This window comes from Corynebacterium sp. c7Ub_26 (assembly GCF_053760365.1).
This window is the reverse complement of record NZ_JBSNBL010000004.1, coordinates 1-57671: the sequence shown is the minus strand read 5'-3', so window position 1 is coordinate 57671 and position 57671 is coordinate 1. Positions and strand designations below refer to the sequence as shown.

49 protein-coding genes and 3 riboswitches (1 of these 52 running past the window's edge) are annotated in these 57671 nt (G+C 58.8%); of the genes, 31 read left to right on the top strand and 18 right to left on the bottom strand.

Annotation, left to right across the window (positions count from 1 at the left end; genetic code table 11):
• On the bottom strand, positions 1-194 hold the start of the coding sequence (locus tag ACWORE_RS07675; RefSeq protein WP_455303420.1) for an acyltransferase family protein. Its footprint begins 1927 nt before the window's first position; only the first 194 of its 2121 coding nucleotides appear in the window; its start codon is at positions 192-194; its stop codon lies beyond the left edge, outside the window.
• Positions 195-595: 401 nt separating this feature from the next.
• On the opposite strand from ACWORE_RS07675, the gene glmM reads away from it, so the two are divergent.
• From glmM to ACWORE_RS07650, 5 genes are all read left to right on the top strand, one after another.
• The gene (gene glmM / locus ACWORE_RS07670; protein WP_455303419.1) at positions 596-1939 is read left to right on the top strand and encodes a phosphoglucosamine mutase; all 1344 of its coding nucleotides are present in this window, start codon (positions 596-598) and stop codon (positions 1937-1939) included.
• A gap of 149 nt (positions 1940-2088) precedes the next feature.
• On the top strand, positions 2089-2415 hold the full coding sequence (locus tag ACWORE_RS07665; RefSeq protein WP_296137891.1) for a hypothetical protein: 327 nt from the start codon (positions 2089-2091) through the stop codon (positions 2413-2415).
• A complete protein-coding gene (locus ACWORE_RS07660; protein WP_455303417.1) occupies positions 2412-3503 on the top strand; it encodes a hypothetical protein in 1092 nt (363 codons plus the stop codon). The genes ACWORE_RS07665 and ACWORE_RS07660 overlap by 4 nt, the downstream gene beginning before the upstream one ends.
• 29 nt (positions 3504-3532) lie before the next feature.
• Positions 3533-3679, top strand: coding sequence for a hypothetical protein (locus ACWORE_RS07655; RefSeq protein ID WP_455303415.1), 147 nt, complete (start codon positions 3533-3535; stop codon positions 3677-3679).
• On the top strand, positions 3673-4056 hold the full coding sequence (locus ACWORE_RS07650; RefSeq protein WP_455303413.1) for a hypothetical protein: 384 nt from the start codon (positions 3673-3675) through the stop codon (positions 4054-4056). The genes ACWORE_RS07655 and ACWORE_RS07650 overlap by 7 nt, the downstream gene beginning before the upstream one ends.
• Positions 4057-4138: 82 nt before the next feature.
• On the opposite strand, the gene ACWORE_RS07645 is transcribed toward ACWORE_RS07650, so the two are convergent.
• On the bottom strand, positions 4139-5086 hold the full coding sequence (locus ACWORE_RS07645) for a dienelactone hydrolase family protein (protein WP_455303411.1): 948 nt from the start codon (positions 5084-5086) through the stop codon (positions 4139-4141).
• A 110-nt stretch (positions 5087-5196) separates the two neighbouring features.
• Here ACWORE_RS07645 and glmS point away from each other — a divergent pair, with 110 nt between their 5' ends.
• From glmS to groL, 8 genes are all read left to right on the top strand, one after another.
• A complete protein-coding gene (glmS, locus tag ACWORE_RS07640) occupies positions 5197-7062 on the top strand; it encodes a glutamine--fructose-6-phosphate transaminase (isomerizing) (protein ID WP_455303410.1) in 1866 nt (621 codons plus the stop codon).
• A gap of 118 nt (positions 7063-7180) precedes the next feature.
• Positions 7181-9082, top strand: a complete 1902-nt coding sequence (locus ACWORE_RS07635) for a bifunctional ADP-dependent NAD(P)H-hydrate dehydratase/NAD(P)H-hydrate epimerase (protein ID WP_455303409.1) — start codon at positions 7181-7183, stop codon at positions 9080-9082.
• Positions 9083-9168: 86 nt separating this feature from the next.
• The gene (alr, locus tag ACWORE_RS07630) at positions 9169-11004 is read left to right on the top strand and encodes an alanine racemase (protein ID WP_455303407.1); all 1836 of its coding nucleotides are present in this window, start codon (positions 9169-9171) and stop codon (positions 11002-11004) included.
• A 10-nt stretch (positions 11005-11014) separates the two neighbouring features.
• Positions 11015-11884, top strand: a complete 870-nt coding sequence (gene tsaB / locus ACWORE_RS07625; protein WP_455303405.1) for a tRNA (adenosine(37)-N6)-threonylcarbamoyltransferase complex dimerization subunit type 1 TsaB — start codon at positions 11015-11017, stop codon at positions 11882-11884.
• Between the two features lie 43 nt (positions 11885-11927).
• Positions 11928-12461, top strand: coding sequence for a GNAT family N-acetyltransferase (locus tag ACWORE_RS07620; RefSeq protein WP_455303565.1), 534 nt, complete (start codon positions 11928-11930; stop codon positions 12459-12461).
• A 64-nt stretch (positions 12462-12525) separates the two neighbouring features.
• A complete protein-coding gene (gene tsaD, locus ACWORE_RS07615; protein ID WP_455303404.1) occupies positions 12526-13608 on the top strand; it encodes a tRNA (adenosine(37)-N6)-threonylcarbamoyltransferase complex transferase subunit TsaD in 1083 nt (360 codons plus the stop codon).
• Between the two features lie 260 nt (positions 13609-13868).
• The gene (gene groES, locus ACWORE_RS07610; protein ID WP_406605057.1) at positions 13869-14168 is read left to right on the top strand and encodes a co-chaperone GroES; all 300 of its coding nucleotides are present in this window, start codon (positions 13869-13871) and stop codon (positions 14166-14168) included.
• Between the two features lie 26 nt (positions 14169-14194).
• On the top strand, positions 14195-15811 hold the full coding sequence (gene groL / locus ACWORE_RS07605; protein WP_455303402.1) for a chaperonin GroEL: 1617 nt from the start codon (positions 14195-14197) through the stop codon (positions 15809-15811).
• A 508-nt stretch (positions 15812-16319) separates the two neighbouring features.
• Here groL and ACWORE_RS07600 read toward each other — a convergent pair.
• Complete coding sequence (locus tag ACWORE_RS07600) at positions 16320-17243, bottom strand: hypothetical protein (protein WP_455303400.1); 924 nt, start codon at positions 17241-17243, stop codon at positions 16320-16322.
• A 313-nt stretch (positions 17244-17556) separates the two neighbouring features.
• Here ACWORE_RS07600 and ACWORE_RS07595 point away from each other — a divergent pair, with 313 nt between their 5' ends.
• From ACWORE_RS07595 to ACWORE_RS07580, 4 genes are all read left to right on the top strand, one after another.
• Positions 17557-18858: an adenylosuccinate synthase gene (locus ACWORE_RS07595; RefSeq protein ID WP_406605054.1), complete on the top strand. Its 1302-nt coding sequence runs from the start codon at positions 17557-17559 to the stop codon at positions 18856-18858.
• A gap of 638 nt (positions 18859-19496) precedes the next feature.
• Positions 19497-20453 carry a thiamine pyrophosphate-dependent dehydrogenase E1 component subunit alpha gene (locus tag ACWORE_RS07590; RefSeq protein ID WP_455303398.1) on the top strand — a complete coding sequence of 319 codons (957 nt, stop codon included), beginning with the start codon at positions 19497-19499 and terminating at the stop codon, positions 20451-20453.
• 39 nt (positions 20454-20492) lie between these two features.
• The gene (locus ACWORE_RS07585) at positions 20493-21515 is read left to right on the top strand and encodes an alpha-ketoacid dehydrogenase subunit beta (protein WP_455303396.1); all 1023 of its coding nucleotides are present in this window, start codon (positions 20493-20495) and stop codon (positions 21513-21515) included.
• 10 nt (positions 21516-21525) lie between these two features.
• Positions 21526-22833: a dihydrolipoamide acetyltransferase family protein gene (locus tag ACWORE_RS07580; RefSeq protein ID WP_455303395.1), complete on the top strand. Its 1308-nt coding sequence runs from the start codon at positions 21526-21528 to the stop codon at positions 22831-22833.
• Between the two features lie 45 nt (positions 22834-22878).
• Here the strand turns inward: ACWORE_RS07580 and ACWORE_RS07575 are convergent, their stop codons facing one another.
• Complete coding sequence (locus ACWORE_RS07575) at positions 22879-23739, bottom strand: lipoyl protein ligase domain-containing protein (RefSeq protein ID WP_455303394.1); 861 nt, start codon at positions 23737-23739, stop codon at positions 22879-22881.
• 61 nt (positions 23740-23800) lie between these two features.
• Positions 23801-24103 (bottom strand): DUF6506 family protein, encoded by a 303-nt coding sequence (locus ACWORE_RS07570; RefSeq protein ID WP_296137925.1) that lies wholly within the window; start codon positions 24101-24103, stop codon positions 23801-23803.
• Positions 24104-24240: 137 nt separating this feature from the next.
• On the opposite strand from ACWORE_RS07570, the gene ACWORE_RS07565 reads away from it, so the two are divergent.
• The gene (locus ACWORE_RS07565) at positions 24241-25227 is read left to right on the top strand and encodes a nucleoside hydrolase (protein ID WP_406605049.1); all 987 of its coding nucleotides are present in this window, start codon (positions 24241-24243) and stop codon (positions 25225-25227) included.
• A 90-nt stretch (positions 25228-25317) separates the two neighbouring features.
• Here ACWORE_RS07565 and metE read toward each other — a convergent pair whose 3' ends face one another.
• Positions 25318-27747: a 5-methyltetrahydropteroyltriglutamate--homocysteine S-methyltransferase gene (metE, locus tag ACWORE_RS07560; protein ID WP_455303393.1), complete on the bottom strand. Its 2430-nt coding sequence runs from the start codon at positions 27745-27747 to the stop codon at positions 25318-25320.
• Positions 27748-27783: 36 nt separating this feature from the next.
• Positions 27784-28059, bottom strand: a riboswitch (cobalamin riboswitch).
• A gap of 90 nt (positions 28060-28149) precedes the next feature.
• Between metE and ACWORE_RS07555 the strand changes: the two genes are divergently transcribed.
• The 5 genes from ACWORE_RS07555 to purT all read left to right on the top strand — a co-directional run bounded on the left by ACWORE_RS07555 (position 28150) and on the right by purT (position 35309).
• Complete coding sequence (locus tag ACWORE_RS07555; RefSeq protein WP_455303391.1) at positions 28150-30660, top strand: ATP-binding cassette domain-containing protein; 2511 nt, start codon at positions 28150-28152, stop codon at positions 30658-30660.
• A gap of 443 nt (positions 30661-31103) precedes the next feature.
• The gene (locus tag ACWORE_RS07550; protein WP_406606120.1) at positions 31104-31793 is read left to right on the top strand and encodes an ECF transporter S component; all 690 of its coding nucleotides are present in this window, start codon (positions 31104-31106) and stop codon (positions 31791-31793) included.
• A 339-nt stretch (positions 31794-32132) separates the two neighbouring features.
• Entirely contained in the window at positions 32133-32795 is a 663-nt protein-coding gene (locus ACWORE_RS07545; protein WP_455303390.1) for an energy-coupling factor transporter transmembrane component T family protein, read from the top strand.
• 22 nt (positions 32796-32817) lie between these two features.
• Complete coding sequence (locus ACWORE_RS07540) at positions 32818-34044, top strand: ATP-binding cassette domain-containing protein (protein WP_455303388.1); 1227 nt, start codon at positions 32818-32820, stop codon at positions 34042-34044.
• Between the two features lie 5 nt (positions 34045-34049).
• Positions 34050-35309, top strand: a complete 1260-nt coding sequence (gene purT, locus ACWORE_RS07535; protein ID WP_406605044.1) for a formate-dependent phosphoribosylglycinamide formyltransferase — start codon at positions 34050-34052, stop codon at positions 35307-35309.
• Between the two features lie 93 nt (positions 35310-35402).
• On the opposite strand, the gene ACWORE_RS07530 is transcribed toward purT, so the two are convergent.
• On the bottom strand, positions 35403-36197 hold the full coding sequence (locus ACWORE_RS07530; RefSeq protein ID WP_406605043.1) for a 3-oxoacyl-ACP reductase: 795 nt from the start codon (positions 36195-36197) through the stop codon (positions 35403-35405).
• Between the two features lie 360 nt (positions 36198-36557).
• Positions 36558-37082, bottom strand: a complete 525-nt coding sequence (locus ACWORE_RS07525; protein ID WP_455303386.1) for a hypothetical protein — start codon at positions 37080-37082, stop codon at positions 36558-36560.
• Between the two features lie 320 nt (positions 37083-37402).
• Positions 37403-37512: riboswitch (TPP riboswitch) on the top strand.
• On the opposite strand from ACWORE_RS07525, the gene thiO reads away from it, so the two are divergent.
• The 7 genes from thiO to ACWORE_RS07490 all read left to right on the top strand — a co-directional run bounded on the left by thiO (position 37504) and on the right by ACWORE_RS07490 (position 45587).
• The gene (gene thiO / locus ACWORE_RS07520; RefSeq protein ID WP_455303385.1) at positions 37504-38769 is read left to right on the top strand and encodes a glycine oxidase ThiO; all 1266 of its coding nucleotides are present in this window, start codon (positions 37504-37506) and stop codon (positions 38767-38769) included. It overlaps the preceding riboswitch by 9 nt.
• A 110-nt stretch (positions 38770-38879) precedes the next feature.
• Positions 38880-39179, top strand: a complete 300-nt coding sequence (thiS, locus tag ACWORE_RS07515) for a sulfur carrier protein ThiS (RefSeq protein WP_455303383.1) — start codon at positions 38880-38882, stop codon at positions 39177-39179.
• 3 nt (positions 39180-39182) lie between these two features.
• Entirely contained in the window at positions 39183-40082 is a 900-nt protein-coding gene (locus ACWORE_RS07510; RefSeq protein WP_455303382.1) for a thiazole synthase, read from the top strand.
• A complete protein-coding gene (locus ACWORE_RS07505; RefSeq protein ID WP_406605039.1) occupies positions 40069-41373 on the top strand; it encodes a ThiF family adenylyltransferase in 1305 nt (434 codons plus the stop codon). Before ACWORE_RS07510 ends, ACWORE_RS07505 begins: the two co-directional genes overlap by 14 nt.
• A gap of 194 nt (positions 41374-41567) precedes the next feature.
• On the top strand, positions 41568-42974 hold the full coding sequence (locus ACWORE_RS07500) for an alpha-amylase family protein (protein ID WP_455303380.1): 1407 nt from the start codon (positions 41568-41570) through the stop codon (positions 42972-42974).
• Positions 42975-43194: 220 nt separating this feature from the next.
• Positions 43195-43896, top strand: a complete 702-nt coding sequence (locus ACWORE_RS07495; RefSeq protein ID WP_406605037.1) for an ATP-binding cassette domain-containing protein — start codon at positions 43195-43197, stop codon at positions 43894-43896.
• 509 nt (positions 43897-44405) lie between these two features.
• The gene (locus tag ACWORE_RS07490) at positions 44406-45587 is read left to right on the top strand and encodes a hypothetical protein (RefSeq protein WP_455303379.1); all 1182 of its coding nucleotides are present in this window, start codon (positions 44406-44408) and stop codon (positions 45585-45587) included.
• A 72-nt stretch (positions 45588-45659) separates the two neighbouring features.
• Here the strand turns inward: ACWORE_RS07490 and ACWORE_RS07485 are convergent, their stop codons facing one another.
• From ACWORE_RS07485 to ACWORE_RS07455, 7 genes are all read right to left on the bottom strand, one after another.
• Positions 45660-46325 carry a thiamine phosphate synthase gene (locus tag ACWORE_RS07485; RefSeq protein WP_448234810.1) on the bottom strand — a complete coding sequence of 222 codons (666 nt, stop codon included), beginning with the start codon at positions 46323-46325 and terminating at the stop codon, positions 45660-45662.
• 116 nt (positions 46326-46441) lie between these two features.
• Positions 46442-48304 carry a phosphomethylpyrimidine synthase ThiC gene (gene thiC, locus ACWORE_RS07480; protein WP_455303377.1) on the bottom strand — a complete coding sequence of 621 codons (1863 nt, stop codon included), beginning with the start codon at positions 48302-48304 and terminating at the stop codon, positions 46442-46444.
• Positions 48303-48411, bottom strand: a riboswitch (TPP riboswitch). (Overlaps the previous gene by 2 nt.)
• A gap of 86 nt (positions 48412-48497) precedes the next feature.
• A complete protein-coding gene (locus ACWORE_RS07475) occupies positions 48498-49127 on the bottom strand; it encodes a response regulator transcription factor (RefSeq protein ID WP_455303375.1) in 630 nt (209 codons plus the stop codon).
• Complete coding sequence (locus tag ACWORE_RS07470; RefSeq protein ID WP_406605033.1) at positions 49124-50359, bottom strand: sensor histidine kinase; 1236 nt, start codon at positions 50357-50359, stop codon at positions 49124-49126. Before ACWORE_RS07470 ends, ACWORE_RS07475 begins: the two co-directional genes overlap by 4 nt.
• Positions 50360-50458: 99 nt before the next feature.
• Positions 50459-51325, bottom strand: coding sequence for a hypothetical protein (locus tag ACWORE_RS07465; protein ID WP_406605032.1), 867 nt, complete (start codon positions 51323-51325; stop codon positions 50459-50461).
• A 38-nt stretch (positions 51326-51363) separates the two neighbouring features.
• A complete protein-coding gene (locus tag ACWORE_RS07460; RefSeq protein WP_455303373.1) occupies positions 51364-52371 on the bottom strand; it encodes an ABC transporter ATP-binding protein in 1008 nt (335 codons plus the stop codon).
• Between the two features lie 66 nt (positions 52372-52437).
• Complete coding sequence (locus ACWORE_RS07455) at positions 52438-54084, bottom strand: SDR family oxidoreductase (RefSeq protein WP_455303371.1); 1647 nt, start codon at positions 54082-54084, stop codon at positions 52438-52440.
• A 133-nt stretch (positions 54085-54217) separates the two neighbouring features.
• Between ACWORE_RS07455 and thiD the strand changes: the two genes are divergently transcribed.
• Entirely contained in the window at positions 54218-55288 is a 1071-nt protein-coding gene (gene thiD, locus ACWORE_RS07450) for a bifunctional hydroxymethylpyrimidine kinase/phosphomethylpyrimidine kinase (RefSeq protein ID WP_296137970.1), read from the top strand.
• Positions 55289-55462: 174 nt separating this feature from the next.
• Here the strand turns inward: thiD and ACWORE_RS07445 are convergent, their stop codons facing one another.
• The 3 genes from ACWORE_RS07445 to ACWORE_RS07435 all read right to left on the bottom strand — a co-directional run bounded on the left by ACWORE_RS07445 (position 55463) and on the right by ACWORE_RS07435 (position 57581).
• Positions 55463-55957: a mycothiol transferase gene (locus ACWORE_RS07445; RefSeq protein WP_455303370.1), complete on the bottom strand. Its 495-nt coding sequence runs from the start codon at positions 55955-55957 to the stop codon at positions 55463-55465.
• A gap of 140 nt (positions 55958-56097) precedes the next feature.
• On the bottom strand, positions 56098-56574 hold the full coding sequence (locus ACWORE_RS07440; protein ID WP_296137974.1) for a GNAT family N-acetyltransferase: 477 nt from the start codon (positions 56572-56574) through the stop codon (positions 56098-56100).
• Positions 56574-57581, bottom strand: a complete 1008-nt coding sequence (locus tag ACWORE_RS07435) for a lactate/malate family dehydrogenase (RefSeq protein ID WP_012732309.1) — start codon at positions 57579-57581, stop codon at positions 56574-56576. The genes ACWORE_RS07440 and ACWORE_RS07435 overlap by 1 nt, the downstream gene beginning before the upstream one ends.
• Between the last annotated feature and the right edge of the window lie 90 nt (positions 57582-57671).

Sequence of the window (57671 nt, the reverse complement as noted above, 5' to 3'; positions counted from 1 at the left end):
CCATCACGGTCCCATTGCCTGACCAGGATCGACGTGATCAAATACCCCGACAGGGTGAAAAAGACGCCGACACCGAGTAGCCCTCCGTCGGAATACGGAACCGACAGGTGGTAGAGCAGAACAGCGATGACAGCGATGGCGCGGAGGCCGTCTAAACCAGGGAGATAGGTGGATTTTCCTACGGGGCGTGGCATACAACTTCCCGGTACGTCGATAAGTGAACAACAGGAGCAAAGGCAGATCCGCAACAGTACAGCGGCGCCGATGACATAGCGTATATCGTGGCGCGCGATAACGGGGAACTAGCTACATATCTAGTCACGGATATCGGGTCACCGGCTACATATTGGTAGTGGATCGACACCAAATCGGAATTGGGGGCCACTTATCCACAGTTTGCGGACGCACACGCAGTTATCCACAGCCTGTTTTGCACAGTGCGGTGTTATGGGGCCTGTCCTATTAGACTGTTGGCGCAGTTATAAAGCATCCCGGGCGTAAGCGCTCCAACTCGGGCTGCCGGATGGCGGTAGCTAGGCTTGTGAAGCGCACATACCGAAACGCCAATGCTGGACAGTGGGAAAGGGTAGACCAGATGGGACGACGTTACTTCGGCACTGATGGTGTTCGTGGTCTTGCAAATAAGACGTTAACTGCGCCGTTGGCAATGAAGTTGGGGTCCGCTGCGGCGAAGGTGCTGACCGCCAACCGGAAGGGTGGCCGTCGGCCTGTCGCTGTTGTGGGGCGTGACCCGCGTGTGTCGGGGGAGATGTTGTCTGCCGCGTTGTCGGCAGGGATGGCAAGCCAGGGTGTCGACGTCCTGCGCGTGGGCGTCATTCCAACCCCTGCTGTGGCGTTTCTGACCGATGATTATGGCGCTGACATGGGCGTTGTTATTTCCGCAAGCCATAACCCCATGCCGGATAACGGGATCAAGTTCTTCGCGGCTGGTGGTCTCAAACTTGACGACGCGGTCGAGGCGGAGATTGAAGCGACCATGTTGGAATTGTCCGAGACTGGTCCGACGGGGGCGGGGATTGGTCGTATTGTCGAGGAATCCCCCGACGCCTTGGAGCGCTATTTGTTCCACCTCGCGAGGGCTGTGCCGACGCCGTTGGATGGAATTCGTGTTGTGGTGGATTGCGCTAATGGTGCTGCGTCGACGGCTGCACCCATGGCGTATCAGGCTGCCGGTGCCGATGTTGTCCCGATTTTTAATAAACCCAACGCGTTCAATATCAATGAGAATTGCGGATCGACGCATATCGATGTTCTGCACCGCGCTGTGTTGGAACACCACGCTGACCTGGGCCTAGCACACGACGGCGATGCCGACCGTTGTTTGGCCGTTGATTCCGAAGGCAATGTTGTCGACGGCGACCAGATCATGGCGATCCTCGCGATCGCGATGAAAGAAGGCGGGGAGCTGAAGAAGTCGACACTCGTCGCAACGGTGATGTCGAATCTTGGCCTCAAACTTGCGATGAAAGAGCAGGGCATCGAGGTCCGGACGACGAAGGTCGGCGACCGCTATGTGCTCGCGGACCTGAATGCCGGTGATTACAGCCTGGGCGGCGAACAGTCCGGGCACATCGTCATCCCCGAGCACGGGACGACGGGGGACGGGACGCTCACCGGTCTGAGCGTGATGGCACGGATGGCTCAGACTGGGAAGACGCTGTCCGAATTGGCGTCGGTGATGAGGGTTCTCCCGCAGACGTTGATCAATGTGCCGGTCACCGACAAAGCGGCCATTACCAATGACGAGGCTGTTCGGACGGCGATCACTGAGGCCGAAGAGGAACTGGGCGAATCGGGGCGCGTGCTTTTGCGTCCGTCCGGCACGGAGGAACTTTTCCGCGTGATGGTGGAAGCTGGCGACGGTGCCACGGCGCGGAAAATCGCTGGTCGGTTGGCTGCCGTCGTCGCAAGTGTGTAGCTAGTGCATACGCTGCGACCGTGTGATCTATAGCACTATGTGCGGATGATGTGAGGGGTGGGCGATGTCGCAGCAGTCTGGCATAATTTTGCGGTGGGGATCATGGCATCAGCCATGAAATAATCGCTACGAATTTCAGGGGGGATGTAATGGGGGAGCTTGTTGTCTCTGCACCAGAGGCGTCCGCGCGCTCGTCGGTGTATGCGAGCGCGGGGCAGGATGTCGAATCAGTGATCGTTGGCTCGCCAGTGCCATTTATGCCCGTGCATACCGGTTTTTCGTGGGTGCAGGAGGGGCTGGCTATTGCGGGGGAGCTGGACCAACTCCGAGAGTTGTCCCGTCGGGCGTGTGAAGTTGCCGCTGCTCAGGGGCTATCGGCGGACAGTGTTGTCTCCCAGATTGTCGGGGCCGATGATGCCAGTACCGCCGCGTTCGCGAACCTGGAGCCCTCGGTGGCGTCGGTGGTGGTGCGATGAGCACCCTATCCCAGCAAATCGATTGTGCGGCAGAGTATTCGGCAGCAAGCCATGCTCTCATGTTGGGAGCCGCTTTTTCCGGAGTGTTGTATCACCCGGTGGTGTCTGGGAACCAATTAAAAATTGATGTCATGCGCGCGTCGGGCGTCGAGTGGGATCCTTTGCGGGAGAGCGCCGACACATTACGGCGCATGATCCCGTATTTCATGGCGGTGCGCAGCAGTGGTGGACGGGCATCTGATTCACTTGTCGACGTCGCCGAAGGATTGATTAGCGAGGCGGTGGACAAGGTCGGCGAGTGGCTCATTTCTCTTGCCGACGGCCACTCGGCCACAGCCGAATCCAGTGACGCGTGTGCGGATGCGCTGCAATCGGTGATGGAAGATACCGATTCGGCAATGGAGGACGTTGTCGATTTATTTACGACGGTGGTGGAGACGGGATTGCCCTTGATCTTGCCTTTGCCTTCGCCGGCGAAAAAGATCGCTATGCATGCGCTGACGCAGGTGGGGAACGCAGCGGGTTTGCTCCTTTTGAACCAGGTGAAGGCGCGTGATCGTGCGATCGGTGAAGCGTTGGGAACATTATCGACACATTGCTCGGAGCAGGTCAGCGTGTGTGGTGCATGCCCGGTCGAGCCGCCGAAACCTCTGCAGCACTGTGATGGTGTGACATCACGGGGTGGGGATGCGCTGCCGAGTGTTGTGCCGAGGAATGAATCGTCACCACTAGTAAGTGTTTGTCCTTCACCGTCGACGCCGGTCTCGCCGGGGACATCGACGCCACCATCCTCGTGTGAGCTGTCCACCGGGCGGGTGGAACCTTCGGACCGGTTGCACCCCGCGACTCAGGGGGAGCCTTCGATCGAGCGAGATTCCTCGGTTCCGTCGCAGCAGCCGTCCGCGAACCAGTCGCAGGCTGAGTCTGCGCAAAAAGTGACTCCGAAGCTGTCGGACGCTTCGTCGTCGGGACGAACATGTACGCAGATGGCCAGTGGTCTCACCATTGAAAGCACTCAAGGGACGGCTGACTGGAATCAAAAACCCCGGAGAGTTCTTTCCCTTCGGGTGGGGAGTCTGGCCGACTAGAAGGAACTAGAGGGCCTTCTTCTATTCGCATGGACGTCTCGGTGCAGCAGCCACTGGAGGCTGCCGCGGAAGAAGAAACGCACGTCGATCAGCCAGAGGAACCGGCGCCGGGCACTACAGCAGACGACACAACATCACACTTAGGCATCACCGTAGAGAAAGCAGGGGCATGGTGAGTAATACCGAGAATTACCGTGCGGCGTATCAGGCCATCGTGGACGCCCATCGGGCAGAAATGGATAAAAACCTCGCGGAGTTTCACCGTCAATACGGTGAACGGGTAAAGAAACTCGAGGAAATTATTCAGCAGGCCCAGAAGGCGGAAGGGGCCAGCAGCGCCATCAGCAAAGAAACCACGTTTGCGACCACGCGCAAAGGCCGGCATCAGGCTCCTGATGGCCACTCAACTTTCACGTTCGGGCGTACCACGACAACCAATGAAGATAGTGCTGACAACTCCCGTGGCTCGCAGACAGCCAACTCCCGTGGCTCTCATACGCAACGAACACAAGGCACTTCTCGCGGTGGGGGCATTCGGGCAATACGTAGCTGACGCACCCCTCGGCCGACATCGCCCGTGGCTGGCACAGCGTGTGGCCGCCCTGGCCGCCATCGCCCAGCCCCGCGCGCCTCAACTACAGCGCGTCGCGGAGCCGTTCCATCACATCGGCGTTCTCGGGGAGCTCTTTCGCAATGTCATCGCGATCCCAGAACTCAGTGCCCTTGAGGTCCTCATCAGACAGGACGCCGCTGTACTTCTTGTCGCCCTCCGCCGTCGCGCGAACAAAAGCGACAATCAGTCCGCGAAGTGCCGCACGCTGCGAAAAGCCGGGCGACCCCAGCCCCAGCACCATATTCTTCACAACCTTTTCCGACATCACCGACTGCGACGCCTTATTCACGCGTCGGTAATAGGAATCGCCCTTCCACTTTGCAGCAATGCGGAGGGACTCGTCGCCAACAAGAACAGAATCCTGGCCAGGGGCCAAAATAAGGCCGGGAACCTCAATATTGGAAGCAGCGTCCGACGCCCGTGGAGACGTGCTGCGCGGGAAAACTGCAGCTACACCGGTCAAACCCTTCGGGCCCGGGGTAGCGGACGCGGTCACCGATCCGGACCCCACCGAGACCGAACGTGCGGACACCTCGGAATCCGAGGACGACGAGGAACCCCACTCACCGGCAGCGGCAAGAACAGCAGCACTCGTGCCGAAACCATGCCCCGCCAGCACAAGTTTCTCCGGATGAACGGTGATAGAACCCTGGCCCATCTGGACGCCCGAGATCACAGACATGCAGGTCATCAGGTCATTGGCGAAGGCACCGGGGTTCGGCTTGAAACCAGTTTCGGAATCCGGCGCAGCGACGGCAATACCCCAACTCGCCAAATGGCGAAGAGTGCCGTGATAAGCAGAAATATCGGTCATCCAGTCATGACCGAAGACGACACCGGGGACGTTATTCCCGTCGGCGGGGAGATAAACCTTGCCGGGAATCCCGACATAATCGAGGTCTCCCACTAAAACCCGGTGTGGGCCACGTTTATCAAGATGAGCTACGAGCGATGAAAGTTTGTCAGCCACAAGAAAACAGTAACCGACGGGCGGGGTAAACGTCGAGATGACACCACATATCGACCGGAATGGGGTGGATGAAGCAGCCCGTATCGACAAAAATTAGTATCATCGTGCCCATGTGTGGAATTGTCGGTTACGTTGGCCGTAAACAGGCCCTCAACATCGCCCTTGCGGCTCTTGAGCGGATGGAATACCGGGGGTATGACTCCGCGGGGATCGCTGTCCTCGACGGCCGGGGCGCCATCAACATAGAGAAAAAAGCAGGAAAGCTGGATAACCTGCGCAACGCTATCGACCACATCGGTACGGATCACCTCACCGGCACCACAGAAATTGGGCACACCCGCTGGGCAACGCACGGCCAGCCCAACGATGTTAATGCTCACCCGCACCTGTCCTACGACGGCAAAGTCGCCATCGTCCACAACGGCATCATTGAAAACTTCGCCGCCCTCAGGGAAGAAGTTGAAAACACGGGTATTGAACTGAAGTCCGAAACCGACTCGGAAGTTGCAGCCCACCTGGTTGCTTTGGAATACAACCAAGGCCAGAACAAGGGGGATTTTGACGCCTCTGTCCTGGCAGTATTGCGTCGGCTAGAAGGGGCTTTCAGCCTATTATTCACACACGCTGACTACCCGGATCGCATTATTGCTGCCCGACGGTCGTCGCCGTTGATTATTGGCATCGGCCAGGACGAAATGTTCTTGGGTTCCGACGTTGCCGCGTTCATTGAGTACACGAACAAGGCGGTGGAGATCGGGCAGGACACTGCGGTGACCATCACGAAAGATGGCTACACCCTCACGGACTTTTTTGGTAACCAGCAAGAAGGCAAGCCCTTCACCATTGACTGGGATCTGGCGGCCGCTGAAAAGGGCGGCTATGACTCCTTCATGGAGAAGGAGATCAATGAGCAGCCTTCCGCTATCCGCGACACACTCGCGGGACACTTGCAAGATGGGCGGATTGTTCTCGACGAGCAGCGGTTGTCCGAGGATGAGCTCCGTGAAGTGCAGAAAGTGTTCGTTGTTGCTTGTGGGTCTGCGTACCACTCCGGGCTGCTGGCGAAATATGCCATTGAGCACTGGGTTCGCATCCCCGTCGAGATCGAGGTAGCTAGCGAGTTCCGTTACCGCGACCCCGTGCTTGATTCCCGGACGCTGGTGGTTGCGGTATCCCAGTCGGGTGAAACCGCGGACACCTTAGAGGCCGTCCGTCACGCGAAAATGCAGAACGCCCGCGTGCTGGCTGTGTGTAACACGAACGGTGCGCAGATCCCGCGCGAAGCCGACGCCGTGTTATACACCCACGCCGGACCCGAGATCGGTGTGGCGTCGACAAAGGCCTTCTTGGCGCAAATCGCGGCGAACTACATTGTGGGCTTGGCCCTGGCACAGGCTCGTGGCACGAAGTACCCCGACGAGGTCACCGCCATCTACCAGGAGCTCGAACAGATTCCGGAGAAAATTCAGCAGGTCCTGGACCAGGAAGAACACATCACGAACATTGCCCGAGAGATGGGCGCGATACGGACGATGCTGTTCCTTGGCCGGCACGTTGGCTTCCCCGTGTCTCTGGAGGGGGCGTTGAAGCTCAAGGAGCTGGCATATATTCATGCCGAAGGGTTCCCGGCTGGTGAGTTGAAGCACGGGCCGATCGCCTTGATCGAAGACGATCTCCCGGTGACAGTGGTGGTGCCGAGCCCGCGTGGCAGGGACGTGCTGCACTCGAAGATCGTGTCCAACATTCAGGAAATCCGCGCGCGCGGTGCAAAAACCATCGTTATTGCGGAGGAAGGCGATGACGCCGTGAAGCCTTTCGCGAACTACCTGATCGAGATCCCGCAGACATCAACACTCCTGCAGCCCCTGTTGTCGACGGTTCCTCTGCAGTTCTTGGCGGCTCAGATCGCCCGCGAGTGTGGGAACGAGGACATCGACAAGCCACGCAACTTGGCGAAGTCGGTGACCGTCGAATAAGCACGTGAGCACGGTATTCGGAGTACGGTGGACGATGTTGACGATTGATTGATTCGCCATTGGTCCACCGGCTTTGTAGGCCGTATGAAGGCTGCGCAAGCCGTCTAAGGAGTGCATCGTGTTCCACCCCCTTCTCCCCGTCGAAGCAATTCGAGCTGCGGAGGAGGGGGTGATTGCGTCCAATTCGTTCCCCGATGAAACGATGCAGAAAGCGGCCACGGCAGTGGCAGATACCGTGCAGTGGCTCTCGACTGTGCCGGGAGTGCCCGGCAATGATCGGGTAACGGGTCCAGATGATAAAGGTGCGCATGGCCTGTCCGGGCTGCCCCAGGAGAAAGCGCTTACTCCGGCGGTGATTATTGTCGCAGATAGCGGCGGTAATGGGGGCGACGCGCTCTACGCCGGAGCTGTGCTTGTTCAGCGAGGGTGGCACGCGGTGGCCGTGTGCGTGGGATCCTCCGTTCATGAGCGGGCGCGCCGGGCGTTTGAGAAGTCGGGCGGGGTTGTCGTCGGAAAGAGCGAGGAGGCTGCGGAGTCCGACCTCAGTCCTGAGGAGTTAGCGCAGTACCGCGCCCGCTTTTCGTCGTGTTTTCTTATTGATGGTGTGATGGGGATTGGTGGTCATGGGCCTCTCCGTGACGAGCCGGCCAAGTGGATCGCCGCGGCCGCGGACGCGGAGATTCCGGTGGTGGCAGTGGATATTCCGTCCGGGATCGATGCGGATACCGGGATTGCCCACACCCCACATGTGGTGGCTGCAGCGACCGTGACTTTTGGTGCTTTTCGACGTGCCCACGCCATGAATTCCGATTGCGGGGTTGTTCTTCAGGCGGGTTGTGGGTTGCGCGATGCCTGCCGCAGCGAGTGTGAGAAGCGCGAGGCGGATGGCGAGCTGGTTGCCTCTGGCGTGAGGGCGGTGACGCCGCCGGATATTCGGCAGATCGCTGTGCCGGATGGGATGGTGACGTTAGCGCCTGATGTGGCGAAGGTTCGCGGGAAGGACGCTCGCGGAGAAGCACCCGGAGTGGCGCCGTCGGCGGTGTGGCCGGCGATGACGTTGGAACCAGGGGCGCATGATGACAAGTACACCGGTGGGGTAGTGGGCGTTCGGGCCGGATCCCCCGAGTACCCGGGCGCTGCTGTGTTGTGCACGACGGCCGCGGTTCGCGCCACGAGCGCCATGGTTCGGTTTGCTGGCAAGAGCCGCGATGCGGTCGTTGCTGCCCATCCCGAGATCGTGGCCGCTGACGATATCGCCTCGTCAGGGCGGATTCAGGCGTGGGTCGTTGGCCCCGGCGGTGGCGTCGAGAGAAATTACGATGACCTCCACGGTCTTCTGTGTGGCTCAGAGACTTCAGGGGCATGCCCCATTCTTATCGATGCCGACGGGTTGACGGCTCTGTGCCAATCGGACGGAAGCGAATCGGGGTCCGAAGCGTTCCCACTGATCAGCGCGGTAAAAAACTACGATGGTGCCGTTATTTTGACTCCGCACCAGGGTGAGTTTCGACGTGTCGTGAAGGCTGTTTTGGCGGAGCTGTCGGTAGACCTTTCCTCTGAGGAACGCGAGGCCTTGACGGACGTTCTTACCCCAGACAGCGACTATCCGCGAATCCCCGCGGTGTCGGCGGTCGCGAGGGCGTTGCACTGTGTGGTGCTGCTTAAAGGGCGATCCACGGTGGTCGCGGCTCCGGCGGACTCATCGTCTAACACTCCGGCGGATGCGTCGTCGCAGGTAAAAGTGTGTGTTGTCGATGCCGGGTGTTCGTGGGCAGCGACGCCAGGCTCCGGCGATGTCTTGTCGGGTCTCGCTGGGGCTTTGGTTGCAGAGAGCGTTGGCCACGCCGGTCCCGATGCCGAGTTGCCGTTGTCCGCCGTCATGGAGACTGTCGTTCGTGCCGCGGTCATTCATGCGTCGGCGGCTGATATCGCAGCAGAGACCGAAGATGGATATGCGCCGACGTCGGCGTCGGTCATTGCGGAGGCAATTCCGCGTGCACGCGCGCGCCTTCAGATGTAGGCCGCTCAATCCCCGTTGTCGCTGGTTATAGACTGTTTTGAGAATCTCCGTCGGCCGTGTCCTAGGCGGGTGGCACAATGATGTCTATGCCCATCCAGTCTTCATCCCACGCTGTATCTGGTGACCATTTATCCGCGGACGGTAGCGACGCGGCCCTGCCCGGCCTTTTGACCATGACCATCGACCGCGACGCGTTGGCACACAATGCGCAGGTCGTGGCGCGAAACGCGCAACTGGCGAATCCGGCTCACCCGGCGGAGTTGATGGCTGTGGTGAAGGCGAATGGGTACAACCACGGGGCGGTGGAAGCTGCGAGGGTGTTCTTGGCTAATGGTGCCACTCAGCTGGGTGTCGCGACGATTACCGAGGCGGTGGAGCTTCGCCAGGCCGGGACTTCAGCACCCATTCTGGCCTGGATCTGGAACGCCGACGACCGCGTCTCTGTCGCAACAGCCCTGGATTATGGGATTGACCTGGGCGTTCCGACGCTGGCGCACATCAGAGCCCTTGTCGACGAAGCGACCGAGCGCAAGCGATCCCAAGAGGACTGGGAATTTGCCCCTCCCCGCGTGACAGTGATGGTGGATTCGGGCCTGAGCCGTTCGGGGATCTCTCCTGACCAATGGGATAAGGCGTTGAAGGAACTGAGCGCAGCAAGTAGTGATTCCATCATCGACGTCACCGGCGCATTTACCCACCTGGCCAGCGCGGATGCCGCGGATAACCCGTCGAATAATCGCCAAAAGGCTCAGTTTGATGCCGCGATTGAAGAGCTGCAGGCGGCCGGAATTCCCGTTCGCATTAACCACATGTGTAATTCACCAGCCTCGGTGAACAGGCCGGACATGTTTTACCAGATGGTGCGGCCGGGTGTTGCGCTGTATGGGATGGATCCGTTGGAGGAACCAGCGGATCGTTCTTCGTCCACGGGTTCTTCGTTGGTCTCGCAATTGAAGCCGGCTATGACTTTATCTGCGCCGATCGTCGCCAAGCGGTTGGTCAAGGCTGGGGAATCGGTGAGTTATGGCGGGACGTGGACAGCGGACGTCGATACGGTGACGGGCGTTGTTCCCGCTGGTTATGCGGACGGAATTCCACGGGCGCTGTCCGGCCGTATGGAAGTCGCGATCAACGGCCGTCGGTATCCGCAAATCGGACGCGTGTGCATGGACCAGATTGTTGTGGCCTTGGGCCCGGCGGGCTCAGAGCAGGCCAGCGCAGTTCACCAGGGCGATGAGGCAATTATTTTTGGTCCACCCGGCGAGTGCATCGGGTCAGATGGCAAGCCTGCCTCATTGCCGACGGCCACGGAATTGGCCAAAACCCTCGGCACCATTCATTACGAGATCCTGACCAGCCCGCATACCCGCGTCCATCGACGGTATGTTGGCCGCGGTCTTGTCGACGGCCGGGTTCGTGTCCGCAATGCGGAGGCGACGCAAACCCTGGCTGAATCGATTGCTCACGCTTTGCGGCCGGGCGACGTCGTCGTGTTGGACGGGCCACTTGGTGCGGGGAAAACCACGTTTACGCAGGGGCTAGCCAGAGGTTTGCATGTATCAGGCCGTGTAACGTCGCCGACGTTTACCATCGCCCGCGAACATCCCGGCCCGGTGCCGCTCATCCACGTTGATGCGTATCGCTTGCTGGGCGATACCACGACGGATCCGATCGGCGCCCTCGATTCGCTGGATTTGGATACGCGCATTCCCGATAGCATCGTCGTTGCGGAATGGGCCGCGGACATGGCCGATGCGTTGGAGCAGGATTATCTGTTGATCCGCCTTGAGCGCGCGACGGGTGGCAGCGAAAAGTCCGCTGGCAACGACGCATCCGCTGGCGACACGCCCGCTCCCGCAGATCCCGTCGATTTCGATGAGGACGAACCACGAGTCATTTCGTGGACGTGGGTCCAGCGGTAATCTATCCATCATGCTCGTGCTGGTTATTGATACTGCGACACCGTATGTCACCGCTGGGCTTGTCGACGTCACCACGCGGGACACGATCCGCGCGCGGTCTAACAGGAGTGTTCGGGATTCCCGCGCGCACAATGAGGTGTTGACGCCCTTCATTATGGAGTGCTGCGACGAAGTTGGGGTTACTCCGAGCGACCTCGACGCGGTTGTTGTGGGTGTAGGGCCCGGGCCCTACACGGGTTTGCGTGTCGGCATGGCCACTGCTGCGGCGTTCGGGGACGCGTTAGATATCCCCGTCATCGGTGTGTGCTCGCTGGATGGTCTGGCGTGGAATGCCATCGCGGATGCCCCACGGCATGAGGGTGAGACGATTATCGTTGCGACGGATGCCCGCCGTCGAGAGGTTTATTGGGCTACGTACCGCATCTCCGACGGACACCCCGTGCGCGTCACGGAACCCGAGGTCACGCGCCCAACGGATGTCGATGTGTCCGAAGCTGCGGACGTTCCTGCACCGCAGCCGAGTCTCGCGGTGGTGTCCGATTCCGTGGCCGACACTCTCCTGTCCAGCGTGACCAGCGTTAACCAGTCGGTGGACGCGCAACCGGACATCGTGAACTTCGTTCGCGCAGCCCTTGACCACCCCATGAACCTCGGCCGCGCGAAGAACGTCGACGATTCTGCCGACTCCACCCAGGATGAGAGCGACCACAACGTGCTCTTCCCGCGACAGTCAGATCTCCAACCCCTCCGCCCTCTTTATTTACGACGGCCCGACGCCGTGCCACCGAAAGCAAAGCCGGTGAGCCCCGCCATCAGCGAGGAAGCGATTACTCGCGCGCGTCAGCTCCGTGAACAGATGACGGCAGACCGCGATGAGTGACGGCCAGCACGCTAGTGCTCCGCTCGATAATCTCCCTGACGGAATGACTCTCGTCCAGCTAGACGCCACCGCCGCCGCTGCCTGTGCGGAACTAGAAGCAGGAATTTTCCCGGACGACTCGCCATGGCCCTACGAAGGGTTCCTCGCGGAGCTCCGCGATCCGAGGTCGGTGTACATTGGCCTTGTCACGTCAGCAGCTTCCCGCGCCGGGCACAGCGATGGAAAAGAGGAAGGCTCGCGTCGTAAAACTCAAGGATCGCCTGACGCGATGACCCTCGTCGGCTATGCCGGACTAGGAGTCCTGGGCCCAGACGATGACCCAGAGTTTGAAGTCCGAACCATCGGGCTAGATCCCGCATGGCGTGGCCACGGCCTGGGACGAGTGCTGTTAGAGACAATCCTCTATGTTGCCGATAACGCGCCCGGCCCGGTGTTCCTCGAAGTGCGCACCGACAATAAGCCAGCCATCGGGTTGTACGAGTCAGAAGGCTTCACAGTGTTAGGTACTCGAAAGAACTATTACCAGCCGTCGGGCGCAGATGCGTTCACCATGAAAAGAGAACCCAGACCGGACTAGCCCCACACAAGCCCTCCCACCACGTGTTTTCAGTCATCCCGGCCAGGTGTCTACTCTTGTCACCATGCGCGCAATCGTGATGGGTGTGGAGAGTTCATGTGACGAAACCGCCGTGGGCATTGTCGAAGTCACCACGCACGACGACGCCGACCCCACCGTGACCGTCCTGGCCAACCGCGTCGCCAGTTCGATGGAACAGCACGCCCGGTTCGGTGGCGTCGTCCCGGAGGTCGCCTCCCGCGCCCACTTGGAGGCCATGGGGCCGGTCATGCGGGCAGCCCTCGCCGACCTGAAAACCGCGCGTCCCGACGTCGACAAGCCAGATTATGTGGCCGCGACGGTTGGTCCAGGTTTGGCCGGTGCGCTCCTCGTCGGTTCATCGGCGGCGAAGGCGTACGCCGCTGCCTGGGGTGTTCCGTTCTATGGGGTGAACCACCTGGCCGGGCACATCGCGGTGGGGGCGCTGGCCGACGCGGATCTGGACCTCGACCACGCCATCGCGCTCCTCGTATCCGGCGGTCACACTCAGATTCTGAAGGTCAACGGTCTGGGCAAACCCATGCAGGAATTGGGATCAACCTTGGACGACGCTGCCGGTGAGGCCTATGACAAAGTGTCGCGACTCCTGGGGTTGGGGTACCCGGGTGGCCCGATTATCGACAAGCTGGCTGCCGAGGGAAACCCGAAGGCCATTCGTTTCCCGCGCGGGGTGATGCGCCCGCAGGATCTCCGCGGCCCGCACCGGTACGATTTTTCGTTCTCTGGCCTAAAGACCTCCGTCGCCCGTTATATTGAGGCCGCCGAGCGGAACCACCAGACGGTCTCGTTGCCCGATGTGTGCGCATCGTTCCAAGCAGCAGTGGCGGACGTGCTGACCAAGAAGGCGTTATTGGCTTGTACCGATACAGAAGCGACGACGCTCCTGCTCGGCGGTGGAGTCGCGGCGAACTCTGGTTTGCGTCGCCTTGCCACCGCGCGGTGCCAGAGCGCGGGTATAAACCTATGTGTCCCAGAGATGAAGTTGTGCACGGACAACGGCCTCATGATTGCGGCGGCCGCAGCCTATTCCATAGCACGCGGAGTGGCACCCTCGGGGCTCGGCGCTGCCACAAATCCAGGTCTTGACGTCGTTATTCCCGTTGTATAAGTAGTCGTATGAGCACCTGCATGAGCATGCATTAATGCTCGTCTGAGCGCCCCCAAAAGTCCTCGCATAAGCGCTCGTACATAGGCCTGCACGAGCGTGTTTGGATATTTAGCACTCCCGATGGTTGAGAGCTGGCACTCACACGGGTAGAGTGCCAATCAGGTTGTGAATCACAGTTGTTCACCCGCGACGACGGCTGTGGAAAAACCTGTCAAGAGCACAATTTTCCATTCACTTTCCATTCACTGGAGGAAGTAATCGTGGCTAAGGTCAACATCAAGCCTCTTGAGGATAAGCTCCTCGTTCAGATCGTCGAAGCTGAGACCACCACCGCATCCGGACTGGTCATTCCGGATACTGCTAAAGAAAAGCCGCAGGAAGCTACCGTCGTCGCTGTTGGGCCCGGCCGTACCGATGAAAACGGCGACCGCGTGCCCATGGACGTTGCCGAGGGCGACGTTGTCATCTTCTCCAAGTACGGCGGAACTGAGATTAAGTATGCTGGCGAGGAATACTTGATTCTCTCGCAGCGCGATGTTCTCGCTGTCGTCGAAAAGTAATCGTTCAGGAGAGGTAGAGGCACAGTATGTCGAAGCTTATTGCATTCGACGAGGAAGCCCGACGTGGCCTGCAATCAGGCGTTGACACTCTTGCCGACGCCGTCAAAGTCACCCTTGGCCCTCGTGGTCGTAATGTGGTACTTGACAAGGCCTTCGGTAGCCCCCTCGTCACGAACGACGGTGTGACCATCGCCCGCGATATCGACGTTGAGGATCCTTTCGAGAACCTCGGCGCCCAGCTGGTGAAGTCCGTCGCCGTCAAAACTAACGATATCGCCGGTGATGGCACCACAACAGCAACGTTGCTGGCTCAGGCTCTTGTCGACGCCGGCCTGCGCAACGTCGCCGCTGGCGCCAACCCGCTCGCGCTCAACGTTGGTATCAAGGCCGCTGCGGAGAAAGCCGTTGAGCTGCTCCGCGCCCGCGCTACTGAGGTATCCAGCACCGACGAGATCGCCAACGTCGGTACGGTGTCCTCCCGTGACGCTGAAATCGGCGCGATGGTTGCGTCGGCTATGGAAAAGGTCGGCAAGGACGGCGTTGTGTCCGTTGAGGAATCGCAGTCGCTCAACGATGAGTTGGCTGTCACTGAAGGTGTGTCCTTCGATAAGGGTTACTTGTCGCCGTACTTCGTCACCGACACGGAGACCGGGGAAGCTGTTCTGAACGACGCCCTGGTTCTGCTGGTTCGTGAGAAGATCTCGTCACTGCCGGAATTCCTCCCCGTGTTGGAGAAAATCGCCAAGTCCGGCAAGCAGGTCTTGATCGTTGCTGAGGATGTTGAGGGCGAACCGCTCTCGATGCTGGTTGTGAACTCGATCCGCAAGAGCCTGAACGTGTGCGCCGTGAAGTCGCCATACTTCGGCGACCGCCGCAAGGCTTTCATGGATGACCTTGCTGTGGTCACCGGTGCAACTGTCATCGATAAGGAAGTTGGGCTCAGCCTGAGCGAGGCCGACGAGTCCTACTTCGGCTCCGCACGTCGCATCACCGTGACCAAGGATGAGACCATCATTGTCGATGGTGGCGGCACCAAGGAAGATCTTCAGTCCCGACGTGACCTGCTCCGTCGCCAGATTGATGAGACGGATTCGACGTGGGATCGCGAGAAGTTGGAAGAGCGCTTGGCTAAGCTCTCCGGCGGTGTGGCCGTGGTGAAGGCCGGCGGTGCTACGGAGACTGAGGTTTCGGAGCGCAAGCTGCGCATCGAGGACGCGATCAACTCGGCCCGTGCTGCTGCGCAAGAAGGCGTTGTTGCTGGTGGCGGCTCCGTGTTGGTTCAGATTTCTCGGGAGCTCGAGGAGTTTGCCGATCAGTTCGAGGGCGACGAGAAAGTCGGCGTGAAGGCCATGGCTGACGCGTTGACCAAGCCCGCGTTCTGGATTGCTCACAACGCTGGTCTTGATGGCGCTGTTGTGGTTAACCGGATCAAGGATCTGCCGAACGGTGAAGGCCTCAATGCTGACACCTTGGAGTACGGCAACCTGATCGAGCAGGGGATTATTGACCCTGTGAAGGTCACCCACTCCGCTGTGGATAATGCGACATCGGTGGCTCGGATGGTTCTGACCACCGAGACCGCTGTGGTGGATAAGCCAGAGGAAGAAAAGCCTGAGGCAGAAGGTCATCACCACCACCACTAAAGGTGGCGACGAGCATGCGTGAGGTCGGTGCCGAGCGTGTGGGCCGGGCGTGGTCGCTAGGTGCGTGCGCGCGGAAACGCGATCGCGTGAAGTACCAATCTCTGCGTGCTAAATAAGAGCTAAAACGACGGGGCTCACTCTTAACGGAGTGGGCCCGTTTTGTTATTCGTAATTAAGGGTTTTACGCCAAAGTGTGTCCGCGTGCCGGAAAACTGTGGGGGTGTATCAGGGCCAGTTCAAACTGCGGGGGAATATGGGCGAAAAATGGCCGAAAATTGACCATATACCCCCGCACTTTTATTTTTGGGCGCATATCCTCTCGCACTTTTGGGCTCCAGGTGTAGTTTCCCCGCAGGTCTCCGTCTACTGGATCCTTGTTCCGTGCCGCGGTGCTTCGGTATGGGACCACGCGGATATATGTCCGCCGGGCATATATTTTTCGTCTTTGCCTAGATCACGGACCAGAAATCACCGGACTCGGATACACTTTCTGTCGTATTCCCCGTTATTAAGGGCGAACAACCTGCATATCGCGCAGGTGCCGGTAGAACGTCACACGAGTCAGCGCTCGTGGGTGAGCGACACCATCGCGATACACCATAAATGGCTCCCCACCAGCTTGAACGGCGCGTCCAGTCAGCACTGAGCTATCAACAGCACCGGCTTCAGGACCACGGTGGAAGAACCGCCCCAAAAACCCAAGTCGCCCATGGGGCGAGTCGGATCGTGTGGATTTCGTTCGGTCACCGCTGTAGGCTGACGGCCCAGTCATGGCAACGGCAGCAATTCCCGGCGCATCCAGGGTGGATACCAACCGTGTGCCATAAAAATCGCTCCCCTCAGGAGCTCCGACGGTGGTGTCGTCGATAATGATTTCGCCGACAAACGGCGAGCCATCCGTTGAACAAACTTCGGCGGCGCCCAGAGTTACCCTGCCGGAATCATCGCGGATAAGGGGCACTGGACGAACCGATCCCGACAAAGCTATTGACCAGGGTTTATCGGCCACACCCCAGCTTGTCGCAATCACCGACTTCGCTTCGACGCTCGATTCGCCCGGTGAAGCATAGGCTTTCGATAAAACGCCACCCCCGGCCAGAACAGGGACGTAAGCGAGCTCCATCCACGTCGCGTCGATACGCATTAATCGCGTGGCCACAGCATCAAGGTCGGCATCAGTACCGACGACGACCAGTCGAACGGCGTCGATGGGGGTGCGGGGATCCGGCCCGGGTGCCCCAAGATGGTCAACATCGGGCTGAGCGGCGATTTCGTCGAGACCCGGCGTCGGATCGTGCGGAAGGTAGCGTGCCACCAGCTCGTCGATAAAGTGCAGATCCTTACGACCCGGGCAGGTGGGAACGGTGTGCACCGGCAGGGGGAGGTCCTGGGGAAGCGGTGCGTCACCGCAACGGATGATGTGAATGGGCATGGGGTACGGTGATCCTTCGACAATGAACGCTGCAAAAACCGTTGGTGGCGGGATGTCGTCGAACCCAAAACACAAAGAGTCCGGCAAGTCTATGCCACTCACCAGCGGTGTACGGTGTCACGACCCATCGTAGCTGCGCGGGTTTTCACCGTCGGTGCGCGGGGTTTTGCCTATTTACCTAGCTGTTTGGCCCTTCTGCACGCGCGCGCACTCTTACCCGTTACACTTGACGTGGTTTGTGCCCCGATTGGCACTCCGACGTTAGGCTTGTGGTCCCGGCTCGTCGGCAATCCAGGGGACCGTGGGAGTTTTCGTGACTGCTGCTGCGATCGTTGTCGTGGGTGCTCAGTGGGGCGATGAAGGCAAAGGTAAAGCTACCGACATTTTGGGCGGCAAAGTTGATTATGTCGTCAAGCCCAATGGCGGTAACAACGCTGGTCACACGGTTGTTGTGTGTGGCGAGAAGTACGAACTCAAGCTGCTCCCCGCGGGAGTGCTGTCCCCGAACGCCACTCCGGTGCTGGGTAATGGCGTGGTAATCAATCTGGAGGCACTGTTCTCTGAGATTGACGGCCTCGAGGCTCGCGGTGCCGACGCGTCGCGGCTGCGTATTTCGGCAAACGCGCACCTCGTTGCCCCTTATCACCAGACTCTTGACCGCGTCGGTGAGCGGTTCTTGGGTAAGCGAGCCATCGGCACGACGGGCCGTGGTATCGGACCTACTTACTCCGACAAGGTTGCCCGCGTGGGGATTCGCGCGCAGGATGTTCTCGATCCGTCGATCCTCCGTCAAAAGATCGAGTCTGCCTTGGACTTTAAAAACCAGGTGCTGGTGAAGATCTACAACCGGAAAGCGATTGATCCGGACGAGGTCTTCGATTACTTCATGTCGTACGCCGACCGCCTGAAGCCGATGCTGATCGACACGGCGACGGTGCTGAACAAGGGCCTTGATGAGGGCAAATCTGTCCTCATGGAGGGTGGCCAGGCCACGATGCTCGACGTTGACCACGGCACCTATCCGTTCGTGACCAGCTCGAATCCGACGGCCGGTGGTGCATCGGTGGGGTCTGGCATCGGCCCCGCACGGATCACGTCGGTTCTGGGTATTTCGAAGGCCTACACGACGCGCGTCGGTGCGGGTCCCTTCCCCACGGAACTTTTCGACAAATGGGGCGACTACCTGCGCGATACGGGCCACGAGTTCGGCGTGAACACGGGCCGCCCGCGTCGGTGCGGGTGGTATGACTCGGTCGTCGCGCGGTATGCAGCTCGCGTCAACGGCTTCACCGATCTGTTCATCACCAAGTTGGATGTCCTGGGCGGCATTGGTGAGATCCCGATCTGCGTTGGTTACGACGTCGATGGCGTGCGCCACGATGAGATGCCCCTGACACAATCCGACTTCCACCACGCCGTCCCGATCTACGAGACCATGCCCGCGTGGGAAGAGGACATCAGCGGTGCGCGGTCAGTCTCCGATTTGCCGCAGAAGGCCCAGGATTACTTGGAGCGGCTGGAAGAGTTGTCTGGTTGCCGAATCTCCTACATCGGTGTTGGCCCCGGTCGCGACGAAACCATCGTTATTAACGACGTTCTCAACCCCGAGAATTAAAGCGGGGAATGCTCTGAGCTGTGGCGCGGTGATGTGCTGCGTGGAGTGATAGGCGCTCGTGGAACATGATGTTCTGCGGGCGTTTTTTCTTATGCACGGAGTAGGCGTGTTTTCGTGCTCTAGTTTTCCTGCTCGCCGGGTCCGGCGCGTGGCGTATGTGCGGGGGATAGTGACGTACGCGAACCGGCTCATAATTATGAGACAGCCCACAAAACACACCTTTTAGGGGTTGATAAACGACCAAAACGTGCGTTTATCAGAAGTAAAGCCAATCTTTTTTCTGCGCGTGGAGTCCGAACCTCACTAGTCTCGCACGTAGAGATAGATCATATTCCCCCTATGAATGTGATCGAAAGCATAGAGGAAGTTCGTCATGTGGAGCGATGGAAGCTGCCTGCTTCACGACGTCATCACGTGGTGATCCATGTGGCAGTGGCTAGTGCTACGACGCGGTGTCCTGACCCGTCCAGATAGGACATCACGGAGCAGGGCCAATGCATAGCAGCGTCGTCACACGTCGGCACGAAAGATCGGCGACAAGCACGACCTCCCCGCACACGACCGTCGTGACAAGTCAATATCGAGCGATACGTGGCCTGGCATGAGGAATCATGCCAGCCGGCCAAGAGGAGGGCGTTATGAAAAGATCGACCGCAGAGTGGATCTATAACAAGATGAACGACATCCGCAACTTTGAGGATCGAGTTCACGGACTTTTCGCAAAAGGGGAAATCCCTGGCTTCGTTCACCTTTATGCAGGTGAGGAAGCTGTTGCGGTGGGTGTGTGCGCACACCTGACGGAGGAAGATTCCATCACCTCGACGCACCGTGGACACGGGCACTGCGTCGCCAAGGGGTGTGACCTGAACCGCATGATGGCCGAGATCTTCGGCCGCAAAGATGGCCTATGCGGCGGCAAAGGCGGATCGATGCACATCGCCGACATCGACACCGGCATGCTCGGCGCGAACGGCATGGTCGGTGGTGGGTTCGCGCTCGCCACCGGCGCGGCCCTACGGAACCAATATTTGGGTACCGACGCGGTCGCCGTGTGCTTCTTCGGTGACGGGGCATCGAACGAAGGCGTGTTCCACGAGGCCTTGAATATGGCCGGAATTTGGAAACTCCCGGTGGTCTTCGTCTGTGAAAACAACATGTTTGGCGAGGCCACCCCGCAGAATTACGCCTGCGCCAGCGAAACGATCGCCCAGCGGGCGGCCGCCTACGACATGCCCGGCAAAGTCATCGACGGCAAGAACGTCATCGAGGTCTACGACGAGGTCGGCGACGCTATCAAGCGTGCCCGCAAGGGAGAAGGCCCCAGCCTCATCGAATGCCGCACCTACCGCAAGTACGGCCACTTTGAAGGCGATGAGCAAGCGTATAAAGCCACGGAAGGTGCTGAGAAGGAGTTCGCCGATCTGGATCCGATCCCGCGCTTCCGTGACGACGCGATTGAGAAGGGGTGGCTCTGCAAGAAAAAGGCCGACGAGATTGAAAAGGCCAGCGAAAAGCGTATCGACGATGCGATCGAATTCGCAGAGAAGAGCCCCATTCCTGACCCTGAAGACCTGTTAAGCAACGTCTTCGCCTAACTCACTAGAGCCGATTAACTAAGAGAGGAGTACATAGTCATGGCACGTGAAATTAGCTTCATGAAGGCCATTAATGAAGCGCTCGCCCAGGCAATGCGCGCAGACGATCGTGTGATGCTGTTAGGCGAAGACCTTGCAGGTGGTCACGGTGTAGAACATTTGAATGGTGATGGTGCGTGGGGTGGCGTGATGGGCGTCACCAAAGGGCTCATCGAGGAGTTCGGCGAAAAGCGCGTCAAGGACACGCCTATCTCAGAGATGGGATATATGGGCATCGCGGTCGGCGCGGCGGCCACAGGGCTTCGCCCCGTCCCCGAGCTCATGTTCAATGACTTCCTAGGTTTCTGCTTCGACACGCTGCTCGGGCAGGCGTCGAAAATGCGGTACATGTTCGGCGGTAAAGCGAAGTTGCCGCTGACGGTCCGCACGATGCATGGTGCGGGCGCCTCCGCCGCGGCCCAGCACTCGGGTTCGTACTACGGCCTGCTGGGCGCTATCCCCGGTATCAAGGTCGTTGTCCCGTCGACGCCGTACAACGCCAAAGGGCTGCTGTCGAGTATCGAGGAAGACAACGTTGTGGTGTTTTCCGAGGACAAGACGCTATATGCGCAGAAAGGCGAGGTTCCGGAGGACTACTACACGATCCCGCTGGGCAAGGCCGACGTTGTTCGCGAAGGCGAGGACCTCACCATCGTCACCATCGGGAAGATGTTGTACCAGGGCATCGAGGTCGCCGACCAGCTGGCGTCGTCGGGAATAAGTGTTGAGCTTATCGACCTGCTGACGGTGGCCCCGTGGGATCAAGAAACTGTGCTGGAATCCGTCCGGAAGACCGGGCGGTTGATTGTCGTCGATGAGGCGAACCCGCATAACAACACGGCAACTGACATCGCCGCGGTCGTGTCCGACGAGGCCTACGACTATTTGGACGGCCCCGTCAAGAGGGTGACCGCGCCCAATACTCCGGTGCCGTTTGCCTCCAATTTGGAACAGCTCTATATCCCCGATGCTGCGCGCATCATGGAGGAAGCCGACGAGCTGATCTTCGACCTCAAGAAGTAAGGAAACGATCATGGCAACAGAAGTATTGATGCCTAAGCTCGGCCTTACCATGACGGAAGGCCTAGTTGACGAGTGGTATAAAAACGAAGGTGACGCCGTCAAGAAGGGCGAAGCTCTGTGCTCGATTAGCTCGGAGAAGCTGTCCGGAGATGTTGAAGCCGACGACGACGGTACGCTGCTGAAAATCGTCGTGGCTGCAGGGGATTCGACGGCGGTGAAAACGCCGATTGCCTATGTGGGCGACGCTGGTGAAACTATTTCTGCAGCTGCGACGGGCCCTGCCGGTGCGGATGATGCCCCGTGTGCTTCGTCGGGTGCTGGTAACGCTGGTGCTGGCGGTGCTGGTGGTGCCGCTGAATCCGCCGATGAGAATGACGCCGAGGCTGGTGCTCGGCGTGCGAACCGCGACACGAGTGGCGATGGCAAGCGCATCTTTATCTCTAAAGTCGCAGAGAAAATGGCCAAGAAGCATGGCATCGACTACTCGAAAGTCAAGGGCACGGGTGGTCACGGGCGGATCACGAAGCGTGACATGAAGGCCTATATCGAGGCTCGCCCGTCGGGCGATGCGGATTCGCAGGAGGCGTCGGATGGGGCGGCGTCGGCAAGTGGTGTAGTGGCCGCGCCGGTGACGGCTGGTGAAGGCCTGACCGGTATGCGCAAGATCATCGCGCAGAACATGATGCATAGTTTGCATTCCACAGCGCAGTTGACATTGCACCGGAAGGTCAACGTGACGGACCTGCTGGCCACGGTGTCTGAGATCAAGGGCAACATCGGCCCTGGTGATGAGGCCAAGGCGCTCAGCATGAATGTGCTGCTGATCAAGGCGGTGGCTATCGCCTTGCAAAAGCATCCTTTGCTGAATGCGCATTACGACGGCCACGAGTATGAGCAGTGCGACGACATCAACATCGGTGTAGCTGTGGCCCTGGACGATGGTTTGGCCGTGCCGACGGTTCCGAACGTCGTTGGCCAATCGTTATCGCAGTTGAAGACCGTGTTCCACGATCGTGTTGATCGCGCGCGGAACGGCGATATCGACACCCTCGCCCCCGGAACGTTCACCATTACGAACCTCGGGACCGACGGGATCGAGTATTTCACCCCGGTGCTTAACGTGCCGGAGGTCGCGATCCTGGGGGTGGGCGCGCAGAGCACGCGCCTGACCTTAAACGGTGAGGGCGAGATTGAGGAAGTAGTCGAGCTACCGTTGAGTTTGACTATCGATCATCAAACTGTCGACGGTCGTACGGGTGCGGAGTTCCTCAGCACCTTGGCCGACGTGGTGGCGGAGCCGTATCGGGTTCTGCTGTAAACGTCGGGTTAAGCGTCGCGTTATGGCTGGCCCTTTATCGAGTGTCTAGGAAGGGCCAGCCATGAGGCGTGGACTGTAACGCTTGCCGACGATGCTGGTGGCGCTGCTGTCCGTGATTATTCCGTGGCGAATATCAGCGCTAATGGCGCCATTGCGGTAGCTGAAATGCGGTGTCCGGCCGTAATTCCATTCCCAGCTGCGTTGCGTGTCAAGGTGGGGGCGTAGTTGGTACGCGTAATCGTCGGCATGGGCGGTTCGGTACATGACAACGCCCTCGCGCTTCATGTGTGCGGCAAAGTGCTCGTGAACCGTTGTCTGCACAGCGTCGATAGCCACATTTGGCAGATTGGTGACGGGGGAGGGGACCGACGGGATTCCATTGACGTGCACATGCGGGTCATGGGCTCGGAGGGCTTCGTGAAGCATGGCGAGGTCAGCGTCGACAAGAATTGTTCCGTGGAGCAGACCGTGGGTGAGAGTTTCACGGATAGCGGAGCCCGTGATTTTAAAGGCGCTGCCGTTGCTCTGGAGGAAGATTGATCGACGGGGGTCGGCATACACGTCGCAGCCAAGTGACTGTAGGGCGTCGCGCACGATCGTGATGGGGAGGTCCCGCGAGAAGTACGGTTTGGATGCCATGAACGTGAAGTTCAGGTTTCCTAGGTCGTGGTAGACGGTTCCGCCGCCACTGATCCGACGGAATAGCGGGATGTGGTGGCTGTGGAGAAACTCGGTATTTGCTTCGTACCAGGGATTTTGTGCTCGTCCGATCATGACGGCGGGGCTATTGCGCCACATGAGGACGGCCGCTTCTTTCTGCCCCAGCGAGTCGAACAGATAGCGTTCGAAGGCCAGGTTATGGAGCGGGTCGTGGCTGGTGAGGCGCCATAGCGTCGTCGTGAACATGATGGTGCGATCACATCGGCGGGATTGGGGGTATCGCTGGACTTGGAGTGGTGCTTCGAGCTTAGTAAAGCTCGTCTCCGCTCTTGTGTCCGAGGCCGGGGTGGTGGTCGAATCGCACAACCCCGACGGCTACCGTGTCGGGAACGGCTTTCTTGACACGTGCGACGCCTTCGATGCCGAACCCGCCGCATAATTCGATAGCGACGTATCCTTCGTCGGCGAGTTTCGATGCCACGTCTTCAGCTTGGGCGTAGTCGTTGACCGCCACCGTGAGGAGTTCGACGCCTGGAGTTGTGACGGTCGACCGGTTGGTGGCGGGGTCGGCGCCGGTGTCGACGAACATGAATGCAGCTTTGAGAGCCATGGTGGTACTCCGTAGGTGTAGAGGCTGGGCTGATATACAGGCTGGGATTTCTCGAACCTGGCCACATTCTATCGCTCTATGGCGTGCGTATTCTCTCTAAAAAGTGTGTTGAGTGTTAAACGACTAAAGGGGTTGTTATGCGCAGACTTGTAGCGGATGTTGATACGGGTATTGACGATATGCTCGCGCTGATTTATCTCGCAGCACGGCACCACGCTGGGGAAATCGAGTTAGCCGGAGTGACCACCGTCGCGGGTAACACGACCGTCGATAACGTCGCCGTGAACACGCGTTGGGTGCTTGACCTGTGCGGATGCTCTGACATTCCCGTTGGGGTGGGGCCCGCTGCGCCGGTCTCGATCCCGTTGACCACCACTCCCGAAACTCATGGCGATTACGGTCTCGGATACGCTCGTCCGCCGCGTGAGGTTGGTGATCGGTTGTCGGTGGATGATGGTGAATCCACCGACCATAGGTCGACCACTTCCCGTACGTTGACGACGACTGACGTGTGGGAAGCTGCTCTTCAGCACGGTCCGGCGGATCTCGTCGCGACGGGCCCGCTGACGTCGGTAGCGATGAATCCTGAGCTGGTGTCGCGGTTCGATTCGCTGACGATCATGGGCGGTGCCGTCGATTATCGAGGAAATACGACGCCCACGGCGGAGTGGAATTTTTGGGTCGACCCCGACGCAGTGGCGATGACGCTGGACGAAACTCGGCAGCGTGGTTGGGATGTCACCCTGTGTCACCTGGGTGTGACGGAAACGATCATGGTCACGCCGGATGACATCGCGTGGTGGGATTTGCCGGGCGAGGTGGGCACGCTTGTGAAGGATGCGCTGCGTTTTTACTTCGAGTTCCACGACAAGGAGGGGATTGGTTATTGTGCCCAGGTCCATGACCTGCTTGCCGTCATGGTGGCCCTCGACGCGGTCAATTACGGAACTGCTGACAAAGCGCTAGCCGCCGTGCCCGATGACCGGGGTGCGATAACGACGGTGGCGCCGGCTGATGGGAAGCGGGGTGAGTCCGCCATGATCCACGTTCTCGATTCCGTCGATCCCGACGAAGTGAGAGCCGAAACACAGCGCGTGTTCGCCACTCTCACTCCATCGCGATAGCGGGTCCCGACAGCAGATCCCGAGAACCGGCCCGCCGGGCTATACCCTCACAGCGCCTCCACAGTACACTCGTAGCCACATAATGGCAGCTCAGCCACGCAATTCCGCCCGAACGCTCCGGGTGGCCTCAACCATGTTGCGCAGTGATGCGGTCGTCTCGGGCCACGCCCGCGTCTTCAGGCCACAGTCGGGATTAACCCATAGAGGCTCGACATCGACGGCATCGATAGCGTCGCGAATAAGTGTCGTGATTTCGTCGACCGACGGCACGCGGGGCGAGTGAATATCCCACACACCAGGGCCAATGCCGAGGGAGAACCCGGCGTCGCGGAGAGCTTTGAGTACCTTCATGCCGTTGCGGGCCGATTCGATGGTGGTGACGTCGGCATCCAAGTCGATGATCGTATCGATGAGCTCATTGAACTGTGAGTAACACATATGAGTATGGATGTGGATATCCGGGCCAGCATTCGACGTTGCCAATCGGAAGGCCTGCGTCGCCCACGTCGTATAGGCATCGTGGTCAGCTTTGCGTAGGGGGAGGAGTTCGCGAATGGCAGGTTCGTCGACCTGAATAATGCGCGCGCCGGCCTGAATAAGATCATCTATCTCATCGCGCAGCGCGAGCGCCACCTGGTCGGCAGTGACGGACATGGGTTGATCTTCACGAACGAATGACCACGCAAGCATCGTGACCGGCCCCGTGAGCATCCCCTTCACCGGTTTGTTGGTAGCGTCCTGGGCAACGCGGAACCAGTGCGTCGTCAATGGTGACGGCCGGGACACGTCGCCGGTCACAATGGGTGGGCGCACGCACCGCGACCCGTAGGACTGAACCCAGCCATTCGTGGTGGAGCAGTACCCGTCCAGTTGTTCAGAGAAGTACTGCACCATGTCATTCCGCTCAGGCTCGCCGTGAACGAGGACATCGAGGCCGAGATCTTCCTGGGCCTTGATGGTGGACCGCACTTCGTCTTCCATCCGCGCGGTGTATTCGTCCTGCGTGATGGTGCCGTCGCATTTGTCTTTCCGCGCGCGACGGATCGCCGACGTTTGGGGGAAGGATCCGATCGTCGTGGTGGGAAGGATGGGTAGCGACGGGCCTGTTCTGTCGCTGTACGGAACGCGGTGTCGATCGTCGTCGGTGATCGAGCTCAGCCGCCGTTGGACATCGTCATTAGTAGGCAGGCCCTCGGATAACGCTTGGCTCGATGCGGCAATGTAGTGCTCGTCGTCCGGGGTGCTTGCCGACGCTAGGGCGCGGTGGAGTACGGCAAGTTCTTGTATTTTCTCCTCGCCGAAAGCTAACCGATTGCGGACATCGACGGGCAGTCCAGGTTCGGAGCTGCTTTCTTGCGCGTCGGTGCCGTCGGCGTTGCGCCCGAGGCGATACGGGACATGGAGGAGGGAGCACGACGTCGAGGCCACCACCGGCCCGCGCTCGGCTAGTTCTTTGAGCGTGCGCAACGCTTGTTCGATATCGGTGCGCCAGACGTTGCGGCCATTGACAATTCCCGCGACGAGTGTTTCCTCGCCTGTCCATGCATCGAGCCAGGACGGGACGGCGTCATCTTGTGCCGCGTCCCCGCGGGCGTTGCTACTGCTGGTGGCGCTCCGCGTGGGGGTTTGTTGGCTCGGTATGAGGTCGACGGCGATGCCGTTGACGCCAGTGCCCTTCAGCGCAGCGAGGGCATGATCGCCGGGGCCGAAGTAGGTGGCGGCGAGCAGTTTGACGTCGGCTTTTCCGGCTGCCTCGGCGAGCTTCGTGTAGGCGGACCGGACGCGATCGGCATCGGCGTCGGTGACGTCGCACGTCAATTGCGGCTCGTCCAGCTGCACCCATTCCACCCCGGTGGCACCCAAGCGCGTGATGAATTCCACATAGGCATCGATCAGCGGTTGCCACAGGCCGTCGAGGTCATCGTCGGCTGCGTGGTCAGCCAAGGTCAGATAGGTGAACGGGCCGACTAACACGGGTCGCACGTTGGCGGTCTTCAGCAGCTCGGTGACGTCGGCAAGAAAATCGTCGATAGTCAGATCAAACTTCGTGTCGACGCTGAGCTCAGGAACGATGTAGTGGTAGTTGGTGTCGTACCACTTGGTCATTGCCGACGGGGGAAGATCCGACGTCCCGCGGGCGGTGGCGAAGCGACGATCAACATCGCGCGGTAGTCGATCGGGTATCGACATCGTTGGCTCACGGTCGGGGATTGTGTGGTCGGGGATTGTGTTGAATCGTGCGGGGAGGACGCCGAGGTAGGCGCTCATGTCCAGCACGGCGTCGTAGTAGCTGCGTCCCAAGGTGGGAACGGATGCCATGCCGGCTGAGGCGAGGTTCTGTGTGTATTTCGTAGTGAGTTCCCAGGCAGTGCGGGCCAGGTGGGAAGCATGTTCTTGGGCTGACCGCTCGTGGGCTGCATCCTCTCCACCCGCTGATCCCGATTTCCAGTATTTTTCGCAAGCGCGTTTGAGTTCGCGGCGTGGACCGATGCGTGGCACGCCAAGTGTTGTGAATGTCATTCCTGATCCTCGTCAGTGGTGGACACACGGGCCCGGCGGGCTCCGCGACGATAAGCAGGTATTCGGACTCGTGAGCACTCCGCTGGCGCCTGATTGGGTGCGCTGTTCCTGATGGCCGTGAGGGTGTGGTCATCCGGGGCGGAACCTGATTGACACTGCTTCCCAGTTCTCTCCGGGGCGGGGAGGTCACCAGTGCATCATCGTGTCGTTTGGTTTTCTCACATACCGCTGCGGGACAGTTCCGGATTCTCACCGGATTCCCTGGGTTTTCTGCTCCACGAGAGGGCCAATGCCATTCGCGGGGCAGAAGAACTTATCGCGTTATCTATCGTAAACGGTGGGATGACGTGGCGTACGCAGTGGCGCGGATCACTCGCGGCATTAGGAAACCTTTTTAGACCTATGGGTGCAACTACAGTGAAGAGGGTGGCTACTCAGAACACGTCGACACGAACTGCAGCCCCTTCAGCCGGCGCTCATTCAAACAGTGCTCAGCAATTGCACGATGTCATTCGCGTCGTCGGGGCGTCGGAAAACAATTTGCGCCATGTCACCGTCGATATCCCGAAACGGAAGCTCACCGTTTTTACCGGTGTGTCGGGGTCGGGCAAGAGTTCGCTGGTGTTCGGCACGATCGCCGCGGAGGCGCAGCGCAGCATTAACGAGACGTATAACGCGTTTGTGCAGGGGTTTATGCAAGCTCCCAGCAGGCCCGACGTTGATCGTATTGAGGGGATCACGGCGGCCATCAGTGTGGATCAGTCGTCGTTGGGTGGTGGTCCGCGGTCCACCGTCGGCACTGTTACCGATGCTTTGGCTTATTTACGGTTGTTATTTAGCCGTGTTGCCGAACCTCATATTGGTGGGCTTAAGGCATATTCATTTAATCAGCCGACGGTGACGGGCGGCGGCGCAATCAAGAAAGCGGGGCAGAAAAAAGGTAAGGCCAAACGGTTCACTGTGATCGGCGGGCAATGCGTGACCTGCGAAGGCATGGGAACTGTCACTGATTTAAAGTTGACCGAGCTTTTCGACGACGCGCTTTCCCTTAATGATGGCGCTTTAACCATTCCTGGTTACAAAGCTGGGGGATGGTCAGTTCGGCAAATTGTGGAATCAGGGTTCGTCAATGGGGACAAACCCATCAAGGATTTCACGGATAAAGAGATGCAAGATTTTCTTTATCGTGAGCCGGAACGCATCAAAATCAATAACGTCAACAGAACATACGAAGGCTTAGTTCCACACCTTAAGAATTCGATGCTGTCGAAAGATCGCGAATCTATGCAGCCGCATATTCGCGAGGTTGTCGACCGCGCGGTGACATACAAGCCATGCCCCGATTGCCACGGCACCCGGCTCAATGAGGGGGCTCGAACGTCGACAATCGATGGAGTCTCTATTGCCGACGCCGCAGGAATGCAGATCAACGAGCTGGCCGAGTGGGTGGCGTCGCTCGACAAGCCCCAGGTGAAGCCGGTTATTGAGAACCTGCTGGCGATGCTGGATACATTCGTCGATAGTGGTTTGGGGTATTTGTCGCTCGACCGCCCCGCGGGGACGCTATCCGGTGGTGAAGCGCAACGGACCAAGATGGTGCGGCACGTGAATTCGGCGCTCACGGATGCTACCTATATTTTCGACGAGCCCACCGCCGGCCTGCACCCGCACGATATCGAGCGCATGAATGCCCTGCTCCTGCGCCTATGGGACAAGGGAAACACGGTGCTCGTCGTGGAGCATAAGCCGGAAACCATTGCGATCGCGGATCATGTGATTGATATGGGGCCGGGCGCGGGCAAGGACGGTGGGATGGTGTGCTTCGAGGGCACTGTGGAGCAGCTGCGTGAGAGCTCGACCGCGACGGGCATCCACCTGCACGATTCCATTCGTGTGAAGGATACTGTCCGGCAGCGGACCGGCGAGATCACCATCGACCATGCTTCGTTGAATAATCTCGACGACGTTACGGTGTCGATTCCGCTGGGGGAGCTTGTGGCTGTGACTGGCGTGGCCGGCTCCGGGAAGAGTTCACTGATGATCGAGCTGCGGCGTCGAAGCGCTGAGGACGGTGGTTCCCGCGAGCGCGCTTCTCGTGAAACCAGTGCCCGCGGCGGAGGTTCCGACGGCAACACCACCACCCTCGACCAGCGCCTCGTCTACGTTCATCAGTCGCCGATCAAGGGCGGCCGTCGCTCCAACCCCGCCACGTACACCGGCATGCTGGACCCCATCCGCAAATCATTCGCAAAGGCAAATAACGTCACCCCGTCGCTGTTCAGCGCCAACTCTGAAGGCGCGTGCCCGTCGTGTCACGGCCTGGGAATCATCGACATCGACCTCGGAATGATGGGGCGCACCAGCTCTACCTGCGAAGACTGCGCCGGCCGGGGCTTCTCGGCGGAGGTCCTGGACTACACGTTGGGCGGCTCCACCATCGCCGACGTCATGGCGATGACCGTTGACCAGGCCCTCCCGTTCTGTCGAGAAGCGAAGGTTCGGAGCGCGGTTGCGATCCTTCGTCGGCTATCCGACGTCGGCTTGGGCTATCTGACTATTGGCCAACCATTGTCGACGCTATCCGGTGGCGAACTCCAACGCCTCAAGTTATTAGTACACATGGCCGACGACGGCGGAGTCTACGTTCTGGACGAGCCGACGAATGGGCTGCATATGCAGGACGTCGATAAGTTGTTAGCGCTGCTGGATAAGTTGGTGGATTCGGGTAAGAGCGTTGTGGTTGTGGAGCATCATCAGGCAGTGATGGCGCACGCGGATTGGCTCATTGACCTGGGGCCGGGCGCGGGTGACGAGGGTGGCCAGGTCGTGTTTGAGGGCACGCCGCGGGAGTTGGTCGAGCAGAAGGAGCCCGGATTGACGGGGCGGTATTTACGGGAGGCTGTGTGGGCGTGACGTTGGAGCGTTCGTGGTGTGCTCCGCCGCATACTTCTTGCGTGCGCCCCGAATTCCTACTGCACACCCGTCGGCAATAGATAAGCCCCGAGGTCAACACGGGTTTCCGGGGCTGGGGTTCGAATGGGTTAAAGTATTGACAGCTCGAGGTGACATAGAGCGTTGTACCAGCAGCCGCGCGGAAACGCGTGGAAAGCTGCCGAAAACGTGCTTGGCAAAGCGAAGCACGTCTACCTGCACAGTTGCGCCGCGTTTGACGTGCCGCACGTGCATAATCAGTCCGAGAATGTGCCGGATACGGAGAACCTATGAGCACCAACGGCCCCGTCGAGCCCACTACGTCACCAGACCACACTGGCCACAAACAAGGTACAGCGTCGAACACCCTCAAGCGACGCGTCTTCAACTCCGCGAATGTGTGCACCGCCATCGCGATTCTCATCATGGCGGCGACGTGGTTGACGCTGGTCCTGATGCAGCCCGACGATCCCTGGGAGTCGCTTGCCGATGGTAAGGGGTCGATCATCGCGCTGGCCGGTTTCGGTGTGAGTGCGCTGATCGCGCTGATTGGGATTGTGCCCAAGCTGCCGTCGCGATCGCTGGCCCTGCTACCTGCGGCGTTGGTCATTAACATCGTGGTCGGGCAGGTAATCGGCACGATGCCATTGCCGGCCCCTCTATATCTGGACTCCATTGGGACGGTTCTGATCGCTGCCCTTGCTGGTCCGCAGGCCGGTATGGCGACGGGTGTGCTGTCGGCTCTGATCTGGGGCACCTTCAACCCGACCGTCGTCCCCTTTGCGGCGGATTACGCCATGATTGGCTTGCTCGCGGGCCTGGTGCCGTGGACGAAGCGCTGGGTTCCCCCGATTGCCGGCGTGTTCGTTGGTTTGCTGTCCGCGTTGATGGCGGCGCCGGTGGCGTCGTTCATTTTCGGCGGGACGGCTGGTACGGGCACGGGTCTCTTGGTGACGGCGTACCGCGGGCTCGGATTCAGCCCCATGACGGCCGTTTATTTGCAGTCGCTGACCTCGGATCCGATCGATAAGGTGATCGTGTTTACGCTGGTAGCGGCGATTATTGCGGCCCTTCCGCTTCGAACAATCCGCTCATTTTCGACGAAAAAGTCGTAGGGGTTGGTGAGAAACCCTGGCTCCGCGTTTCGTTGGAAAGTCCTTGGTGAAAGCCGCGCGAGGCAGTGAGCCAAGGTCACAGCGGCCCGTCTCATATTCGTGCCCGAATTTTGCGGGGGCATATCGACCTCTCCCACCAAAACTGCGGGGGAATATGGGTCTTTTTCGGCCGTTTTTGACCATGTTCCCCCGCACTTTTCCTGGCCTCCCATATACCCCCGCAGTTTTGTGGTCCCGGGATAGCGTTGCGGTCTAGCCTCGTAATTGCCGACGCCGTTGGTCCCGATTTCCTCACGCCCAACCGGCTAGAGCCCCAGGACCGCCTACAGCCCCCACCCCATGCCGCAACACCCTAAGGAGCCCGACATCCACCCGTACACCCCGCTCGTGACCGCCGCCTGCCTGATGGTGAGCGTCACGGTGCTCAACGCGCCGTGGGCATCGGCTATCGGGGTAGGTGTCGCCGTGGTGGCGTCGCTAATGATTAGGAACAAGGCAGCGACCCTAGCCGCCGTCACCATCATCATCCCAGCGTGTGTGTCATTTTCGCTGATGTACGGCCTTTTTGGTTCATGGTCGACGGCTGCCGCGCTGAGCCTTCGTTTCGCTGCGGTGGTGGGCTGCGGCGTGATGTTTGGTTCGCTAGTCAACCCGGATGCGCTCATGCGCGCCCTGCAAACGTGGCTGCCGGCGCCAATTGTGTATGTGGTGGGCTCGGTCGTCCGGTTGATCCCGCTGGCGACGTCGCGAATGAGGACCATCCAGCAGATTCAGCGATCGAGGGGCGTGAAGCCGCAACGGAGGAAGCTGGTCATTCCGCTGGTTGTGGGGCTGGTGACGGATGCGGCGCAGCGGTCCCGGCCGTTGTCGCGAACGGGGATTGCCCAGCCGGGGCAGCGGACGGTGCTGTATCCCGTCCGGGATCGCGCGTGGGAGCGTGTGGTCCGTTACGGGATGGTCGCGGTGATGTGCGCGGCCTGGGTGTGGGGGATCGCAGGGTAGAGCGGGTTAGAGCAGGGCAGAGATGAAGAAGTTTGTGTGCGCCCCGAGCGGTTCGGGGATGAGCGAAGAGGCGTGGGCCCTCGCGGAGGAGACAGGTGCCGCGTGGGTGGGCAATGATGCGGCGGCCCACATCACGTTGCTGCGGAACACGGTGGAGCAGGAGCTCGCGTTCGGCATGGAGCAGATGGGTGTGCCCGCGCCGGACATGCGCGCGCGGATCCAGGATGTTGCTGGTCAATGGGGGTTGTCGACGCTCGTCCAGCGCGATCCGTCCAAATTGTCGACGGGGCAGACGCGCCGGGTGGCCATCGCGTCTGCTCTTCTACGTAATCCTGACAATCTGGTGTTGGATTGCCCGCTCGACGGATGTGACATGGATGCGACGCGCGCTTTGGTGCAGGTCGTGGATAGTTTTCCGGGCGACGTCACCATTTTCGACCGCACATGGAACCACTTAGCTAACCTGTGCGACGTTGAATCGCGATATCCCGAGGGCGTTGGGCTGAACCCCGTTGCGGGGGCGAACTATGACTCACCGGTCGAGTTGAGCCAAACTCCCGACGACGACTCTCTCCCTGCTCCTTCGCCCGTTCTGATGATCAACGACCTTGTGGTCGAGCGCCACGCTTTTACGCTGGGACCCTTGTCGGCGGGAATTCCGCGGGGGATTACTCATATCGCGGGGCCGAACGGTGCCGGGAAGACCACGCTTCTCCTCGCCTTGGCGGACTTGATTGAGCACAGTGGCGGATCGCAGCAGGTTGTCGGGGCGGACGCCGACGACGCCGGGCCAGGAGGTGCCGCACCACACCACACCCCACCCCACCCCCTCCACTACGGCTGGGCCCCCACATCAATGGACACCTCGTTCTCCGCGAAAACAGTGCGCGATGAAATCGCGATCGGCTCCACCCTCCGCAACGCCGACGCGCTCATCGAGTATTGCGGACTTGAGGATGTCGCGGGCGTTCACCCGCTGGACGTAGCGTCGTCGGCAAGAAGAATTGTGTCGGTGGCCTGCGCGTTGGCTCGCGGCCCGGAGTTCCTTTTCCTGGACGAGCCCACGGTTGGCCTGGATGTTTATGGGTATCGCACCGTGGAGCGCATCATGCGGGGTTTCGTCGCCGGTGAGATCCATGATGTGCTGCATTCTTGCGGCGGACAGACGCTCGGCGAGCCTAAATCCGTGGTGTGGACGTGCCACAACGGGCCATATTCCCAGCTTTCTGACTATCGGCTGGTACTCTGACCAGCGTGTACACACCAGATGCAATCGGAACGCCCTTATCCCCCAGCGCGACCAAGGTCATGTTGCTTGGTTCGGGGGAGTTGGGCAAAGAGGTCGCAATAGCTTTCCAGCGTTTGGGGGTGGAAGTTCACGCGGTCGATCGGTATGACGGCGCGCCTGCTCATCACGTGTCGCAGTTCCATTATGTCATCGACATGACGGACCCGGATGCCATTAAAAATCTTGTCGACGACGTTCGCCCGGATTTCATTGTTCCGGAGATTGAGGCGATCGCGACGGATGCGCTCCGCGATTTGGAGTCGGACTACACGGTGATCCCGACGGCCGAGGCGACGCGCGTCACGATGAATCGCGAGGAAGTTCGCCGTGTGGCGGGGGAAGATCTTGGCTTGCCGACGAGCGGTTATGCATTTGCGTCGACGCGCGATGAGTTCGATGATGCCGTAGATGCGATGGGTTTCCCCTGTGTGGTGAAGCCTGTAATGAGTTCGTCCGGCAAGGGACAGAGCGTGCTCGACGGGCCGGAGGATCTCGACGAGGCGTGGGATTACGCGATGAGTGGTGCCCGCGTAAACCAGGCGCGCGTGATCGTCGAGCAGTTTGTTGATTTCGATTATGAGATCACGCTGTTGACGGTGCGTGCGGTGGACCCCTCGACGGGGAAGGTGGCCACGTGGTTCTGCGAGCCGGTGGGGCATCGTCAGCATTCCGGCGATTATGTGGAGTCCTGGCAGCCTGCGCCGATGAGCGACGCGGCCGCGGAGAATGCGCGGTCCATCGCGGCGCGCGTGACGAACGCCCTGGGCGGGCGTGGCGTTTTTGGCGTCGAGTTGTTCGTCAAGGGCGATGATGTGTACTTCTCCGAGGTCAGCCCGCGCCCGCATGATACGGGCATGGTGACGATGGGGACTCAGCGCCTGTCGGAGTTTGAGCTGCATGCTCGGGCGATTTTGGGATTGCCTGTCGACGTCACGCTGGTGTCGCCGGGTGCGTCTGCTGTGATTCATGGTGGCGTGAGGGGTGAAGGTGTGGCCTTTTCGGGTGTGAAGGAGGCCCTGGCCGTGCCCGAAACTGACCTGCGCCTTTTTGGTAAACCCGAGGCTTTCCCTCATCGCCGGATGGGTGTTGTGACCGCGACAGCCGAGGATATTGAGGCGGCACGGTCACGAGCGACGCAGGCGGCATCCTTGGTGCATCCTTTCGTGCCTGACGCGGGCGACGAATGGCACGAGGACGAGTTCGGCGTCCGTGTCCCAATCGAGTAAAGGGTTCTGTGAGTTGTATGTGCTCGCGATTGGTGCGTGTGCCGTTCCCTTGCGTGTCTTCTTCTGTTGCCGTGTGCGCCCGGAATTGATGATCTAGTCTTTGACGAGTCCGCCGTCGACGACAAGGTTTTGCCCTGTGATGGCCCGCGCCCACGGTGACGCGAAGAAGAGGACAGCGTCGGCAAGTTCCTCGGGTGTGGTGACGGAGCGTAGCGGGGTGTTCGCTGCGATAGCGTCGAAGACGTCATCGGGGGTGGCTGCGCTGGCATCGGTGGTTCTCAGAAGGCCACCACTAACCATATTGACCGTGATACCTTTGGGGCCGAGGTCGGTTGAGAATGTTCGCGTGAGTGACAGTAGGGCAGCCTTGGCGGCCGTGTAATCGTGATAGGGCACGACGGGGTTCTGAAAAAGATTAGTTCCTATGTTGATGATGCGGCCACCATGGGCCTGTTCGAAACTGGGGAGTGCAGCTTGGATGACATTAAGTGCTCCCTGGATTGCACTCGAAAACTGTGATTGGAATGACTCGTAGCCTATGTGGTCAGCTTTTGGTCGGGCTTCCCCGTTGAATGAGAAGTCCGTGAGCGCATTATTAACGACGGTGCTTATTGGTTGCCCGAATTTGTCGCGCGCTGTGGTAAAGATGGCGTCCATGTCGTCTCTTTCACGCACATCGCCATGTATTGCCAGCACGCGGTGGGGATGAGCTGCTTCGATGTCGTGTGCAGCGGCTTTGCTGGAGAAATAATTAACGACGACGCGCGCACCTTCGCGAAGGAACGCTTCGGTAATTGCTCGTCCGAGTCCTCGAGCACCGCCGGTGACTAAAACGACCTGTTCAGAGAGGGAAGGGCTGATTGGGTTGGGGGACGAGGGTGTCGTCATGATGTGTTCCTTCGTAGATGCCAGTATTTCTGTTATGGGAGCGTTCTTCTGTTCTAAATTTTATTGTCGCGATACATCTATGTCTATAGAGTGGATCTGACGTAAATAGTAAGGAGAGATTCCTATGGGCGAGAAACTTCGGCAGTTCTTTGGTGTCCCCAGCTTAAGCGTGTTTTTTACTATCCTTATTGGGTTCGTGAGCGTGTCTGTCATTATAGCAGCGGCCATGGAGGGTAAAAGCTTGGTTCTTAAAGCCCTAGTTTTTGTGGTTCTTCTCCTTGCAATTCGTGGTGTGAGTGCGCTAGTCCGCTATTTCCAGAAAAGATGAGAGCAACAGTAACGATTGTTACTCCACCTGTGTTAGTCCACCAGGATTTTGCACTTGCGGGATTCCCCATTGTTGTGTTCAATTTTTACATCAATATAGCTGATAACAGCATTGAGAACTCCGGTGTTAAAAACCGGTCCCTCACCTGTTGTTCCTGCTGAAAAGACACTGCCCACGCCTTCTATAAAATTTCCATTAATGTCGTAAAATTTCATCGCTACCTGATCACCCGGGAGGCCATGGTAGCGCGTCTCCGCTGTGTTTTTCTCGTGATTAATATCGATGACTTCGGGGTTGCACGTCCCATCATTTTTAACGAAAGGCTCGGTTGAGGGGTGCGTAGAGTTCGAGGGTGCAGTGCTTGAACTATCGGAATGCGACTCTTCGTTAGAAGATTGCTCTGCGCCTGTCGTTGGAATGGCGCTCTCTGCACTCTGTGTATTCGATGAATCTGATGATGAAGAGCATCCGCTAAGCATAGTTGTAGCAGCAATAACGATGAATACAGACGCTGCTGCGCCTCGGTGACGTGAAGGATTATTCTTTACGTACATCATGTTCTCACCATGCTCACGTTGGCTAATACTGCGACGCGTTTCCTCCTGACCCTCTGAAAATCTCCGCTGCGTACCCAGAGGATTATAGAAAGATAAGAATTGTGAAGGTCCGGATACGTATAAGACTACCCAGTTCTACTTTATTATTCTGATGTTGATTGTGCAGGCCATGTACCACCGGCGGCGACTTCAGCGACCAGGATATGATGGTCACCACCGAACCGATGATTCTCATCTATAGACCCGCGATCCTTCACCGAGGAATATAATCGAGTGACGAGGATACTTAAGACGTAACCAATGAAAACTGAACATTGACATCATCGACCTACGGGAGCCCAGTGAGGCGTGGGCTGAGAGGGCGGGCATCCCCGCCGACCGTAAACCTGATGCGGATAATGCCGCCGGAGGGAAGGAGCCTATGTCCCGGCACATCACTATTATTGGCGCTGGTCTTGTGGGGCTGGCCACCGCTTTTGAACTGACTGAACTCGATCCGGAGTGCGCGGTATCAATACTGGATCCTGCGCCGCTCTCGGGGGCGAGCCACCACGCCGCGGGCATGTTAGCTCCGGCTGCAGAGATGCAGTATCAGCAGGATGCATTGGTCCCCCTGATGCGTCAATCCGCGTTGTGGTATCCGAGCCTTGTTCAACGTGTCGCGTGCGCAGCTCATTCCGACCCTGACGATCCTCATGCGACTGGTTTTCGTCGGGATGGAACCTACGTCGTCGCCGCCGATTCTGCCGATCGGGTACACCTTGCCGAGACGCGAGATTTCCAGGAATCGTTCGGCATGAAGGTCACCCAGGTGACGGTTCGCCAGTTGCGGAAAGCAGAGCCGGCGCTCAGCTCGAACCTGTCCGGTGCCGTACACATCCCGGGCGATCATCAAATCGATCCACGAGTCTTTGGAGACCTTATTATCGGTGCGCTGAAGAATCGTGGCGTGGAGATCGTGAAGAGAGCTGCGACTCCCTTCGATGTAACGTCCAGCGACAATGTCAATAACGCTAACGACGTCACCATCGTCGCCAATGGTCTCGGTGCGTCCGAGTTCTTTCCGTACTTGCAGCTGCGCCCGGTGTGGGGTGACGTCCTTCGCTTGCGCGTGCCGGAGGAACTCGATCCGCTGGTCACGTCGGTAATTCGGGGTTTTGTTCGGGATCGGCCGGTGTATGTGGTTCCGCGTATCGATGGCGGTTTGGTGTTGGGTGCCACGAGCCGGGAAGACGGCCGTGGCCAGCCGCTGGTGGGTGGCGCGCTAGATCTCATGCGCGACGCTGACACCATCTGCCCGGGGATTCGCGAGTGCACGATCGAAGAGATTACGGCGGGTGCTCGGCCGGGCACGCCGGATGACCTGCCTTATATTGGTATCGACGACGGTACCGGCGCTGTTGTTTCCACGGGCTATTTCCGTCATGGCATTCTGTTCACTGCATTGGGTGCCAGGGTGGGGGCAGCGCTTGCCATTGCTGGCGTGGAAACCCTTGCTGATATGTCAGGCTCCGGGGACGCTCAAACCCCAGCGGGCGTCCCAGATTCTGTGGCCGGAGCACACGGTTCCTTAGAAAAACGGTTAGCAGAAGGCACCGAGCTTCTCGCCAGGGCGGATGATGACGATGCTCCGGAACTGACCTTGAATGGCATCCTCGCTGCTACGGACATTCACCGTGATGTGTAGGAACTACACGTGCTCGTCACGCCGCGCCGAGCGCAGTGACCCCGCGCCCAGCGCGGCCGCCACAAGTAGTGATTTATGTTGAACAAATCAGAGAAAATGTGAAGGAAACAATGACAGATACCTCTAGCACAATGATCACTATCGAACTGAACGGTCGATCGCGTCGGGCGACAAGCAGTCTTACTGTTTGGGCGCTTGTTAAAGCCGTGTCAGAGGGCGGCGATAACGCCGACCTCACCGTCACCGCGAATAACCAACCCACTAGCAGTGACGCGGCCGGCGCGGATCATGATTTCGACGGCTATGCCGTCGCCATTAATGATGAGATCGTTCCAAAATCCACATGGCAGACCGTCACCATTAGCGACGGCGATCGCATCGAGCTTCTCACCGCTGTTCAAGGAGGCTAGGCGATGACACACAGTACGACTAGGGATGATGCACCTACAAATACGACAATGGACGCCGACGATAACCCAATGCTCGATGCAAACTATGAGGACCCCAAGCAGGGAACTTGCGGTCATCGGGACCCCGATCACTGGACTCTGGCCGACCTTGACCTCACTTCGCGCCTTTTCCTCGGCACGGGTGGAATGACGTCGCTGGATATCATGGAAAAAGCGCTGGTGGCGTCGGAAAGCAATGTAGCAACGGTCGCGATGCGTCGGCACCAAGCAGGGAAAGCCGACGTTTTCGGGATGCTTCGCCGGCACAATGTCCACATCCTGCCCAACACGGCCGGCTGCAAAACGGCACGTGATGCCGTATTGACCGCGAAAATGGCGCGGGAAGCGCTGGATACGGACTGGATCAAGCTCGAGGTTGTCGCCGATAACGACACTCTTCTCCCCGATGCTGTCGAACTTGTCGACGCCGCGGAACAGCTGGTTAACGACGGATTCCACGTGCTGTCGTACACGAATGATGACCCCATCGTTGCGCGCCGGCTCGTGAATGCGGGGGTGGATGCTGTGATGCCCGGTGGGTCGCCGATCGGTACCGGCCTGGGGATTCTTAACCCGCACAATATTGAAATGATTGTGAAAGAAGCCGGCGATATTCCGGTGGTGTTGGATGCCGGGGTGGGGACCGCGTCGGAGGCGGCGCTGGCCATGGAGCTGGGGTGCTCCGCGGTGTTGGTGGCCAGTTCCGTCACGCGCAGCCACGATCCGGAAGCGATGGCGAAGGCGATGGCCAGCGGTGTTCGCGCTGGGTACTGGGCTCATCAGGCGGGGAGGATTCCGAAGCGGCATCACGCGGTGGCCTCCTCGCCGCTGGAGGGGAGGGCATGGGCCGATGCCGTCATCTAGTACGGACGCATCTAGGTTCGGGTCCGGGTTGCCCCGACTGATTCCCGACGAACGACTCGCGCACCTCCCGCATAATGAACGCGTCCGTACCGCGCGTCACCTGGCCCTTTTCGATGAAGCCGTCCAGCAGCGCTTCGCCGCTGCGCGGGTGTGCGTGATCGGCGCGGGTGGGCTGGGGTCCCCGTTGCTCTACGCGCTGGCCGCGGCGGGCGTCGGCACGAATGGGCATATCACGGTCTGCGATGACGACGTTGTTGATCTTACTAACCTCCAGCGGCAAACACTTTTCGGTGTCGACGACGTTGGGCGCCCGAAGGCCGACGTCGCCCGCGAACGGATGCACGCGCTCAACCCCTCGATGACCATTCGCACGGAGGGGCGGTTCGGCCCCGATAATGCGGAACAGTTGTGCCGCGAGCATGACCTCTTGATCGACGGCAGCGACAACTTTGCCACCCGGTTCGTGGCGGCCGATGCGGCGGAAATGACGGAAACCCCGCTGGTCTGGGGTGCTGTTCTGCGCTACGAGGGGCAGGTCTCGGTGTTCTGGGCTCCTCATGGACCCGGACTTCGCGATCTTTTCGATGGTCCGCCGACGAAGCCAGTCCTGACCTGTGCGGAAGCAGGAGTTTTGGGTGCGACGACGGCCGTGATCGGCAACCTCATGGCCACCGAGGCGCTGAAGATCCTAGGCGGTATCGGTGAGCCTCTCGTGGGGCGGGTTCTGACGTATAACGCCACCTCGGCGACGACGCGTACGCTCCGGTTGCATCGTGATCCGTCGCGTGAACCGGCGACGACGATTCGCGACCCGGCCGCACCCTCCAACGCGGATGGGGAGGGTGAAGTGGGATGCGAAACGTCAATCGGAAGCACCTCGTCAGCAGGGGAGTTTCGGAACCATCGTGACCAAACCCAGAATCAGACCCGCGCATCTGACGACATTGCACCGTCGGATCTTCCCGGTTTTCTTGCCGACGACACCCACGCGCTCTTGGACGTCCGTGAAGACCACGAGCGTTTAATTGAGCGCATCACGCTAGATGGCAACGTCGAATCGGGTGGCACTGCGCCCGCGGATGCCAACCCGCGCGATATTCATGTTCCCTTGGGCGTGGTGAAAGCCGATGCGGCGTCGGTACGTATTCCTGAATCAGCGACGGCGGTGGCCGTGTACTGTGCCCGTGGGGCACGTAGTCAGCAAGCGGCCGACATTTTGCGGGAGACGCTGAGTATTCCGGTGTATTCACTGGTCGGAGGTATCACGGCAGTGAAAGCCGTCGCGCAATAAGCTGCAACCCCGTGCGTTAACCGTCGTCAAAGCTTGATTCAACCGTCGTCAGTGGAATGACAAGGGACGACAAGTGAGCAATAAGCGCCGAGGTATGTCCGGTATCTGACGTAAGCTCGAAGGGTAGTGAGACGTGGGGTCGCCACCCCGTCCGCACTCGTTGGTTAATGCAGTCGAATAGGCAGGCAAGGGCAATGGACACGCTTGATTACGCGCCTTGGTGGCAGATCTACCCCCTCGGAGCGTGCGGAACGGACATGTTCAGCCCCCAATCCGACGGCGCAACGTCGGACGCCGAACCATCTGACGAATCAACGCCCGACGACGCATCATCCGAGCCAATTTCCGAGCACAACGTCGATAAGCCTGGAAAATTGCGTCGACTAGAAGCCTGGCTGGATTATTCTATTGAGCTGGGCTGTTCGGGGATTTTGCTCGGCCCGATTTTCGAGTCGACGGCGCACGGGTATGACACGACGAATCACCTGCGCATCGATCCGAGGTTAGGTTCGCTGGACGATTTTGATCACCTGATGGCGGAGTGCTCGAAGCGCGGCCTGAAGGTGATGTTGGACGGTGTGTTTAACCACGTGGGAACGCAGCATCCGCTGGTGGCCGAGTCGATTGAGCGGGCGCGTGCAGGGGCGGAGCAGACTCCGGTGAAGACGCACACGCACGACGGGGAGATCGTGTCGGTCCCGTGGGAGGGGAACCTCGACCTGGCTGAGCTGGATCATTCCGACCCGCACGTGGCCGACATGGTGGTGGACATCATGGAGTATTGGCTGGATCGCGGGATCACCGGGTGGCGGCTCGACGCTGCGTACTCCGTGCCCACCGAATTCTGGCGGACCGTGATCGACCGCGTGCGTGCTCACTATCCGGGTGCAGTGTTTCTCGGTGAAATTATTCACGGCGAGGAACAGGGCGGGTATATCGAGTTCGCCGCTCAGTCTCACATGGACTCGATCACCCAGTACGAGGTGTGGCAGGCCATCTGGAGCAGCATTAAAAACGCGAACATGTGGGAGCTGGACCACGCGCTCGTCCGGCACCGGAATCTTGTGGAGCAGGGCACGGCCGTCGCTAATAATCAGCTCGAAAAGCGGCCGATCCTTCCGTTGACGTTCATTGGCAATCACGATGTGTCGCGCATTGCCTCGGTGGTGGGGGATAACGGCGCGGTGCTCGCTGCCGTCGCGCAGTTGACGCTCCCCGGTATGCCGAGCATTTATTACGGTGATGAGCAGGGATTTCGAGGCGAAAAGCAGGATGGCTTGTATGCCGACGCCGACATTCGACCACCACTCCCGGATTCCCCAGCAGATTTATTGCCGACGTGGGAATGGCTGCACGAGATTTATCAGCGGTTGATCGGGATTCGTAGGGACCATCCGTGGATCGCGCGTGGCGAACTTGTGGTGGAAAACGTTGAAGATCACACGATCACGTTTGCAGTGTCGGGGCAGTCAGAGGGTGATCAGACGCCGGAGCACCAGGAGCCACAGAATCAGAAATTGCGGACGATGATTAGCCGGGATCCCGACCGTGCCGTGGTGACCGCCGATGACGAGCAGGTATTTTATTGGGAGCAGCAGTAGGGGGCGTGTGCGCAAGTGCGCCTAGACCTGCGGGGTCGGCAATGAGGGCGAAAACACGACCGACAAACCAAAGTGGATTAAGCATCGATTAGCTGCTCGGTTAACTTTCGCGGAGTTTCGTTCCAAGGTTAGTCTTCCGAAGCGAAGCGAAAAACGCTACGCTAAAAGTAACCATATTTAGTAGGGTAGCCTGGCTAAAATAGGCGAGGAGGAAATTTGGTTGAAACTCACAACTGATCAATTAACTGTGAAATACGGTTCGCATATCGCGGTTGATCACATCAGCTTAAATGTCGATACCGGATTTCATGCTTTACTCGGCCCCAACGGCGCAGGGAAATCATCTCTGCTCAGGGCAATAGCTGGGCTTACTCAACCGAGTAGCGGCAGTGTGGATATAGATGGCCGGGTTAGTGACCCGCGTAGTGGCTTGGTGGGCTACCTCCCTCAGGACAATCTCGAAAAATCACGCTTTACCGTGCGGGAACACCTTGCGTACATGTGTTGGCTGAGGAAAGTCCCACAGCGCAAGGTCCCCCACGAGGTCGACAGACTGATAGAGCTTGCTGGTCTTTCGGATAAAGCTGATTCACTCATCAAGCATTTGTCTGGCGGTATGCGACGAAGGGTTGGAATATCATCTGCTCTTGTTTCGTCACCACCGGTTATTTTGCTCGACGAACCAACTGCAGGGCTGGACTTATCACAACGGTCAGCATGTAAGAGAATACTTCATCACGCCTCACAGTCCTCCACAGTTATTATTTCGACACACATAGTCGAAGATGTCATAGAAAATGCAGACACCCTCACGATTATGAAAAACGGAGTAAAAGAATACTCGGGGCCATGGGAAAAATTTGGAGCAGGACGAGACATCAACAAACTCAACACGATGTATCTAGATCTGCTGGAATCATGAACTCCGGAACAGCCCTGTGGCTGCGTCATAATAGAGTTCATTATTTCTTTCTGACGTCCCTTATACTTTCGCTTCTTGTAAAATCTGCCACGTGGATATTACTAGAGCAGAACGGAAATTCTGTCGACATCGACACTGTATGGGTTTCTGCTCTGACATCGATTCCACTCCTTTTTATATTCACCCATGAGGATGACTTTGATCGCGTTTCCCCACGGTCCATTAAAAGTAGACGGCTCATACTCCTCGCTCTGGTAACCGTATGGGCTGCTCTAGTAGGGGTGCTGTGTTTTTGGGGAGATTTCTCAGACTATGGTTCTCTTACGGTCATAAGGAACGACATCGGCCTTATTGGCCTGGGGTTAGTATCAACCTACGTCCTGAAAAAGACGTTTATCTGGGTACTTCCAGTGTTCGCGGTTCTTGGATCTCTCACGTTTAGTTGGCCGTTAGAGCCGTCTATCGGACACAGTCTCTGGGGTGCTCTGCGTGCGCCGTGCAGTTTCGTTATGCCTGGTGGACAGCCGAACCTCAGCGCGCTACTCGTTATCGTGATATGGGCCCTGGGGTCTGTCATCTATGTTCAAGGATGGTCGAAGAGGCGAAAAGACAAGGAATCTCGTTCCCTAACGGGTTTCCGCGGCGGCAAGAGCTACTCCTCACTAGTGCTAAAAGGAAAAATAAGAGCGTCTTACGCAATTCCGATTGCGCTGATTCTTATCGTCTTTTCGGTTGTCGCTCCTCTGGCGAGTGCATCGTCCTGGCTGGGTAGTCCACAACTCTTGATGGTGCAAGAGCTAACCGTCTTAATACTCTTCTTCTCTCCGGCGACTCTATGCGCCAGTGTGATATCTAGTCAGGCACGGTGGCGAAGTGGAACGGCCGACTGGGAGGATACGTCCCCCAGAAGTCGTATAGAGAGACTAGTTAGCGCTTTTCGCGTATCTGCATTGAGCACGTTTATCCCCCTCGTCATTCTCGCCTCCGTGTTAACCGCGATTTCTTTTGTTGGCGCTATTCTATCCGGGGTTTCTTATCGCGTTACTTTCAGACAGCTCTGGGTAGGGACCCCAACCTTCTTGATGATTGTTGGGTTCTTACTGGTGTCGTGCGTGATTGGCACCGTTATAGGTTATCTGTTTAGAGGCATCTGGATAGCGCCACTGTGTTTATTCCTTGGTGTGGTGTTCTTTATATCAGTTCCTGTGGGCTCGTCCACGAGCGTCGATCGTGCTTGGGATGAAGAATATGGTTTTTCATCATGTTCAACATCCGAAAAATTCTCGATTGAAGTGTGCAGTCCGGCACCAAATTCCGGCTACCTCAAGCCCATGGCGGCAACTCTGGATGATATATACCAAGAAACGTCATATCGGGACGATCTTCCTCGTAAGTTTGTAATGGTGAACTCCGTGTTCGATGTGAAACACGATGATGTTTTATCTGTGGGCTTACAGGACCAACGTCATGTAGTAGCACCTAGTTCACTCGACAAAGAAACAATATTCAGGGATATCAATCAGTCGCTGTCATACATTTATTTGGGCAGTGCTTCCCATAATGGGCAGCAAGCGAATTTTGACACTGATCAGGTGCTTTCTGCTTTCCGCCCGAATAACGGGCTCACCGATAATGAAGTCATTTCACAAATAGATGTGATGAAACAACGCCTGGACAATGACGGTCAATGACCAGTTCCGACGAGGGGCGCAACTAGGGGCCTAAAACACCTCGGTAGCAGCTAAATCGTCCCATTTCCGCGCTCACTCGCTACGAAAATTGTCCAACGCACGTCGGGCTAACTCGCCGGGGTTATCAGCGCGCATCAACGCCCGTACCATTGCACACCCGGCGATACCGGTAGCGCTCAGCGCCGCAACGTCGTCGGGTGTCACGTCCCCGATGGCGACAATGGGCAAGGACGTTGCCGCCACGAGTGGCCGATAACCGTCAACACCAATAGGCGTACGGCCCGAATCCTTCGTTGGCGTCGGGCGGAAAGGGCCCGCACCGATGTAGTCAATAACTCCTGGGTGCGAGCGATGAAACTTTTCCGCGGCTTCGACAAGCGGCAGCGTTCCGGTCGTCAGTCCGATGAGGGCATCCGGACCGAGCATGTCGCGGGCCACATCCGGGGGGAGATCATCTTGCCCCAGGTGAACGCCATTGACCGGAGCCCCGGTGCGTCGAGCAGCGTAGGCCACGTCGGCTCGGTCATCGACGACGACTTTCGTGTGGGGATTGGCCCGGTGAACAGCTGTGGCACATTCCGTCACAAGGCTGAGCAAGTCTCGCGTGGAGAGGTCCTTCGCGCGCACCTGGACGACGCCGGCCCCAGCCGCCGCGACCTCCGCCGCGGTGTCAACAGTGTGCCGGTCCGTCCCAGACGTGACCAGGTAGAGGCGGAAATCCGTGTCGGTAGAGGCCATGTGTTTCCTATCGTCCTATCCGTCGTGTGCCAGTGTCGCTAGCTGGGGGATTCTGCAAACCTCGCGGAGCAGGTTTTACTCCGTACGTTTTACTCCGCGGTTTTTAACCCGTGAGATCAGCGGCGGTGTGCGCCCATATTCGCGAGGTCGTGGTCGATGTCCTCAGCAGTGTCTTTCGCTTTGGATTCTTGCATGTAGAGCTCGGATCCGTGGGCACGGAACTCTTCAGCCATTTTCGCCATGCCTGCTTCTACATCCGCCCGGTCACCTACCGAGTCACCCATCGGGTCACCCACCTCCGGCATGCCGAGCATCGTCTCGCCATAAGCGTCGCGAATATCTTGGCTAATCCGCATAGAGCAGAACTTCGGCCCGCACATGGAACAGAAATGGGCGGTCTTCGCCGGTTCGGCGGGCAATGTTTCGTCGTGGTAGGCCTGCGCGGTGTCGGGGTCGAGCGAGAGTGCGAACTGATCGTTCCACCGGAACTCAAACCGTGCCTTACTCATGGCATCGTCCCAGGCCTGCGCACCGGGATGCCCCTTGGCCACATCCGCCGAGTGGGCCGCAATTTTATACGTAATGACGCCCGTTTTGACGTCGTCACGGTTGGGCAGGCCCAGGTGCTCTTTCGGCGTGACATAACACAGCATGGCCGTCCCGCCCATCGCGATAGTCGCCGCGCCAATAGCGGACGTGATGTGGTCATAACCAGGGGCAATGTCGGTCACCAGCGGCCCCAGCGTATAGAACGGCGCCCCGTGGCACCAGTCCTGCTCGACACGAGTGTTCTGTTCCACGAGGTTCAGCGGAATGTGCCCCGGCCCTTCGACCATAACCTGAACGTCGTAGTCCCACGCTCGCCGCGTCAGCTCGGCGAGCGTGCGCAGCTCAGCGAATTGCGCCTTATCATTGGCGTCGGCAATGGACCCCGGGCGCAGGCCGTCGCCAAGAGAGAACGCGACATCGTAGTGGGAGAAAATCTCGCAAAGCTCGTCGTAGTGCTCGTACAGGAAGCTTTCTTTGTGGTGGGCCAGACACCACCCAGCCATGATGGAGCCACCGCGGGACACAATACCGGTCACGCGATCCGCGGTCAGCGGCACATACGGCAGCAGCACCCCAGCGTGAATGGTCATATAGTCGACACCCTGTTCGGCCTGCTCAATCACCGTATCGCGGAAAATCTCCCAGGTCAGCGCGTTGGCTTCGCCATTGACCTTTTCGAGCGCCTGGTAAATAGGCACGGTTCCGATGGGCACAGGCGAGTTCCGGATAATCCATTCGCGCGTGGTGTGGATATCGTCGCCAGTTGAGAGGTCCATGACAGTATCCGCTCCCCACTTCGTCGCCCACCGCAGCTTCTCCACTTCTTCATTGATCGACGACGTCACCGCGGAGTTCCCGATGTTGGCGTTGACCTTGGTCAAGAACCGACGCCCGATGATCATCGGCTCGGACTCGGGGTGGTTAACGTTGGCGGGGATGATCGCACGCCCGGCTGCGACTTCGTCCCGAACAAGCTCGGGGGAGCACTGTTCGCGCAGCGCGACGTACTTCATTTCGGGCGTGATGATGCCGCGCCGGGCATAGTGCATCTGTGTGACGCGGTGGCCACTTTTCGCACGGACGGGTTGTCGCGTGGTGCCATGCCATTCTTGTGATGATGCGCCACGTTTGACGGCAGAGCGGCCGTCATCCTCCAGTTTCTTGCCGCGTGCTTCGTAGGTAGTGGTGTCATCGCGATCGGTTATCCACGGTGTACGCAGGTTGGGGAGACCGCGGGTGGGGTCGACCGCAGGGCCCATCGTGCGGTAGACGCGGGCTGGTTCGTTGGGGCCTGTGGGTGAATCGTCGAGACTGACTTCGGTATAAGGGACTCGGATTCCGTCTTTTTCGACGAATTTTTCGTGGTGCTTGGGGTGGTTTTCGCCGTGAACGGTGTGTGGGCGTGGTGATGAATCAGTGGGTGCAGACATGCCTAAGCTCCTCTCTTCCTTCGCCGGCATGATCCGGACAGGTTCGGACGGTCGGAGCAGCGTCAGCTCCCTCTCAGCCCGTGCCGTGGGCTCCCGTGGGGTCGTGGCTTAGTGTAGGCCAGGTGGATGAAGTAGTCAGATCGTTCGCGACAAAATGTTGCAACCGGGGGTAAGTGGGCGTGCTTCGTGGAGGTCACAACCAGCCAGCATCGCGAGCGGCGGTAGCTGCTTCGGTGCGAGTTGTGGTGTGAGTTTTCGCGATGGCGCGGGATATGTGGTTGCGAACTGTGCCGGGGGAGAGGAACAGCGTCGACGCTATGCTCGCGATCGTTGCTCCCGCGAGCGCCTCGCGGAGCACATCGCGTTCGCGGGCGGTGAGCGGGTTATCCCCGGTGGTGCGCACTTTGTCATGAAGTTGCAGAGGAATGATCGTTTTCCCGGAATAAACGTCCCGGATCGCGTTGGTTAGCGTTTCTGCGGGTGAGTCCTTGACGACGAAACCGCGCGCGCCCGCGTCGAGGGTCCGCTGCAGATATCCGGGCCGACCGAAGGTCGTGACAATGATGACACGGCAGCGACTGTGCTCGGTGAGATCAGCAGTGGCTTGAATACCGTCGATACCAGGCATTTCAATGTCGATGAGCGCAACATCGGCGCGGCTATCAGCAATGCGATGTGTGAGGTTGTGGGCGTCCGTGGCCGTTCCGACGACGTCAATATCGCGCTCCAGAGTGAGAAGCGACTCGAGAGCACTCAGGATGAGTGATTGATCGTCCACGATAAAGACGCGGATGGCATTGCCGTCGGCTTTGTCGGTACTCATGGCTGTCCCTCCTGCGTCATTGTTTTCTTTGGCCGGGCCTTTCGCGCCGTGGTCTCGACACTGACTGTCGTCCCCTCACCTGGCGCTGAGCGAATCGAGAACGACGCGCCGATATTGTGCGTACGACGTTTCATCCCCTCCAGCCCGTGTTGTTTCACATTGCCCAGCCCGTGTTGCCGGCCACCGTCCTCCGCGTTATGTAACCCATTGACATGGTGGGGTTCGTCCTGGTCAAAACCGCGTCCGTCGTCGGCAATAATGAGTTTGGAGGACGTCGCGGTGATGGACGCGGATTGTGCCTCGGAATGTCGAAGAATGTTAGTTGTCGCTTCTTTCACGGTTGCGGCGTAGAGCGAAGCGGTGGCGGGCGGGATGTCGTGGTCGATGTGTGTGCTGAGGGAAATCCCCGCGGAGGTACATACCGCCTGCGCTTCCTCGACAGTTTCCATCAATGACGGCGGAGATAACTCGTCGAGTGCAGATCGCATGTCATTGAGTGCGGAATGGGATAGCTCGTAAATGTCGTCGATTTCCCCGCGAGCCTTATCTTTAAGGGCTCTAGTTTTACAGGCTGTAGCCTCATGGACTGTATCCGTGTCGGTATCGAGGAGACACGACGCGAGTTGCGCCTTGACTGCGATGACGGTGAGGCTGTGGCTCAACACATCATGCATGGCGGTGGCATAAGCCTCGCGTTGATGCGCGCGGTCAAGCTGGCGCTCGAGTTCCCGGCGTCGTTCGGTATCAGTGTTAGCGACGCCCACCCCAATAATGATCGCGATGCCGCCTCCGACGGCAAGAACGATAGGCACTGCCTCCTCTCGAAGCTCCGGTGAGACGAGGAGGGCGCAGATGACCAGGACCGTTGATAGACAAACGCCGATTATTATTCCCCGTCGTCCAGGCTGGATGAACACCCATAGAGCACAGAAATATGGAATAAAGCAGACAAACAGTATGCCGGTGACGGGGTATGTTCCGGCAGCTAAGGCAATGAGGATCCCCGTCACACCCCATAGCTTGAGCTCGCTGTTGTCGAAAACGTGGGCATAGCGATAGACGCTGAGATATACGACACCGAAGGCTATGACCAGTACGGAAGTGATGGCGCGGGTGACTATGCTGGCATCGGCGGTGAGGCAGGCGCCCAGAGGAAAGACCAGGTACAGGAGCCACACAGCTGGATACAGGAGCTCTGTATTCCTCCAGGTGTGGGGTTGTGATCGGGCCATGATTGCTGTCTCCATGTGGATGTGGTGATGCCGGTACTCGCGCCGGCGGTGGTGACGTCGGCAATGAAGATTGTGGCGGTGATGCCACGCTCTCGGCAGTTATTTTTTGATGGCTCTTCGTGCCCCTGCGACGCACACGAGGACGAAAATCACGGTCCACATGAGTGTAACGGAGAGCGCAACAACCGGGGATTCGTTCATGATGACATTTCCGCTGTTGCCAAGCTGCTGACCTCCCATTTGTGGCCAGTGTGCGATGGTCATTGGTCCGTAGAACGGTGTGAAACGCGAAATGTCGAAGAGGGTTCCCTCCAGCGGCATAAATACACCACCGAAAAACGCCAAGATGACGAGTGAGCCGGAGGAGATACCGGTCGCGGTTTCTGTGCGCAGCCATAGTGCAGCGGCGAGTCCGTAGAGGGCGAAAGGGAGTGTAACTGCCCAGCTCAGGACACCCGTTGCTAGCCACTGCCATACGTGGTCGAACTGGGACCCGCTGGCCACCCCAGCGCCGAACGTCACCATGATGGGAAGGGCAGCGAAAGCGACCATGGCGATAATTGTCCCGGCCACGGATTGGGTCGTTGTGAGCCCAGCGAGGTGGAGTTGCCGGTTCCACCCCTCCTGACGAGCCTGTGTCGCGCTACCAGAGATCGAGGTCATGGCGATGGCGGATCCATAAAGCCCCATTCCGGTCATGATGAACGCCGACACGTTACCCGACTTGAGTACGGAGCTCGAGTTCTCCGTGGCCGTCCCGAACATCAGGTATAGAGCGGCGGGAAGAATTAGGCAGAAAACAAGCGTTTCTGGCCGACGAAGCAGCCCTGTGAAATAGTGCCAGCTGTACAACATTGTCGACGTGAACCCTGAGCGCTGTCGGGATTCTGCCGTGTGCTGCGTTGAATGTGCGTGAGGCGGCGTGGTTTGTAATGGTGTTGTCGGCATTGGGTGTGTGGAATTCATCTGTAACTCCCGGTGTGGGCGTTGGTCGCAGGGTGGTTTCATCGGGTGAGTTCACTGAATGCATCGTCGAGTGCAGCGCGATTTACCGTGGGGTGAATAAGCAACTTTTGCTGCAGCGTGTGAAGTAACACCTGGTCAGGTTTTGTGGTGTGAATGATGACCTCGTTGCCGTGCCGCTCATAAGTGTCGTCTGCGGAGAGGCACGTTTTTATTCGATCATCGATGTCTACAGCAGCGGTGCGCTGCGTCGCGCCGGGGTCCGACTCGTGCGCCGCGCCGGGCCCAGACCCCTCAACTTCGCGGGACGTGGAATCAGACGCAGGACTGCTCCGCGCGACCTCGGCGTCGGCAACTGCCAGCGAAGCTCGGATAACTGTGGGATAGCGCGAGGTCAGCTGCTTGGGGGTCCCGTCGGCAACAATTCTTCCACCGTTCAGGACGATAACCCGGTCGGCATATCGCTCCGCCTCCGTGAGGTAATGCGTGGCGAAGAGCACGGTGATGCCGTCGTCGGCCATGGCTTGGATATCGCTCCACAGCTCAGAGCGTGTCGTGACATCTAGCCCCGAGCTGGGTTCGTCGAGGATGAGAACCTGCGGGTCCGACATGGTGGCTAGAGCCAGCCGCAGCCGTTGGCGCTGGCCGCCGGAGAGCTTCCCGATTTTGCGTTTCCTCAGTCGGTTGAGGGAGGGATCGCGCAGAACCGCGCTGGGGCTCAGGCGTTGCGGGTGAACGGAGGTGAGGGTTCGCACCATTCTCTCGACGGTCATGGTGCTGGGCAGGCCGCCGTCTTGAAGCGCGGCACCGACAATCCCGGCGCGCACTGCGCTCGCCGGGGTGTGACCGTACACGGAGATCGTGCCGGTGTCGGGTTGGGAGAGCCCCAGGGTGAGGTCAAGAAGTGTGGATTTACCTGCGCCGTTAGGGCCGAGTATGGCAATGACTTGGCCGGCGCCAACCGATAGTGAGACACCGTCGATCGCGGTGGTTTTACCGAACGTGCGGGTGACGTCGTGGACTTCGATGGCAGTGCATGAACTGGTCATAAACCAAGTACAGCCGACGACGGTGGCGCGGAACAGTGCCATTTGTCATGGTTTGCGTTGACATGGTTACCGCGGGGTAGTTGTTGTACCCTCGCTTTCTTCTTGTGCTCTCTTCAGGATGTTTTTGGCCATGACGGGAAAAATCACAGCGTGAAACGGGTAGACGCCCCACCAGTACAATCGGCCTAGTAACCCGTCGGGTTCGTAGATTGCTCGTTGACGGTAGCGGCTTCGAGGTGCGTGTGGGTCTGCTTCGCGGTCGTCGGAAGGTTCAATTTCCAGTATTAGCCACGCCTCCCCGCGCAACTTCATTTCAGCTTTGAGTGCCAAGATTCGGTTGGGGATGATTTTTTCTACGCGCCACCAGTCCACCCGGTCGCCTCGTCGTAGAGCGAAAGGATCACGACGTCCCCCTAGTCCTGGTCCACCGAATAGCTTGTCCATGAATCCTCGAATGTGCCATAGCAGTGGTGCTGAGTACCATCCGTTATCCCCTCCGATTCCTTCGACGACGGGCCAAATTTGCTCCGGAGAAAGATCAGAATCCACCGATCGAGTTTCGTGGTAGACATTGTTCCCTGCCCACGATGGGTCTGTTGGCGAGATTTCGGCGGGGAGAGTGTGGGGCGGAGCTGAGTTCCCTGCGTCCGTGTTATGAGGTTGAGAACCCTGTGGGGCTGACTCTGAAGCAGTATTGGGAACATTCCAGCTGGAATCCCACGATGTGGGCACTCCTCCGCTGAGATCGTGCGAGATAGCTAGTCGCACTGCCTCGGTGTATGACGTGAGCCCCTCTTCGGGGTCGGGGATGTACTGATTAATATGATGTTCGCTGGTAATCGCATCGTCTGCCATCGATTCTGCCAAAGGCTCCGCAATGGAAGCGGGGACAGGAGTGGCGAAGCCAATCCATTTGCCGGAGAGTTTGTCCATGGGGAGGGAGACGGGGGAGGAAATAATGATTCGTTGTAGATGGCGTTCGTGGGCATAGATCTTCATGAGGTCTTTGAACCGGAGAACATCGCCGCTGCCGATATCAAAGCCATCATTGACGGTATTGTTTAAGTCTGATGCCCGAACGAGGTAGTAGAGGGCGTCGCGGATGGCCAGGGGTTCAATACGGTTGGTGATCCATTTGGGAGTCACCATGATAGGGAGCCGTTCGACCAGGTGACGGATAATTTCAAAAGACGCGGAGCCGGATCCAATCAGCGTGGCTGCACGAAGAGTCATGGTAGGAACTGGACTTTCGTGAAGAATCGTGGCGACGTTCTCTCTAGACCGCATATGTTTTGATAGTTCATGCGGTTGTTTGTCACGGGGGTGAAGCCCGGAGAGATAAATAATTTGTCGTACAGAGGCGTCGGCGGCAGCTGTGGCGATGGTTTCGGCTGTTTTCTTTTCAGCTTCTTCGAAGTCTTGATCTTTGCCGCCCATGGAATGAACGAGATATAAGACGACGTCGACATTGTCCATGGCATGGTGGACATCGTCGGGATTCATGAGGTCGGCTTCGACTGGTTCGACGTCATCGTACCAATCGAATCGTTGGAGGCTGTCTCGTTTCCGTGATGAGGCCCGAACAGTGAAGCCGGCGTGGAGTAGTTCGGGTATGACCCGGCCACCAACATAGCCAGTGGCGCCGGTGACTAGTATTCGGCGTTCGGGGTGCTGAGCAGAGTAGTTCGCAGTGTGAGCTTTTTCAGAGGCCATACCATTATGGTAGGCGAGCTAACTATCTGATGGGGGTTCATGGAAAAATTTATTGTGCACACGCTCGTAACCGGGGTCGAGCATTTCTTCACGAAATCTGTTGTCCGATAGGATTCGGGCTTAGTGTGTAGGTATGACTTCTTCTCCTTCCTCACCGAATGATGTGTCAGCTCAGTTGCCCTCCCCGATCCCTGTGGTCCTAACTATTGCCGGGTCGGATTCGTCCGGTGGCGCTGGCATACAAGCAGATATGAAAACGATCTCCGCTCTTGGAGGGTTTGGCTGTGTGGCTATTACAGCGGTAACCGCGCAAAACACACGCGGTGTCAATAGTGCCCGATACATGGATCCGGAATTCGTGGCTCAACAAATTCAATCCGTAGTAGACGATTATCCGATCAATGCAATCAAAATAGGAATGGTCGGAAGTTCTGCCATCGCAGACGCCATCACTAGAACCCTAAAACCCCTACCTTGTACTGTGCCAGTGGTGTGGGATCCGGTGATGGTGGCCTCGAGTGGTAGTTCGTTGGTGGAAGAAAATTCGGAGGCGATAGATGGCTTCGTCGAACTTGCTCGTAGCGTTGACGCGTTAACCCCGAATGGTCGTGAGCTTGTGGGGCTGTGTGACATGGTGGGCGTACCCGTGCCCGACGTATTGCGGGATCATCTCGCGAAGTTGATGAGAGAAGCACCAGGACAGGAAGAAACGAATACTGCGGAAGAAAAATCATTGACATCTGCAATTGCGGAAGCCGCCTCTTGCCTAGCTGAGGCCTTAGGAACGGTCATTGTGGTCACAGGTGGGCCGGATAATGGCTTCGGCGACTACGGTCCGCAGGTTACTGAGGTTGTCGCTGCCCCTGGCGAGACTGTCTTCCTAAGTCACGACAGAGTGAACACAACCAATACGCACGGAACCGGATGCACGTTTAGCTCAGCTCTCGCTACCTATGCTGCTCGCCGCGCCTATGACGCAGAGAAAGACGGGGTGATCGGGTCCGATCCTACAAAGAATTCCGCCGTGGATGATTGGCGGGCAGTTGTCCATGCTGCCGCTATGTGGACACGCCAGGCTTTGGCAGCAGCGGACACACTAGACCTTGCGATTGGACTTCACCGAAATCGGGATAGCAATGGTACGGTAGAGCCCGCTCATATCAGGGGGAACGCCCCTCTGGACCACTTTTGGGAATATCGCTAAACCCCTCTCAAATGAGAGCGTTTTATGGGACTTGTGAAGTCTATGAGCCGGTTTTCCGGCTTTATCCCCAGAGTCGCCCAGTTGTGCTTCTAGCACCATCCCGTAATCGGCGGGTGCCAGCGATGCTCTTCGTTGCCACCGCCGCTTTAGTTCGTGAGCTATGGTATTCCTGCCCTATAGCTCGGGCATTCCTGCGATGTACGCCGCTTGCCCGACGTGTTGGGCAGCGTCGTCGACAATCGACACCATCCGCACACCCCGTGTGACCTCGGGCGTCCAATCGCGGTCGATGACCTCATCCCAATCAACACCCGACTTCGCGTACCCGATAAGCGCGTTTAATGCTTCAGAGACATAAGACACGAGTAGTTCTTGATCATTAACGACGATGGACCGCGCTTCTTCGGCCGAGTGCCCATAGCCGAGCGAATCGCCGTTGTTGAGGGCGAACCGCTCCTTGAAACCTTGGGTGGTCCAGATCTGCTCGGAGCCGTTGAGCTGCGATAATTGCATATCGACCTCCCGGCCTGCGTGCCAGAGGAGCCACGCGATGGAATTGTCGTGGCCTCCGGGGTGTGCGTTGAGCTGGGTCGGGGTGAGTTCGGGGAGGCCCTTCGCAACGTCTATCGGGCGTGAGGCGAAATCAACGAAAATATCAGTAGCATTCATATTTCCGTTGTACACGGGATGCTGTGTGGCTGCAGATCAGTGGCCTGTGGGGCGGCGTGCGCCGTCCCGCCACGGGCGCTTGCGTTTGCCATCTTCAAGTGTCATCGAAAAACCGTCGCCAGTCGTCGAAAATCGATGACCTAGATCCGCATGCTCATGTGTTTATGCGGCCGCCCGGCTTCCTCGAATTCCTCCCCATCGACCACGAAGCCGAAGCGCTCGTACCAATCGACGAGGTGGGACTGGGCGTCGACCTCGATCAGGGCGCCCTTGTTGGGGTCGATCCCTGCCGCCCGCTCGGTACACACCTCGAGGGCCTTTTTCACCAGCTGCGTCGCGATCCCGTGACCGCGCGCATCTCTGGCCACACAAACACGGCCGATGTGCTGACCCTCGTCGGGCTTTCCGAAAACTCGGGCCGTTCCGATGAGATGCACGCCGCCCTCGGTCTCGTACGCCAGAAGGTGCTGGGTTCCGGGGTGGATGTCGGTGTCGTCGATCTCTTTGTAGGGGCTTTCCTGCTCGTGGACAAAAATATCGACGCGGAGTTTGTACAGCTCATGGACCTGCGCGGCGTTCATGTCCATGAGGCGCTTGCCGGTGAGATAGACGCTCACTACGCCTCCTCGCTGGTCGCGCTCGTTTCGCCACCCTCGTCGCTCTCGCTGGTCGCCTCGGCGTACACGGCGCGGATAGAATCAGCCGACTCCTCTAATTTCTCCTGCTCCCAAGCGTCGACAATCGGAGGAAGGCGACGAATCAGCCCCTCGGAACCCAACACCGCGGGCACCGACATGGAGATGTCGCCCAGGCCATACTCGCCATCGAGGCGCGAGCATACCGGGTGGACGGAGCGCTCGTTCAGCAGAACGGACCTGGCCAGCACGTTGGCGGAGCGAGCCACACCCGCGTCGGTCCATCCCTTCGCGAAGAAAACGTCGTAAGCCGAATCAACGACCCTTTGCTTAATGTCGTCGCGCGACGGCAGATCCTTGCCGCTCCAACGCTCCAGCTCAGACCAGGAAACGCCCTGCACATTGAGGTTCGACAGGATCGGTACCGCCGTCGTCCCGTGCTCGCCCATCATGTAGCCGGTCACCGACTTCGGATCAATGCCGAGCTCCTGCGCAACAGTCCAGCGCAGACGCGCCGAATCGAGCATGGTTCCGGTGCCTAGCACTTTCGACGCCGGGTAATCGAATTCCGTCGACGCAATATGGACCACGGCGTCCAGAGGATTCGTGATGAAGATGATGACGGGCTCCTTGGTGCGCTCCGACACATTCTTCATGACGTCGCGAGCGGCCTGCGCCCCCACCTTGGCCAGGAGCGAACGGGGAGGGACGTAATCCGGGCGATCCGGGTCAGGCACAATCGACGCCCCAGCTGCGCAAATAATCACGTCGGCGTCGCGGGTGTCGTCGTACGTGCCCTCATGAATGTACGTATTCGTTGTCCCGGGAACGCCGGTCGACTGGGAGTGGTCGAGCCCCTCGCCGAGAGCCAGACCCTCCTTCGTATCAATAACGGCGATCTCGGAGTACAACCCCGACGCCATCGCAAAGGTGACCACGGACGAGCCCACGTGGCCTAGGCCTACCACCACAAGTTTCGTTGAATGCATACTTATCACAGTAGAGCGTTGAGGTGTGTCGGTCACGTGGGTGTGGGGGTTTTGGGTTTTGGGGATGTGAGTGTTTGTTTCGTGGCGCGC

Excerpts from the sequence above, each read along its gene's own strand:
- glmM (WP_455303419.1), top strand. The coding sequence starts at position 596 with ATGGGACGACGTTACTTCGGCACTGATGGTGTTCGTGGTCTTGCAAAT.
- ACWORE_RS07665 (WP_296137891.1), top strand. The coding sequence starts at position 2,089 with ATGGGGGAGCTTGTTGTCTCTGCACCAGAGGCGTCCGCGCGCTCGTCG.
- ACWORE_RS07660 (WP_455303417.1), top strand. The coding sequence starts at position 2,412 with ATGAGCACCCTATCCCAGCAAATCGATTGTGCGGCAGAGTATTCGGCA.
- ACWORE_RS07655 (WP_455303415.1), top strand. The coding sequence starts at position 3,533 with ATGGACGTCTCGGTGCAGCAGCCACTGGAGGCTGCCGCGGAAGAAGAA.
- ACWORE_RS07650 (WP_455303413.1), top strand. The coding sequence starts at position 3,673 with ATGGTGAGTAATACCGAGAATTACCGTGCGGCGTATCAGGCCATCGTG.
- glmS (WP_455303410.1), top strand. The coding sequence starts at position 5,197 with ATGTGTGGAATTGTCGGTTACGTTGGCCGTAAACAGGCCCTCAACATC.
- alr (WP_455303407.1), top strand. The coding sequence starts at position 9,169 with ATGCCCATCCAGTCTTCATCCCACGCTGTATCTGGTGACCATTTATCC.
- tsaB (WP_455303405.1), top strand. The coding sequence starts at position 11,015 with ATGCTCGTGCTGGTTATTGATACTGCGACACCGTATGTCACCGCTGGG.
- ACWORE_RS07620 (WP_455303565.1), top strand. The coding sequence starts at position 11,928 with ATGACTCTCGTCCAGCTAGACGCCACCGCCGCCGCTGCCTGTGCGGAA.
- tsaD (WP_455303404.1), top strand. The coding sequence starts at position 12,526 with ATGCGCGCAATCGTGATGGGTGTGGAGAGTTCATGTGACGAAACCGCC.
- groL (WP_455303402.1), top strand. The coding sequence starts at position 14,195 with ATGTCGAAGCTTATTGCATTCGACGAGGAAGCCCGACGTGGCCTGCAA.
- ACWORE_RS07600 (WP_455303400.1), bottom strand. The coding sequence starts at position 17,243 with ATGCCCATTCACATCATCCGTTGCGGTGACGCACCGCTTCCCCAGGAC.
- ACWORE_RS07590 (WP_455303398.1), top strand. The coding sequence starts at position 19,497 with ATGAAAAGATCGACCGCAGAGTGGATCTATAACAAGATGAACGACATC.
- ACWORE_RS07585 (WP_455303396.1), top strand. The coding sequence starts at position 20,493 with ATGGCACGTGAAATTAGCTTCATGAAGGCCATTAATGAAGCGCTCGCC.
- ACWORE_RS07580 (WP_455303395.1), top strand. The coding sequence starts at position 21,526 with ATGGCAACAGAAGTATTGATGCCTAAGCTCGGCCTTACCATGACGGAA.
- ACWORE_RS07575 (WP_455303394.1), bottom strand. The coding sequence starts at position 23,739 with ATGTTCACGACGACGCTATGGCGCCTCACCAGCCACGACCCGCTCCAT.
- ACWORE_RS07570 (WP_296137925.1), bottom strand. The coding sequence starts at position 24,103 with ATGGCTCTCAAAGCTGCATTCATGTTCGTCGACACCGGCGCCGACCCC.
- ACWORE_RS07565 (WP_406605049.1), top strand. The coding sequence starts at position 24,241 with ATGCGCAGACTTGTAGCGGATGTTGATACGGGTATTGACGATATGCTC.
- metE (WP_455303393.1), bottom strand. The coding sequence starts at position 27,747 with ATGACATTCACAACACTTGGCGTGCCACGCATCGGTCCACGCCGCGAA.
- ACWORE_RS07555 (WP_455303391.1), top strand. The coding sequence starts at position 28,150 with ATGGGTGCAACTACAGTGAAGAGGGTGGCTACTCAGAACACGTCGACA.
- ACWORE_RS07550 (WP_406606120.1), top strand. The coding sequence starts at position 31,104 with ATGGCGGCGACGTGGTTGACGCTGGTCCTGATGCAGCCCGACGATCCC.
- ACWORE_RS07545 (WP_455303390.1), top strand. The coding sequence starts at position 32,133 with ATGCCGCAACACCCTAAGGAGCCCGACATCCACCCGTACACCCCGCTC.
- ACWORE_RS07540 (WP_455303388.1), top strand. The coding sequence starts at position 32,818 with ATGAAGAAGTTTGTGTGCGCCCCGAGCGGTTCGGGGATGAGCGAAGAG.
- ACWORE_RS07530 (WP_406605043.1), bottom strand. The coding sequence starts at position 36,197 with ATGACGACACCCTCGTCCCCCAACCCAATCAGCCCTTCCCTCTCTGAA.
- ACWORE_RS07525 (WP_455303386.1), bottom strand. The coding sequence starts at position 37,082 with ATGATGTACGTAAAGAATAATCCTTCACGTCACCGAGGCGCAGCAGCG.
- thiO (WP_455303385.1), top strand. The coding sequence starts at position 37,504 with ATGTCCCGGCACATCACTATTATTGGCGCTGGTCTTGTGGGGCTGGCC.
- thiS (WP_455303383.1), top strand. The coding sequence starts at position 38,880 with ATGACAGATACCTCTAGCACAATGATCACTATCGAACTGAACGGTCGA.
- ACWORE_RS07510 (WP_455303382.1), top strand. The coding sequence starts at position 39,183 with ATGACACACAGTACGACTAGGGATGATGCACCTACAAATACGACAATG.
- ACWORE_RS07505 (WP_406605039.1), top strand. The coding sequence starts at position 40,069 with ATGCCGTCATCTAGTACGGACGCATCTAGGTTCGGGTCCGGGTTGCCC.
- ACWORE_RS07500 (WP_455303380.1), top strand. The coding sequence starts at position 41,568 with ATGGACACGCTTGATTACGCGCCTTGGTGGCAGATCTACCCCCTCGGA.
- ACWORE_RS07490 (WP_455303379.1), top strand. The coding sequence starts at position 44,406 with ATGCCTGGTGGACAGCCGAACCTCAGCGCGCTACTCGTTATCGTGATA.
- ACWORE_RS07485 (WP_448234810.1), bottom strand. The coding sequence starts at position 46,325 with ATGGCCTCTACCGACACGGATTTCCGCCTCTACCTGGTCACGTCTGGG.
- thiC (WP_455303377.1), bottom strand. The coding sequence starts at position 48,304 with ATGTCTGCACCCACTGATTCATCACCACGCCCACACACCGTTCACGGC.
- ACWORE_RS07475 (WP_455303375.1), bottom strand. The coding sequence starts at position 49,127 with ATGAGTACCGACAAAGCCGACGGCAATGCCATCCGCGTCTTTATCGTG.
- ACWORE_RS07470 (WP_406605033.1), bottom strand. The coding sequence starts at position 50,359 with ATGGCCCGATCACAACCCCACACCTGGAGGAATACAGAGCTCCTGTAT.
- ACWORE_RS07465 (WP_406605032.1), bottom strand. The coding sequence starts at position 51,325 with ATGAATTCCACACACCCAATGCCGACAACACCATTACAAACCACGCCG.
- ACWORE_RS07460 (WP_455303373.1), bottom strand. The coding sequence starts at position 52,371 with ATGACCAGTTCATGCACTGCCATCGAAGTCCACGACGTCACCCGCACG.
- ACWORE_RS07455 (WP_455303371.1), bottom strand. The coding sequence starts at position 54,084 with ATGGCCTCTGAAAAAGCTCACACTGCGAACTACTCTGCTCAGCACCCC.
- thiD (WP_296137970.1), top strand. The coding sequence starts at position 54,218 with ATGACTTCTTCTCCTTCCTCACCGAATGATGTGTCAGCTCAGTTGCCC.
- ACWORE_RS07445 (WP_455303370.1), bottom strand. The coding sequence starts at position 55,957 with ATGAATGCTACTGATATTTTCGTTGATTTCGCCTCACGCCCGATAGAC.
- ACWORE_RS07435 (WP_012732309.1), bottom strand. The coding sequence starts at position 57,581 with ATGCATTCAACGAAACTTGTGGTGGTAGGCCTAGGCCACGTGGGCTCG.